Origin of the sequence: Pseudohalocynthiibacter sp. F2068 (assembly GCF_023015645.1) — a bacterium.
GTDB classification, from domain to species: domain Bacteria; phylum Pseudomonadota; class Alphaproteobacteria; order Rhodobacterales; family Rhodobacteraceae; genus Pseudohalocynthiibacter; species Pseudohalocynthiibacter aestuariivivens.
The window spans coordinates 56,844-104,236 of sequence record NZ_JALKAK010000014.1 but is presented as its reverse complement, the minus strand read 5'-3'; the positions used below and the strand labels follow the sequence as shown (position 1 = coordinate 104,236).

Annotated in this window: 51 protein-coding genes (1 of these 51 only partly in view); 24 read left to right on the top strand and 27 right to left on the bottom strand. The window is 53.3% G+C overall.

Annotated features, from left to right (window positions below; all coding sequences use genetic code 11):
- Positions 1 to 210 (bottom strand): hypothetical protein (locus tag MWU63_RS15705; RefSeq protein WP_247078630.1); only part of this gene is annotated, 210 nt, incomplete at its 3' end.
- A gap of 316 nt (positions 211 to 526) precedes the next feature.
- A complete protein-coding gene (locus tag MWU63_RS15700; RefSeq protein ID WP_247078628.1) occupies positions 527 to 2,524 on the bottom strand; it encodes an AsmA family protein in 1,998 nt (665 codons plus the stop codon).
- A gap of 112 nt (positions 2,525 to 2,636) precedes the next feature.
- Between MWU63_RS15700 and rimO the strand changes: the two genes are divergently transcribed.
- Entirely contained in the window at positions 2,637 to 4,031 is a 1,395-nt protein-coding gene (gene rimO, locus MWU63_RS15695; RefSeq protein ID WP_247078626.1) for a 30S ribosomal protein S12 methylthiotransferase RimO, read from the top strand.
- A gap of 546 nt (positions 4,032 to 4,577) precedes the next feature.
- Here the strand turns inward: rimO and MWU63_RS15690 are convergent.
- The 3 genes from MWU63_RS15690 to MWU63_RS15680 all read right to left on the bottom strand — a co-directional run bounded on the left by MWU63_RS15690 (position 4,578) and on the right by MWU63_RS15680 (position 6,021).
- Positions 4,578 to 4,931: a YigZ family protein gene (locus tag MWU63_RS15690; protein WP_213888839.1), complete on the bottom strand. Its 354-nt coding sequence runs from the start codon at positions 4,929 to 4,931 to the stop codon at positions 4,578 to 4,580.
- A 38-nt stretch (positions 4,932 to 4,969) separates the two neighbouring features.
- Positions 4,970 to 5,230, bottom strand: a complete 261-nt coding sequence (locus tag MWU63_RS15685; RefSeq protein WP_213888840.1) for a DUF6455 family protein — start codon at positions 5,228 to 5,230, stop codon at positions 4,970 to 4,972.
- Between the two features lie 71 nt (positions 5,231 to 5,301).
- Positions 5,302 to 6,021 carry a M48 family metallopeptidase gene (locus MWU63_RS15680; protein ID WP_246531684.1) on the bottom strand — a complete coding sequence of 240 codons (720 nt, stop codon included), beginning with the start codon at positions 6,019 to 6,021 and terminating at the stop codon, positions 5,302 to 5,304.
- Positions 6,022 to 6,113: 92 nt separating this feature from the next.
- Here MWU63_RS15680 and MWU63_RS15675 point away from each other — a divergent pair, with 92 nt between their 5' ends.
- Positions 6,114 to 6,356, top strand: a complete 243-nt coding sequence (locus MWU63_RS15675) for a hypothetical protein (protein ID WP_213888841.1) — start codon at positions 6,114 to 6,116, stop codon at positions 6,354 to 6,356.
- A gap of 9 nt (positions 6,357 to 6,365) precedes the next feature.
- Here the strand turns inward: MWU63_RS15675 and MWU63_RS15670 are convergent, their stop codons facing one another.
- Positions 6,366 to 6,623, bottom strand: a complete 258-nt coding sequence (locus MWU63_RS15670; RefSeq protein WP_247078618.1) for a DUF167 domain-containing protein — start codon at positions 6,621 to 6,623, stop codon at positions 6,366 to 6,368.
- A 67-nt stretch (positions 6,624 to 6,690) separates the two neighbouring features.
- Between MWU63_RS15670 and MWU63_RS15665 the strand changes: the two genes are divergently transcribed.
- Genes MWU63_RS15665 through MWU63_RS15655 form a run of 3 tightly spaced genes read left to right on the top strand, consistent with a single transcriptional unit; the run spans position 6,691 to position 9,127 of the window.
- Positions 6,691 to 7,794 carry a class II histone deacetylase gene (locus tag MWU63_RS15665; protein ID WP_247078616.1) on the top strand — a complete coding sequence of 368 codons (1,104 nt, stop codon included), beginning with the start codon at positions 6,691 to 6,693 and terminating at the stop codon, positions 7,792 to 7,794.
- A gap of 56 nt (positions 7,795 to 7,850) precedes the next feature.
- Entirely contained in the window at positions 7,851 to 8,429 is a 579-nt protein-coding gene (locus tag MWU63_RS15660) for a nitroreductase (protein ID WP_213888844.1), read from the top strand.
- Positions 8,426 to 9,127 (top strand): EI24 domain-containing protein, encoded by a 702-nt coding sequence (locus tag MWU63_RS15655; protein WP_213888845.1) that lies wholly within the window; start codon positions 8,426 to 8,428, stop codon positions 9,125 to 9,127. The genes MWU63_RS15660 and MWU63_RS15655 overlap by 4 nt, the downstream gene beginning before the upstream one ends.
- Here the strand turns inward: MWU63_RS15655 and MWU63_RS15650 are convergent.
- Together MWU63_RS15650 and mce are read right to left on the bottom strand one after the other, a co-directional pair.
- Complete coding sequence (locus MWU63_RS15650) at positions 9,081 to 9,377, bottom strand: DUF1467 family protein (RefSeq protein WP_213888846.1); 297 nt, start codon at positions 9,375 to 9,377, stop codon at positions 9,081 to 9,083. The genes MWU63_RS15655 and MWU63_RS15650 overlap by 47 nt on opposite strands.
- Complete coding sequence (gene mce, locus MWU63_RS15645) at positions 9,377 to 9,781, bottom strand: methylmalonyl-CoA epimerase (RefSeq protein WP_213888847.1); 405 nt, start codon at positions 9,779 to 9,781, stop codon at positions 9,377 to 9,379. The genes MWU63_RS15650 and mce overlap by 1 nt, the downstream gene beginning before the upstream one ends.
- A 156-nt stretch (positions 9,782 to 9,937) precedes the next feature.
- Between mce and MWU63_RS15640 the strand changes: the two genes are divergently transcribed.
- Positions 9,938 to 10,654: a response regulator gene (locus tag MWU63_RS15640; RefSeq protein WP_213888848.1), complete on the top strand. Its 717-nt coding sequence runs from the start codon at positions 9,938 to 9,940 to the stop codon at positions 10,652 to 10,654.
- 261 nt (positions 10,655 to 10,915) lie between these two features.
- Complete coding sequence (locus tag MWU63_RS15635) at positions 10,916 to 11,107, top strand: hypothetical protein (protein ID WP_213888849.1); 192 nt, start codon at positions 10,916 to 10,918, stop codon at positions 11,105 to 11,107.
- Positions 11,108 to 11,185: 78 nt separating this feature from the next.
- Here MWU63_RS15635 and aspS read toward each other — a convergent pair whose 3' ends face one another.
- Positions 11,186 to 12,961: an aspartate--tRNA ligase gene (aspS, locus tag MWU63_RS15630; RefSeq protein WP_213888850.1), complete on the bottom strand. Its 1,776-nt coding sequence runs from the start codon at positions 12,959 to 12,961 to the stop codon at positions 11,186 to 11,188.
- A gap of 245 nt (positions 12,962 to 13,206) precedes the next feature.
- On the opposite strand from aspS, the gene MWU63_RS15625 reads away from it, so the two are divergent.
- A complete protein-coding gene (locus tag MWU63_RS15625) occupies positions 13,207 to 14,427 on the top strand; it encodes a cyclopropane-fatty-acyl-phospholipid synthase family protein (RefSeq protein ID WP_213888851.1) in 1,221 nt (406 codons plus the stop codon).
- A gap of 9 nt (positions 14,428 to 14,436) precedes the next feature.
- Here MWU63_RS15625 and MWU63_RS15620 read toward each other — a convergent pair whose 3' ends face one another.
- From MWU63_RS15620 to MWU63_RS15595, 6 genes are all read right to left on the bottom strand, one after another.
- Complete coding sequence (locus MWU63_RS15620) at positions 14,437 to 15,075, bottom strand: aminotransferase class IV family protein (protein WP_348646245.1); 639 nt, start codon at positions 15,073 to 15,075, stop codon at positions 14,437 to 14,439.
- Entirely contained in the window at positions 15,030 to 16,166 is a 1,137-nt protein-coding gene (locus MWU63_RS15615) for an aminodeoxychorismate synthase component I (RefSeq protein ID WP_247078632.1), read from the bottom strand. The genes MWU63_RS15620 and MWU63_RS15615 overlap by 46 nt, the downstream gene beginning before the upstream one ends.
- Positions 16,167 to 16,264: 98 nt before the next feature.
- Positions 16,265 to 17,299: an ACP S-malonyltransferase gene (locus tag MWU63_RS15610; protein WP_213888853.1), complete on the bottom strand. Its 1,035-nt coding sequence runs from the start codon at positions 17,297 to 17,299 to the stop codon at positions 16,265 to 16,267.
- The gene (locus MWU63_RS15605) at positions 17,296 to 19,479 is read right to left on the bottom strand and encodes a thiamine pyrophosphate-dependent enzyme (RefSeq protein WP_213888854.1); all 2,184 of its coding nucleotides are present in this window, start codon (positions 19,477 to 19,479) and stop codon (positions 17,296 to 17,298) included. The genes MWU63_RS15610 and MWU63_RS15605 overlap by 4 nt, the downstream gene beginning before the upstream one ends.
- Before the next feature lie 54 nt (positions 19,480 to 19,533).
- A complete protein-coding gene (locus MWU63_RS15600; protein WP_247078614.1) occupies positions 19,534 to 20,742 on the bottom strand; it encodes an acyl-CoA dehydrogenase in 1,209 nt (402 codons plus the stop codon).
- A 12-nt stretch (positions 20,743 to 20,754) separates the two neighbouring features.
- Positions 20,755 to 21,972, bottom strand: coding sequence for a pyridoxal phosphate-dependent aminotransferase (locus MWU63_RS15595; RefSeq protein WP_213888856.1), 1,218 nt, complete (start codon positions 21,970 to 21,972; stop codon positions 20,755 to 20,757).
- Positions 21,973 to 22,056: 84 nt separating this feature from the next.
- Here MWU63_RS15595 and MWU63_RS15590 point away from each other — a divergent pair, with 84 nt between their 5' ends.
- Positions 22,057 to 22,989, top strand: a complete 933-nt coding sequence (locus MWU63_RS15590; RefSeq protein WP_247078612.1) for a LysR family transcriptional regulator — start codon at positions 22,057 to 22,059, stop codon at positions 22,987 to 22,989.
- A gap of 82 nt (positions 22,990 to 23,071) precedes the next feature.
- On the opposite strand, the gene MWU63_RS15585 is transcribed toward MWU63_RS15590, so the two are convergent.
- Complete coding sequence (locus MWU63_RS15585) at positions 23,072 to 24,130, bottom strand: saccharopine dehydrogenase C-terminal domain-containing protein (RefSeq protein ID WP_213888858.1); 1,059 nt, start codon at positions 24,128 to 24,130, stop codon at positions 23,072 to 23,074.
- Between the two features lie 98 nt (positions 24,131 to 24,228).
- On the opposite strand from MWU63_RS15585, the gene MWU63_RS15580 reads away from it, so the two are divergent.
- The 3 genes from MWU63_RS15580 to carB all read left to right on the top strand — a co-directional run bounded on the left by MWU63_RS15580 (position 24,229) and on the right by carB (position 30,322).
- Positions 24,229 to 25,161: a LysR substrate-binding domain-containing protein gene (locus MWU63_RS15580; RefSeq protein ID WP_247078611.1), complete on the top strand. Its 933-nt coding sequence runs from the start codon at positions 24,229 to 24,231 to the stop codon at positions 25,159 to 25,161.
- A 203-nt stretch (positions 25,162 to 25,364) separates the two neighbouring features.
- On the top strand, positions 25,365 to 26,876 hold the full coding sequence (locus tag MWU63_RS15575) for an aldehyde dehydrogenase family protein (protein ID WP_213888860.1): 1,512 nt from the start codon (positions 25,365 to 25,367) through the stop codon (positions 26,874 to 26,876).
- Positions 26,877 to 27,028: 152 nt separating this feature from the next.
- A complete protein-coding gene (gene carB / locus MWU63_RS15570) occupies positions 27,029 to 30,322 on the top strand; it encodes a carbamoyl-phosphate synthase large subunit (RefSeq protein ID WP_213888861.1) in 3,294 nt (1,097 codons plus the stop codon).
- A 142-nt stretch (positions 30,323 to 30,464) separates the two neighbouring features.
- Here the strand turns inward: carB and MWU63_RS15565 are convergent, their stop codons facing one another.
- On the bottom strand, positions 30,465 to 30,920 hold the full coding sequence (locus MWU63_RS15565; RefSeq protein WP_213888862.1) for a hypothetical protein: 456 nt from the start codon (positions 30,918 to 30,920) through the stop codon (positions 30,465 to 30,467).
- Positions 30,921 to 31,287: 367 nt separating this feature from the next.
- Between MWU63_RS15565 and MWU63_RS15560 the strand changes: the two genes are divergently transcribed.
- Complete coding sequence (locus tag MWU63_RS15560; protein ID WP_213888863.1) at positions 31,288 to 31,875, top strand: thymidine kinase; 588 nt, start codon at positions 31,288 to 31,290, stop codon at positions 31,873 to 31,875.
- A gap of 128 nt (positions 31,876 to 32,003) precedes the next feature.
- Positions 32,004 to 32,336, top strand: coding sequence for a GYD domain-containing protein (locus tag MWU63_RS15555; protein ID WP_213888864.1), 333 nt, complete (start codon positions 32,004 to 32,006; stop codon positions 32,334 to 32,336).
- A 135-nt stretch (positions 32,337 to 32,471) separates the two neighbouring features.
- On the opposite strand, the gene MWU63_RS15550 is transcribed toward MWU63_RS15555, so the two are convergent.
- The 5 genes from MWU63_RS15550 to MWU63_RS15530 all read right to left on the bottom strand — a co-directional run bounded on the left by MWU63_RS15550 (position 32,472) and on the right by MWU63_RS15530 (position 35,652).
- Positions 32,472 to 33,431 carry a D-glycerate dehydrogenase gene (locus MWU63_RS15550; protein WP_213888865.1) on the bottom strand — a complete coding sequence of 320 codons (960 nt, stop codon included), beginning with the start codon at positions 33,429 to 33,431 and terminating at the stop codon, positions 32,472 to 32,474.
- Positions 33,428 to 33,766: a tRNA-binding protein gene (locus MWU63_RS15545; protein ID WP_213888866.1), complete on the bottom strand. Its 339-nt coding sequence runs from the start codon at positions 33,764 to 33,766 to the stop codon at positions 33,428 to 33,430. Before MWU63_RS15545 ends, MWU63_RS15550 begins: the two co-directional genes overlap by 4 nt.
- Positions 33,763 to 34,584 carry a pyrroline-5-carboxylate reductase gene (proC, locus tag MWU63_RS15540; protein ID WP_213888867.1) on the bottom strand — a complete coding sequence of 274 codons (822 nt, stop codon included), beginning with the start codon at positions 34,582 to 34,584 and terminating at the stop codon, positions 33,763 to 33,765. Before proC ends, MWU63_RS15545 begins: the two co-directional genes overlap by 4 nt.
- Before the next feature lie 34 nt (positions 34,585 to 34,618).
- The gene (locus MWU63_RS15535; RefSeq protein ID WP_213888868.1) at positions 34,619 to 35,122 is read right to left on the bottom strand and encodes a YbjN domain-containing protein; all 504 of its coding nucleotides are present in this window, start codon (positions 35,120 to 35,122) and stop codon (positions 34,619 to 34,621) included.
- Positions 35,123 to 35,394: 272 nt separating this feature from the next.
- Positions 35,395 to 35,652, bottom strand: coding sequence for an accessory factor UbiK family protein (locus MWU63_RS15530; protein WP_213889092.1), 258 nt, complete (start codon positions 35,650 to 35,652; stop codon positions 35,395 to 35,397).
- Positions 35,653 to 35,759: 107 nt separating this feature from the next.
- On the opposite strand from MWU63_RS15530, the gene lgt reads away from it, so the two are divergent.
- From lgt to MWU63_RS15505, 5 genes are all read left to right on the top strand, one after another.
- Positions 35,760 to 36,644, top strand: a complete 885-nt coding sequence (lgt, locus tag MWU63_RS15525; protein ID WP_213888869.1) for a prolipoprotein diacylglyceryl transferase — start codon at positions 35,760 to 35,762, stop codon at positions 36,642 to 36,644.
- Positions 36,641 to 37,705 (top strand): SAM-dependent methyltransferase, encoded by a 1,065-nt coding sequence (locus MWU63_RS15520; RefSeq protein ID WP_213888870.1) that lies wholly within the window; start codon positions 36,641 to 36,643, stop codon positions 37,703 to 37,705. Before lgt ends, MWU63_RS15520 begins: the two co-directional genes overlap by 4 nt.
- Entirely contained in the window at positions 37,702 to 38,460 is a 759-nt protein-coding gene (gene pgeF / locus MWU63_RS15515) for a peptidoglycan editing factor PgeF (RefSeq protein ID WP_213888871.1), read from the top strand. Before MWU63_RS15520 ends, pgeF begins: the two co-directional genes overlap by 4 nt.
- A gap of 278 nt (positions 38,461 to 38,738) precedes the next feature.
- Positions 38,739 to 38,915: a hypothetical protein gene (locus MWU63_RS15510; RefSeq protein WP_247078608.1), complete on the top strand. Its 177-nt coding sequence runs from the start codon at positions 38,739 to 38,741 to the stop codon at positions 38,913 to 38,915.
- A gap of 281 nt (positions 38,916 to 39,196) precedes the next feature.
- Positions 39,197 to 39,991, top strand: coding sequence for a Hint domain-containing protein (locus MWU63_RS15505; RefSeq protein ID WP_213888873.1), 795 nt, complete (start codon positions 39,197 to 39,199; stop codon positions 39,989 to 39,991).
- Here the strand turns inward: MWU63_RS15505 and MWU63_RS15500 are convergent.
- Complete coding sequence (locus MWU63_RS15500) at positions 39,988 to 40,488, bottom strand: Lrp/AsnC family transcriptional regulator (RefSeq protein WP_213888874.1); 501 nt, start codon at positions 40,486 to 40,488, stop codon at positions 39,988 to 39,990. The two genes, MWU63_RS15505 and MWU63_RS15500, sit on opposite strands and share 4 nt — an antisense overlap.
- Positions 40,489 to 40,676: 188 nt before the next feature.
- Here MWU63_RS15500 and trxB point away from each other — a divergent pair, with 188 nt between their 5' ends.
- Positions 40,677 to 41,621, top strand: coding sequence for a thioredoxin-disulfide reductase (gene trxB / locus MWU63_RS15495; RefSeq protein ID WP_213888875.1), 945 nt, complete (start codon positions 40,677 to 40,679; stop codon positions 41,619 to 41,621).
- Between the two features lie 155 nt (positions 41,622 to 41,776).
- Entirely contained in the window at positions 41,777 to 43,483 is a 1,707-nt protein-coding gene (locus MWU63_RS15490) for a bifunctional sulfate adenylyltransferase/adenylylsulfate kinase (protein ID WP_247078606.1), read from the top strand.
- Between the two features lie 132 nt (positions 43,484 to 43,615).
- Here the strand turns inward: MWU63_RS15490 and MWU63_RS15485 are convergent, their stop codons facing one another.
- The 3 genes from MWU63_RS15485 to MWU63_RS15475 are packed head-to-tail and all read right to left on the bottom strand — an operon-like array spanning position 43,616 to position 45,161.
- The gene (locus tag MWU63_RS15485; protein ID WP_213888877.1) at positions 43,616 to 44,506 is read right to left on the bottom strand and encodes a PhzF family phenazine biosynthesis protein; all 891 of its coding nucleotides are present in this window, start codon (positions 44,504 to 44,506) and stop codon (positions 43,616 to 43,618) included.
- A complete protein-coding gene (locus tag MWU63_RS15480; RefSeq protein WP_213888878.1) occupies positions 44,506 to 44,733 on the bottom strand; it encodes a DUF1150 family protein in 228 nt (75 codons plus the stop codon). The genes MWU63_RS15485 and MWU63_RS15480 overlap by 1 nt, the downstream gene beginning before the upstream one ends.
- Positions 44,734 to 44,747: 14 nt before the next feature.
- The gene (locus MWU63_RS15475; protein WP_213888879.1) at positions 44,748 to 45,161 is read right to left on the bottom strand and encodes an Hsp20 family protein; all 414 of its coding nucleotides are present in this window, start codon (positions 45,159 to 45,161) and stop codon (positions 44,748 to 44,750) included.
- A gap of 191 nt (positions 45,162 to 45,352) precedes the next feature.
- On the opposite strand from MWU63_RS15475, the gene MWU63_RS15470 reads away from it, so the two are divergent.
- The 3 genes from MWU63_RS15470 to MWU63_RS15460 are packed head-to-tail and all read left to right on the top strand — an operon-like array spanning position 45,353 to position 47,172.
- On the top strand, positions 45,353 to 45,571 hold the full coding sequence (locus MWU63_RS15470) for a DUF465 domain-containing protein (RefSeq protein ID WP_213888880.1): 219 nt from the start codon (positions 45,353 to 45,355) through the stop codon (positions 45,569 to 45,571).
- Positions 45,572 to 45,617: 46 nt separating this feature from the next.
- Positions 45,618 to 46,106 carry a 5-(carboxyamino)imidazole ribonucleotide mutase gene (gene purE, locus MWU63_RS15465; RefSeq protein WP_213888881.1) on the top strand — a complete coding sequence of 163 codons (489 nt, stop codon included), beginning with the start codon at positions 45,618 to 45,620 and terminating at the stop codon, positions 46,104 to 46,106.
- The gene (locus MWU63_RS15460; protein WP_213888882.1) at positions 46,099 to 47,172 is read left to right on the top strand and encodes a 5-(carboxyamino)imidazole ribonucleotide synthase; all 1,074 of its coding nucleotides are present in this window, start codon (positions 46,099 to 46,101) and stop codon (positions 47,170 to 47,172) included. The genes purE and MWU63_RS15460 overlap by 8 nt, the downstream gene beginning before the upstream one ends.
- An 88-nt stretch (positions 47,173 to 47,260) precedes the next feature.
- Here MWU63_RS15460 and MWU63_RS15455 read toward each other — a convergent pair whose 3' ends face one another.
- Positions 47,261 to 47,393, bottom strand: partial view of an alpha/beta fold hydrolase gene (locus MWU63_RS15455; protein ID WP_247078603.1) — the end only. It continues 599 nt past the right edge of the window; only the last 133 of its 732 coding nucleotides appear in the window; the start codon falls outside the window, past its right edge; its stop codon occupies positions 47,261 to 47,263.

Sequence of the window (47,393 nt, the reverse complement as noted above, 5' to 3'; positions counted from 1 at the left end):
GCCAAACTCCGTATAGTTAATGTTGAAGAAGTTATCGTTTTCCATCCAGTGAACAATTTCTAAAGGTGGTTTAAACTCGGTTCCTTCGCAGGCGTTTTGGAAGGTAATCGTTTGTTCTTCCGCACTTGCAACACCGGACAGGCTCAAAGGAACGAAGGCTAGCGTAAACAGCCAAACCCAAAAAAGAATATATCTACCAGCTGTTTTCACGTGAAAATCTACTATAAAAGGTTTCCTGTTACTCTATCTAGAATTGTAGAGAAGGCAATTCGCTCCCGCACGAAATTTTGTGAAAACGGCTAAAAAAATTCACGCACCTCATACCAAAACGTTCTTTGAAGAAGCCAAAATCACCACTGCTCGATTGCTGGCAGTCCCAAGCGTTTATAAGGCTTACTGAACAACCAACAAAACAACGTAATAGTCGGCGAACTCACTACTCCTTCCAACTTCTCGTGGAACGGCAGGATATGGACTTTACCAGTTTGGAAATGTAGGCGCTGCCCGCTCTGCTCGGAAACCCTCGCTAGTTGCCACCCAGAAGATTACGCAATCCTTGGGTGGCTTCTTCTTGCAGACGACGCTTCAAGGCATCCTCCGCACTTTCACCTTCTTCACGCGTTACACCAAGGCGTTCTTCTGCTTGCTGGCGCAGCCGTTCTTCTGCTTCATCGCGTTCTGCCTCAATCCGCGCCTCGATTGCAGCGCGTTCTTCTGCAAGGTTCTGATCGATCAGCGCCTGAAGATCAGGGCGGAATTTCGGATCAGCCCATGTTCCCGTGATCAGAACGGGTACGGTGATACCGCCTGTTCCGTCTTCGTTGCTAAGCGCAACAGGCGTTACACGGTAGTTCAGGGTTTGCTCGCCTATGCCAACTTGCCCCGCCCCAGTTGCCCGCACCAGCGGCCCCAGAAAAACCAAATCATCATTTGTCAGTACGCCGTTTGCGATCTGGAATGTTGCGTTGATCGAATCAAAAATCGTTTTGCTGCCCTCCCCCTGATAGGAGGCATCAAAGTTTCGCAGCATTCCCACCAGATCGAGGCCCAAAAGCTCGCCCGATCCAATACTGAATGCCCCCTGCCCTGACAGGCTGTGCATAATCGCATCAACTGTGTTCCCAACACCCAGAAATTGCAGGTCAACATCCGCCAGACCAATCAGCCGTTCGTAATCTGCAAGGTCGATTAGCATAGGCTGCATCGCCATGCCCCGCGCACTCAGATCGCCGCCCACCGAAAGACCGTTGCGATTGTTCATTACAAAGCTGCCGGTTACGAGGCCCCGATAGGCATTTATTTCTCTCATTTCGAAAACCAAACGAGACCGATCCAGCGTTGCCAATACCCGCGATGTGCCAAGCTTCAGCGTTCCAAGATCAATGGAGGCCGCCCTGAACGCGATTTGCGCATCAAGCAAACCAAACCCGCTGGCATCGATCATATCCTTAGACCAACCCGTGCCAGAACCGGCGCTGCCAGAGCCGCTGTTGCCGTCTGCACTGGCTGCGAGTGATGAAAAATCAAGGGCTTCAGCAGTAAACTGCGCGTTCAGCTTTGGCCTGTCTCCCGAAAGATCAAGGTCGGCTTCGCCGTTCAACGTGTTCTGATCCAGCTGAATAATTCCATCGCGCAAATGCGCCGTCCCTTCGGCGGTGTAGGTCACTTTTCCAGACAGGCTGGCCTGCTGGCCGAGCCCTTCGGACACATCCGGTACCGTCTGACCGATGGTCGTAAACAGCGCAGCCATGTCTTTCAGATCAGCATCCAACTGCCCGTCAAAGGTAAGTGGTTCATACCCGCCACGGCCAGACAGGCCTATGTTTGAGCCACCACTTTTTGCGGTTACCTCAAACCCAACGATGTCACCTGCAAGAAGGGTGCTGAAATTGCTCACTTCCGCAGAAACCTGATTAACCTGACCGTTCATGCGCGCAGAAAGCTCGATTTGCGAGGTGCCGTTGAAATCCGGCACCCTGAGATCAAGATCCATCTCGGTCAGGACAATGTCAGTTCCACCGCTATGATCAAGGAACCGCAATGAACCACCCGTCGCTAACCCGTGGTCAAGGGTAAACGCAGGAATCCCCCCTGCGCTTTCAGGCACGGCCTGGTCCGTTGCGGCAGGTGTTTCAGACGCAAGCTCAAATTCCCAGTTCGCGCGCCCGTCCTTTGCAACCTCAAGCAGGATATCAGGCGCGATCGCCTCGACCTGATCAATCTTAATATTGCCACTCAGAAGCGACATCAGGTCAACGCCCACGCGCATCCCTTCGGCTTTCAGCATCGGTCCGGCATCAGACCAATCGGCATTGGCAATTTCAATTGGCCCGGTGCGTACGCCCAGTTTTGGGTAGATCGAGGCGCGAACCTCGCCCTCAATTTTCATCGCCCGCCCAGTTGCAGTTCCAAACTCACGCGCGGCGATGGCGGCAATCCGCTCTCCCGGGACAATGAACAAGACGCCGACCAGAAGGGCCACCAGAACAATAAGTGTCAGAATAAAGCGGATAATCCAGCGCACCACAAACCTCCGGGCAGAATGGTTAGTTTGGAATCTAAGGACTTCGCGGGCGAACAACAAGTAGAACGCGACACCCCTTTTGTTGCGCGCAAGGCTCAGCTATATCCCGCGGATGAGCCTGAACCCGCCAAACCTCCGCCCCGACCTCGCCCCAAAGGCGAAGATTGACGCAAATGACCGCGTAGACGTGCGCGACGGTCAGCCGAAAATCGGCATGGTCAGCCTTGGCTGCCCCAAGGCGCTGGTGGACAGTGAGCGCATTCTAACGCGGCTTCGAGCCGAAGGTTACGCGATTTCGCCAGATTACGCCGGGGCCGATGCGGTGATCGTGAACACCTGCGGGTTTCTTGATTCTGCCAAGGCCGAAAGCCTTGAAGCGATTGGCGAGGCGTTGAATGAAAACGGCCGTGTCATCGTGACGGGCTGCCTGGGCGCTGAGGAAGATTATATTCGCGGCACCCACCCAAGCGTGCTGGCGGTGACTGGCCCGCATCAGTACGAACAGGTGCTTGATGCCGTGCATCAGGCGGTGCCGCCCAGCCCTGACCCCTTTATGGACCTGCTGCCGGCACGGGGCATCAGCCTGACCCCGCGCCACTACAGCTATCTGAAAATTTCAGAAGGCTGCAATCACAAGTGCAAGTTCTGCATCATCCCGGATATGCGAGGCAAGCTTGCCAGCCGTCCGGCCCACGCGGTGCTGCGCGAGGCGGAAAAGCTGGTCGAGGCCGGGGTGCGGGAACTGCTGGTGATATCGCAGGATACAAGCGCCTATGGGCTTGACCGGAAATATGACCTGAACCCCTGGAAAGACCGCGAGGTGCGCAGCCATATCACCGACCTTGCGCGCGAACTTGGCGGCATGGACGCATGGATACGCCTGCATTACGTCTACCCCTACCCGCATGTGCGCGACCTTATCCCGCTTATGGCGGATGGGCTGGTGCTGCCCTACCTCGACATCCCGTTTCAACACGCCCACCCTGATGTGCTGCGCCGGATGGCGCGGCCTGCGGCGGGTTCAAAAACGCTGGATGAAATCGCGGCGTGGCGGAATGTCTGCCCCGATATCACGCTGCGCTCGACCTTCATCGTTGGCTACCCCGGCGAAACGGAGGAAGAGTTCCAGACATTGCTCGACTGGCTGGATGAAGCGCAGCTCGACCGGGTTGGATGTTTTAAATACGAGAACGTCGATGGCGCGCGGTCAAACGCGCTGCCGGACCATGTGGCCGAAGAGGTGAAAGAAGAGCGCTGGCATCGGTTTATGGAAAGAAGTCAGGCGATTTCGGCGGCAAAACTAGCCGCAAAGGTTGGCTCGCGGCTGGAGGTAATTGTCGACGAAGTGGACGATGAAGCCGCCACATGCCGCACAAAAGCCGACGCACCAGAGATCGACGGCAACCTGTTCATCGATGAAGGGTTTGAGGAGTTGAAGCCGGGGGATATCCTTCGCGTTGAAGTTGATGAGGCGAGTGAGTATGATTTGTGGGGTCGGGTTGTTTGAATCTAACTTGGTACCATCTCGAATTTTTGAGACACCTAGATAACCTTTCAACTCCATTCCTTTTAATCGGTGGTCAAGCCAGATCGCACTATCTTGGTACGACTTCTCGTGATCTTGACATCTGGATGCCCACAGATAACTCACAAAACTCGACTGTTAAGAGCGCGCTTGAGAAGTGGTCTTCACGATTTTCCAACCGCACCGCGCGACCCATTGCACAGCCATTTTGTTTGACGGAAAAAACACAGATCATGTTTCCCGACACAGATGTGTCAGTTATAGATGACAAGAACCAATTGTTAAGAATCAACGAACAGACAAAAATAGACATACTATTTTCGCTAGAACCACTTTCGTTTGAAACTTCGCTATCAAATTGCGAGTGGATCAATGTTAATGGACTTCAAGTACCAATCCTCTCACAAGCCGATTTACTGAAAGTAGAAAAATGATCTGACACAGTCAGAGCATAGGCCCGCCCCCGTGGGGGGCGTGGGCGGGCCTTGGGCTACTTTGAAGCTAGGTGGGGCGTTTGGCCGGGTATGCTTAGCCCGTCCTGTTTTCCAGATAGTGCCGTACCGCCTCCTGCACGTGGCGAAAGCGATCTCCGCCCAGATGCTTGCCTCCGTACCAGCGGGTGACGACGATGATGTGGTTTTGCAGGCCCTCACGCTCCAGCATCCGCAGAATAATCATCCCGGAGCCGGATTCTCCGTCATCGTTTTTTAGCGGGGTGTCCCCCAGCAGCACGGCCCATGTGTTATGGGTCGCCTTCGCGAATTTCTTTTGCTTGCAAAGTTGCTTGATAAAATCCTGCGCCTCGGCGCGCGACGCAACGGGGCCACCCGACACCGCGTATTTTGAGCCACGGTCGGTCAGGATATTGTCGAAAATCTGCATATCCCTCCCCTACCCCGAAAGGGCCGGAATGGCGAGGGTCAGTCTTTCTTGCTCAGCTCTTCAAACAGCGCCTTGTTGCGGCAATAGCTTGGGGTCTCGTCGGCCCCGTCCTTATGCGCCTCTAGCCATTGTTCACAGTCTGCCGGATCATCGCAGGCCATGCAGCGCTGCACGGTGTTGCGCAAATCTTCCGGGCGCAGCTCTCCGCGTTGCAGTTTTTCGTCGATATCAACGCCAAGCGTGTCGGCCATACGGCCCGCAAGCCCTGCGTGACGGTCGTATTTTGAAAAAATACTCATGTATCCGTTCCCTTCCAGGAAAACAGAAACAGAGCGGCGCAAGACGCGCCTTGATCAAGATCAAGTGCGGTTCAGAGCCCCGCAGCCGTGCGGCGGACAACTTCCATGCGCTGCGCATTTGGCGGATGCGAGCCGAGGAAGCGGTTGCCGGGGTCCGGAATGCGGTTGAAATACTGTGCACCGCGCAACGGATTATACCCCGCGCGCGCCGTAATGCGGGTGCCAAGGCTGTCGGCCTCAAGCTCAAAATCTTTTGAGTAACGGCGTGCGCCAACAGTAGCGCCAAGGTCCTGCCCGGACTTCACGTCAGCCCCCAGAACCGCAGCCGCTATTCCGCCAATGATCATGCCGCCCAGCGCGGATTGCTGCGTGCGCGGAATGTGACCCGCGATGTGGTGTGCGGTTTCATGACCCATGACAAAGGCCAGTTCGTCCTGATTTTGCGCCTCTGCAATCAGCGCGACGGTGAACGCGACAACGGGCCGGCCGCTACGATCAAGCGTCTGAAAAGCATTTGGTGGCTGGTTTGGCCTGTTGTCGACCACGATCTTGAAATCACAGTTCACGCCTTGCGTTCTTTGGCGGCAAATTTGCTCGGCGACAGGTTCAACCCGGCGCACAACAGCCGTGAAATTACGGGCGGCTGTCGCGCTGTCCAGCCGCGCGACCTTGGGTTGCTGTTGAGGCGGTGCTTGGGTTCTTGGGGTCGAGCTTGTTGTGACTTCACATCCGGCCAACGCCAAGGCGGTTAGCGGGATCAGGGCGAACATTCGTAAATTGACACTCATCATACGTGCAACCTTATCAAAGGATGCGATCAATTAAAGCCCAAATTACGGATACGTCCGCTTGCAAAAGTGCCGGTAAAGTCTAGGCTGATCACATGTTTACAATAGAGCACGAATTTGATGCCACGGTGATCACGCTTGTTGATGAGCCGGGCAGCCATTTGCAGGAAGATGTTACAATTCAGGCATTTGAGGACTGCGTGACAATCGAACAACTTGATACAAGGACAGACAAGGTGCAGAAAATAACCCTGTCCCAGTCGATGTTGCATGATCTTGCAGCCGCGCTTGATTTGCCAGAAGGCGTGTATCGGTTGCACCGCGCAGAGGATTCTTGAAAACACCGCTTAGTCGCTGATCTGAAACACCTTGTCGCGCGCGGTCGCGCCACGGATCAGGATCAAACGTGTTTTCGGCACGCCCAGCGCCTTGGAAAGCAGTTTCTGCACCATTGCGGTTGCTTTACCACCTTCCGGCACGGTCGTTACGTAAACCCGCAATGCACCGCCCTCTTCCACCACGCGGTTGCGCGAGGCTTTGGGTGTGACCCGCACGGAAATTTCCGTACCGGGACGTGCAAGATGTGTCAGGTCTGGGTCCGCCATATTCTGCCTCTGGTAAACCTGTGCAACGCTGGTCTAATCTGCCCCAGATAACGGGAAAGGGCAGCAGATGACCACGGGTTTCTTTTGGGATGAGCGCACGTTCTGGCATGGAGGGGGCAACTATGCGTCAATGGCCCCGGTTGGCGGGCTGGTTCAGCCTATGGGGGCGGGTGGCCTGCCGGAAAACCCGGAAACAAAGCGGCGTCTTGTCAACCTGTTGCGTGCCTCTGGACTGTGGGAAGAACTGCACACCCAAGGTGCACCAGAGGCAACGCATGAAGATTTGCTGCGTGTCCACCCCGAACACTATCTGACCGAATTCAAGAAACTCTCTGACGCTGGCGGTGGCGAACTGGGGTTGCGTACACCCTTTGGCCCCGGTGGCTATGAAATGGCGGCACTTTCTGCGGGGTTATCAAAAGCAGCTTTGTGTTCAGTGCTTAAGGGAGAGGTTGAAAACTCTTACGCGCTTTCCCGCCCGCCCGGGCACCATTGTTTGCCGGATTTTCCGAACGGGTTTTGCCTGATGGCAAATCTCGCGATTGCGATTGAGGCCGCTTTTGCCGAAAAGCTATGCGGGCGCGTTGCCGTCATTGACTGGGACGTGCACCACGGCAACGGAACCGAGGCGATTTACTATGAACGAGACGATGTTCTGGCAATCTCGCTTCATCAGGAACGCAACTATCCGCAGGACACGGGGTTTGTTGCGGATCGTGGGGAAGGTGCAGGCAAGGGCTGTAACATAAACATACCGCTGCCACCGGGAGGCGGGCACGTGATGTATCTGGAAGCGATGGATCGCATTGTTATGCCAGCACTTTACCAGTTCAAACCCGATGTCATCGTCATCGCCAATGGATATGACGCAAGCGCGCTTGATATGCTGAGCAGGATGCTGGCGACCGCCAATACCTTTGCGCAGATGACGACACGGGTGAAACAGGCTGCAAACGATCTATGTAATGGGCGATTGATGATGGCGCATGAAGGCGGTTACAGCGAGCTTTACGTACCTTTCTGTGGCCACGCTGTCCTGTCAGAGATGTCGGGGAGCAAGATTGAGGCCCCTGACCCCCTGCTTTCGCGCGTGAACGGACAACAACCCTCAGAACGACTGAATGCATTTTACAGCGAGCTCCTGGCGGAGATGCAGGAATTCTTTTCCTGAGCCTTGTTGATCACCCCCAAAGAACGCATAGGTCATTGCGAAAAGACGGAGAGAACATGCCAGCCCCAAATGCCGCAGCAATGGAATTTCTGCTGACCCGCCGTTCGCGCCCAGCGAAAACACTTACCGGGCCCGCACCAGACCACGAGGCACTGATGCCAATCTTGTCAGCGGGCGCCCGTACACCTGACCACGGAAAGCTGGAACCATGGCGATTTATCGTTTTGGAGGGCACAGCACTTACGCGTCTCGCCGCGCTTGTTGAAGCCCGCGGGGTGGTGCTTGCGCTTGAAACAGACAAGATCGACAAAATGTACCGGCAGTTTGCTGATGCCGATCTGGCGGTTGCGGTGATATCCGCGCCAAAGCCGTCAGACAAGGTGCCGGAGATTGAACAGGTTTTATCTGCCGGGGCGGTATGTCTTTCGATGCTGAATGCCGCGCTGGCCTCTGGCTGGGGGGCGAACTGGCTAACGGGCTGGGCGGCGCATGACTGCGTTTTTCTGCGCGATGGGCTTGGCCTGTCAGAAACAGAAAGCATTGCAGGTTTCATTCACATCGGAACAGAAACCAATGCCCCGCCTGAACGACCCCGCCCTGATGTCGGCGCTATTACAGAATGGGTCGGCGCGTGATTTTTTCTGATTTTTTAAAAGCCCTTACTCAGCTTAGTGACAAGCGGTTCCGCCGTGTACTTTGGATGGGGATTGGCCTGACAATTGCCCTTCTGTTTGGTGTCTACGCTGTTTTTCTGGGTGGCTTAAATTGGCTGACACCAGATGAACTCACGCTTCCGTGGATTGGCGAAATCACCTGGGTTGATGATCTGCTGTCCTGGGCCTCTGTCTTTCTGATGATCGGGTTTTCAGTCTTTTTGATGGTGCCGGTCGCTTCGGCATTTACCGGGTTTTTCCTTGAAGATGTGGCGCAGGCGGTAGAGGACAAGCACTTTCCGTACCTGCAGCCTGCTCCCCGCATCCCGTTTAGTGAGAGCGTGCAGGACAGCCTAAATTTCCTCGCATTGCTTGTCGTTGCGAACATCTTAGCGCTATTCGTCTATGCAGCTTTTAATATCTTCGCGCCCCTGATTTTTTGGGCCCTGAACGGGTTTTTACTTGGGCGAGAGTATTTTCAATTGGTTGCCATGCGCAGGATTGGACGTGCTGATGCAAAAAAATTGCGCCGACGTCACATCGGGCAAATCTGGCTCGCAGGCGCACTGATGGCGGTGCCACTGTCCGTTCCGTTTGTGAATTTTCTCATACCTGTGCTAGGTGCCGCGACTTTCACCCATTTGTTTCACCGATTACAGGCGCAGGCCCCATCCGGTTAAACCAGTCGATATCGCGCACTGTGATCTTACCACTGAAGAGGATACCGGCAATAACAACCCAAAGCACACTGGCGATAGCCGTTGTTATCTTTGCCTTTTTCCCGATCTGCGGGTTATGAGGGGCACCCGCGTGTGTTCCGGGCACAATTTCACCCACGTCATCCTGTGTTTTAAGACGGATCGGCAAAACGCAGAGCATCACCAGAAACCAAAGGACGGCAAACAGAACGATCGCTGAGGTGATGGACATCAGACCTGTTCCAGTTCAACCAAACAGCCGTTGAAATCTTTTGGATGCAGGAAAATCACCGGTTTTCCATGCGCGCCGATTTTTGGCTCTCCGGTGCCCAAGACGCGCGCACCCTCGGATTGCAGGTGGTCCCGGGCGGCAAGGATATCTTCGACCTCATAGCAGATGTGGTGAATACCGCCTGAGGGATTTTTCTCCAGAAACCCAGCAATCGGGCTGTTGTCGCCCAGTGGATAGAGCAGTTCTATCTTGGTGTTGGGAAGCTCTATGAATACGACGGTTACGCCATGGTCCGGTTCATCCTGAGGTGCGCCGACATTGGCGCCAAGCGCACCCCGATACTGCGCGCAGGCTGCCTCCAGATCTGGGACCGCGATGGCAACATGGTTAAGACGTCCAATCATTTTGAGCACTCCTTAGAAAGCGGATGCGGGGGTTATGGCCGCTGCAAACACTGCGTGCAAGCGGCGGTTGGACGCAGTGCCGTAGCCTGCATTAACGGGCTGTTCACGCAAAACCCGTTCTAATCCGACTCAGAAAGCTGAAACTGGGGAAAAAAGATGGATAGCTATGATACCTTTATGATGACTCGTGTACCAACAGCCGAACGTCCGCTGATGGGGCTTACGGTACTTGTTGTTGAAGACAGCCGATTTGCGAGCGAGGCGATGCGCCTGTTGTGTTTGCGCAGCGGGGCCCGCATCCGACGTGCTGATTGCCTTAAATCAGCGCGCCGCCACCTTGGGGTTTATCGGCCCTCAGTGGTTATTGTTGATCTTGGTTTGCCGGACGGGTCTGGCGCAGATCTGATACAAGAGCTGCACACAGGTGCAGCACGCGTTGACGTGATTTTAGCCACAAGCGGCGATGATGGTCTTGAAGATGCGGCACTGGCCGCAGGTGCCGATGGGTTTATAGCAAAACCAATAGAAAGCCTGGCTGTCTTTCAGTCTATTGTCCTGGCAAACCTGCCCGGCGGTATGCGCCCGACCGGGCCACGCCTTTTACCCGATGCGGAAATCAGGCCTGATCCAATCGCTTTCCGAGACGATTTGATTAGCATCACTCGCAAACTGAGCGACAAAGCCGACAAGAGCACCCTAGACTATGTTGCGCAATTCCTTTCCGGAGTTGCACGAAGCGCCCACGACAGAGCCCTTGAAACAGCCGCAGGAGCACTTGCCAGAGACTGTGCCAAAGGCAACCCTCGGTGTTCTGACATTGCGCGATTGGCCGGAATTGTTCAGGAGCGACTGGAAAGAACTGCGTGTATTTGAAAAACAGCAAATTTTGAAAACGGCGGCTGACTACACCAACGGGCATTCTCGCCGTTTTCAAAAATGAATTAAGATATTGTTTTAAAGTTATTTTTCACTTTTCGCAGCACATAGAGCGCTAAAACCAACGTTCCTGCCTAAGAGCTTTCCATGCGGGGGTCGGGTTTTGCTACAGCTTTTCCCAAATCTTGCCACATTCACAATTCAAACTCCTTGTAGTGAAAAGCCAAAACTGATGAGCGAAAAGCAAGGCAATCTGACATGGAAACGATTTTTGATCTATTCGTGAGCGACGAAAACGGCAGCACAGCAGTCGACTGGCTCGTGTTGATTACCGGCGTTATGGCATTGTCCTTCGCAGTCATGTCAACCCTTGGCAAAGAAAACACCGTCTTGGCTTCAGAGACATCAGGCCCTCAAACCAATGTTGTTTCGAACGGATCACAAAGCTGATCTGAAACGAGTTTCGCAACGCACCTAAAAACCGCCCAGCAGATTTGCCGAGCGGTTCTTTTTGTCCAATCGTGCAAATTAATCCTGTGGTATGACCCGCAAGCCAAGTTCGCGAAGTTGCTCGTTTGACGGCTCACTTGGGGCCGACATCATCAGGTCTTCGGCGCGCTGGTTCATCGGGAACATGATGACCTCGCGGATATTGGCTTCATCCGCCAGCAACATCACGATCCGGTCAATCCCAGCGGCACAACCACCGTGCGGCGGTGCGCCGTATTTAAAGGCATTCACCATTCCGCCAAAGCGGCTTTCCACCTCTTCCGCACCGTAACCGGCAAGTTCAAAAGCCTTGAACATGATTTCTGGTTTGTGGTTCCGAATCGCGCCCGACACCAGTTCATAACCGTTGCAGGCAAGGTCATATTGGTAGCCAAGGACGGAAAGCGGATCTCCATCAAGTGCGTCCATTCCGCCTTGTGGCATGGAAAACGGGTTATGGGAAAAGTCGATCTTACCGGTTTCTTCATCTGCCTCGTACATTGGAAAGTCGACGATCCAGGCAAAAGCGAAGCGGTCTTGATCGATAAGACCCAGCGTCTCGCCAATCTCTGTGCGGGCCCGGCCAGCGACAGCCTCAAAAGCAGAAGGTTTTCCGCCAAGGAAGAACGCCGCATCACCAACCCCAAGATCAAGTTGCTGACGGATCGCCTCTGTCCGCTCGGGGCCGATGTTTTTGGCCAAGGGACCAGCGGCTTCCATACCGTTTTCACCATCACGCCAGAAAATATAGCCCATTCCGGGCAAACCTTGCGCCTGCGCAAAGGCATTCATCCGGTCACAGAATTTACGGCTGCCGCCACTGGGTGCCGGGATGGCGCGAATTTCGGTACCTTCCTGCTCCAGCAATTTTGCGAAAATTGCAAAACCGGAGCCTGCAAAATGTTCGCTCACAATCTGCATCTTGATCGGGTTACGCAGGTCAGGCTTGTCGGTGCCGTACCAGAGAGCTGAATCGCGGAACGAGATTTGCTCCCATGTCTCGTCAACTTTGCGACCGCCGCCAAATTCCTCAAAGATTCCGCTGATGACCGGCTGGATCGTGTCAAAAACGTCCTGCTGGGTCACAAAGCTCATCTCAAGATCAAGTTGGTAAAAATCGGTTGGTGATCGGTCTGCACGCGGATCTTCATCCCTAAAACACGGCGCGATCTGGAAATATTTGTCAAATCCCGACACCATGATCAGCTGTTTGAACTGCTGCGGAGCCTGCGGAAGTGCGTAGAACCTGCCGGGGTGCTGGCGTGACGGGACCAAAAAGTCGCGCGCACCTTCGGGGCTTGAGGCTGTGATAATAGGCGTCTGGAATTCTTTGAAACCCGTATCCCACATGCGCTGCCGCATTGACGCTACAACATCAGAACGCAAAATCATGTTGTGTTGCAGTTTTTCGCGGCGCAGGTCGAGGTAGCGGTATTTTAACCGGGTTTCTTCGGGATATTCCTGATCCCCAAAAACGATCAGGGGCAGTTCATCAGCAGCGCCCAACACTTCCATATCACGGATGAAAACCTCGATTTCACCGGTTGGCAGCTTTGGGTTTATCAGGCTTTCGTCGCGTGCCTTAACCTCGCCATCAATGCGAATACACCACTCGCTGCGCAGGTTTTCAACCTCGGCAAAGACCGGGCTGTCGGGATCACACAGTACTTGCGTAACACCGTAATGGTCACGCAGATCGATAAACAAAATACCACCATGATCGCGCACGCGGTGTACCCAGCCGGAAAGACGAACGGTCTCTCCAACATTTGCTTTGGTCAGTTCAGCGCAGGTCTGGCTACGAAAGGCGTGCATCGGGTATTCCCTCGAGGGTAGTGAAAGCTTCGCGCCGATACACATTGCGTACGCCCGGAAGTCAAGGTCACAGTGAGAATTGCCTGTATTTTTGGGTGTTCAAATCAACGTAACCTCGGAATTCGGGCCAAAAAAACATCGAACTAGACAGGAAGGCCATGTTTTCACTAATATTTTGCATGGAAGGACGCTGAATCTGGGGCAGAGCGCGAATTTTAGTACCAGATATTTTTTAGGGGGATGTTATGTGGGAAGCTCTCTTTGTACGAATGCTAAAGCAGCTAATTCGGCACGGTACGCTGGATTTGCAGCTTCCAAGTGGCCGCAAGGAACGGTTCGGAGATGGGGACGGATCTGTCGTAATTGCCCAGATCACTGACCCTGGTCTGCCGCGCCGCTTCATGATCAACCCGGAACTTACGATTGGGGAGGCCTATATGGAAGGCACCCTGAACATCGACAACGACGACTTGCACAGCTTTATCGCGCTTGGCATTCGGAACATGTCTGTCGGGCGTGGTCATGGGCTGGAACGGTTTTTTGGCCCATTCTTGCGATATGTCAGCCAATACAACCCAATGGGGCGCGCGCGCAGCAATGTCGCGCATCATTATGATTTGTCTGGTGCGCTGTATGACCTTTTTCTGGATGAGGACAAGCAATATTCCTGTGCCTATTTTCGTCATCCTGATGACACGCTTGAACAAGCTCAGATACAAAAGAAAGCCCATATCGCACAGAAACTATGTCTTGAGCCAGGAATGCGGGTTCTTGATATCGGATGCGGCTGGGGCGGTATGGCCATAACATTGGCCAAAGACTATGGCGTGCATGTTGTTGGTGTCACATTGTCAGAAGAACAACATAAAGTCGCACGCGCACGCGTTGATGCTGCGGGCCTGAACGAGCAGATCGATATACGCTTAACAGACTACCGCGCGCTGGATGGTAAATTTGACAGAGTAGTTTCTGTCGGAATGTTTGAGCACGTGGGCGTGCCGCATTACCGGGAGTATTTCAGTCACGTAAGCGACAGGCTAACGGACAACGGAATCGCATTGATACACACCATTGGGCGCGAATCGCCACCAGGACGCACAAGCCCCTGGGTACTGAAGTATATTTTCCCAGGCGGTTATGTCCCTTCGCTTTCCGAGGTAAGCAAAGCGATCGAGAAGGAAGGTCTCTGGACCACAGATGTTGAAGTTTGGCAGCTGCATTATGCTGAAACGCTAAAACATTGGTACACGCGTTTTATGGCAAATATCGATAAGGCCCGGCAGATTTACGATGACCGATTCTGCAGGATGTGGCGGTTCTATCTGATTTCAGCGGAGCTCACATTTAGACTACACCGACAGGTTGTTTTTCAATTTCAACTCACCCGCAAACAAGGTGTCGTTCCCCTGACCCGCGATTACATTTACCAAGGCGATGAAAAACAGCACTGGCGGGCAGCGGAATAGATTTCCGGGCTAAACCAGATGCGCCCTTATCAGACCACGCAGCGAATTCCCCACAAACAATCGCTGTGCCTTTTTAATATCGCGCTCTGTTAGTATTGCCTCTGCGGCCTCTCCTGCGTCCAGCATTTTCTGCCGCAACACACCGGGAAGCAGGCCACACGTAAGTGGTGGAGTAATCAAACCCTGCCCAAAATCCGCAAAAACATTCGTTATTGTTCCTTCGCAAATTTCGCCGCGTTCATTCAGAAAAATCAACTCGTCCACACCGTTCGGAAGGTTTGCACGGGCATTGTCGTAAAGCTGACGCTCTGTGGTTTTCACTTGCAACCAGCGGTCATCTGAGCGGAGCCTGTCTTTTGCAACCATAACGCGCCACGCGCTAACAGTCGATGATATTGGAAATACCTGCAGCTCAAATTTACCGTTTAACTTCAATGTCATACGACATCGCCGCGTGTCAGTTCCCGAAACAGACGATAACAAATGCTGCGCAGCATTTCTGTCAAAATCAATCCCAAAACCCTGCGCGCTCTTTTCCATTCGCGAAAGATGGAGATCAAGATTTTGAAATCCCAGAGCCGGATCAAACCCAAACGTTTCAATCAGCTTGAGATCGGGGGGGAGATTTCTGCGTAGCGCACTTTCCACAGGGCTTCCTCATATTCGCCATCGGCTGTGCTGTCCCAGACAACACCGCCGCCAACATTAAGTCGCACAGCGCCACCTTCAAAGAGCGAAAGTGTGCGGATTGCAACGTTGAAACATGATGACCCGTCTGGCGCCATCCAGCCAATTGTACCGCAGTATATTCCGCGTGGCGTTGGTTCCAGATCCCGGATTACCTGCATTGCACGGTGTTTGGGCGCGCCTGTGACTGAACCGCAGGGAAAAAGTGCGCGCAGGATATCGGGCAGGGATGTGCTTTCTTTAAGGTGCGCCGTTACGCGCGATACCATCTGATGAACTGTTGCGTAGCTATCGACACGAAACAATTCAGGCACTTTGACCGAGCCAACCTTGGATACCTGGCTGATATCATTGCGTAAAAGATCAACGATCATCAGGTTTTCAGCGCGGTTTTTGGGGTCCTTCAGCAGCCAGTTGTAACGTTCATCGTCTTCACCTGCTGTTATGCCGCGCGGGACCGTGCCTTTCATGGGCAATGTTTCAATTTCGCCGTCCGCTGTTGTACGAAAGAAAAGCTCAGGTGAACGCGACAGGATTTCCGGCCCAACCCCAAGATCAACATGCGCGCCGTAAAGCACAGGCTGACGCGCCGCCAAAAGACCGAAAAGTGCCTCGGCAGAGCCTGCGCGGTTCGCCAAAATTGGAAACGTCAGATTGGCCTGATAAATATCACCCGCCCCGATCAACGCGCGAAGCTTGTCAAACGCCCGGTGATAGTCATTTGCTGACCAAAGTGGCGTCAACGAAGACAAGACGGCCTCTCCCACGCCAATATTCGCTGAATCTGGCGTATCAAACACGCCAAAAAGCAGCAATGGTGTGTCGCGGTCTTCTGGCAAGAGATGAGCAAGCTTTGGCATCAAAACATAGCCAAGTTCGTAAGAACAATAGCCTGCAATCCAGCGTCCATCGGCTTGTGCCCTTGAAAGCGCGTCCAGCGCTGCAGGCACTTCTTCAGCAGTTTTTGCCACAATCAACTGTTCCGGCGCACGAAAAAGTGTGCCGGTTCCATCTGGTCCGTGGTCAAAAAATATCTGCGGCTGTGCCAAAATGAATCGCCTGATGCTACGTCACAGGGTGCTTCTAGTCTGCTTTTCGCTGCTCTGCGCCCCTAAAATCCGACATCTGCGAAGTGAGAGCGGCAAAATACCTAGGTTGCAGTGTCTCGCTGGTTTTCCATACCCATGGAAATCAGGCGCGGCGTTTTACTTTGTTCTGCCTGAAACTCAGCTTTGTCCGACATTCCGCGCCAGTTCGCCGATACAAAAGATTGTGCAACAGCACCGCCTAATGTTGTGCCGGGTCCAAGCACGATAAAAACATCCGGCATCAACTCGCGCGCGGCTGTTCGAATTGCTGCAGAGAAATCATAGGGTTCGACGACCTGATGCTGAAGCGTATAGGACCATAGCGCACCCAGATCGCTTGACTTCGGGTGCCAAAGCCCACCGCGACCGTCTACCAAAGGCAACTTAGGCTGCTGAAACAGCGTTTGCGGCAGACGCCTTTGGCCTTCTGCGGCAATAGGCGCCATCAATTCCGTGTGGAACGCCGCATGATTTTGCAACCGCATCGGGAAACGGTCCTGAACGCGGGGCGCTTGCTTTTCGAAGGCCTCCAACCCGGTTTCGTCCCCGGCAAGCACCAGCATACCACCAAGGTCGATAGAAAGGGCCAGTCTATGGTTCGCGCGATTGTCGATTTCAGACATGATTGCAAGGACTTCTGCACGTTTGCCACCCGGGTCACGCCAGTCTTCATCCGTAACCGGATATATCAACTGACCGCCAACGCCCCGTTCATGCATCAGCGTTCCCATGGTGTTCACAACATCCAGACCCGCCATGGGCGACAAAGCCCCGGCACAGGCAAGCGCTATATACCAACCCATCGAATTTCCGGTGACACCAATGATGTCAAACTTTTCTGCGCTGATTGAAAGGAAGTCCGCGTAGGCGCAGGCATAGATCAATGGCGAAGCATTGTCGCCCCGTGTATGGTGCGGTCCCGAGAACCGGGCTGCATTGTCCAACTTGCTTACCGCTTCTTGTCCAAGCGCAGTGCGATAGCCATCAAACTCGCCAATAATCGCGGATCTATTCGCGTGGTGCCGCTTGAGATAACCAAGCTCGGTTTTGTTATAGGTGCCGCGCCCAGGGGCGACGACGACAGCAGTTTGTTTCATTTCGCCCCCCAAAGCTTTTCAGCAGCCTGAACAATGCTTTCACAGGACGGCATCGTGACTGCATAAGCTGGACCTGTAGCAATAAAGCTGTCTTCTGCAGCAAGGCGCGCATTCGGTAAGTTAGATTGTTCTGAAAGAAGTGTCATAACCGCCTCGGAAACATTTCCACTTTGGCGGCATTCATCGACAACCAAAACCTTTTTGGCACCTTTTATAGCATTAATAATCGCCTCTTCAGGCAGCGGCGACAACCAGCGCATATCAATTATTCGTGTTTGAATACCCTTCTCTTTCAATATTTTAGCCGCCTGTTGGCTTAGATAATGGCCGTTTCCATAGGTCACAATTGCCAGAGGCCCCTCACCTGTTACGCCAACCTCGCCAAGCGCGATCCGTTCGTCCGGTGCGGGGTAGATCTGCATCCATCCACTATCTTTTGCGTCGTGCAAATCGCGCATCGGGTAAAGCGCGATAGGTTCGACAAACACCACAACACGTTGCTCTTCCCGCGCAAGGCGCACACATTCGCGCAGCATTTTTGCGGCATCCGCCCCGTGGCTTGGCACAGCAACGATCACGCCTGGAATATCGCGCAGAACTCCCAATGAATTATCGTTATGGAAATGACCACCAAACCCTTTCTGATACCCAAGGCCTGCGATGCGCAAAACCATCGGGTTGGTGAACTGTCCGTTGGAAAAGAACGAGAGCGTCGCAGCCTCGCCACGAAGCTGATCTTCAGCGTTGTGCAGGTAGGCAAGGAACTGAATCTCCGGCATCGGAATAAAACCGTTGTGTGCCATACCGATAGCCAAGCCTAAGATGGATTGTTCATCAAGCAGGGTATCAATCACCCGGTCGACACCGAACCTGTCACTCAGTTTTTGCGTAACGCCATAAACGCCGCCCTTTTGGCCGACATCTTCGCCCATTAGCGCGATTTCATCATGTTCCAACATCAGATCGGTCAATGCCCAGTTTATCAGGCGTGACATGTGCTGTGGCTCGGACATGGCACGCATATCAGAGCCGAATGCGGCTTCGCGGGCTTCATCCGATGGGCCATTTGTCGGTGTGCAACGGCGTTTTGGCGGCACAATGCTGCCCATAACTTCTGACGCGGTTTTTAGGCGTGGTCGAGTAATTGCTTCGGCAGCGACGCGCGTGCATTGCGCCTCTGCGTCGTCATAAATTGAAAGCACCTCATCTGTGCTCAGAACACCCGCATCAATCAGCAGCCTTGCAGAATGCAGTAACGGATCGTCCGATTCCCACGTCTCGAAGGTTTCTTTCGCAAGGTAAGTTTGCTGCATATCAGAGCCAGCATGGCCATAAAGCCGAACAAGGCTAAGGTGCAGAAACGCCGGTTTTCTGCGGGTGCGAACATATTCTACTGCAGCTTTCGCTGCGCAGAAAGTATCGTACAAATCAAGCCCGTTTGCGTAAAAGTATTTCAACCCCGGGCGATGCTCAAAATTCGCAGAAACCCAGCCACGCGGGGTGCGGGTTGAGATGCCTATCCCATTGTCTTCACATATAAAAAGAAGCGGAAGTGGTACGGATTGAAACGAAGTCCAGCAAGCCGTATTGATAGCCCCCTGAGCGGTAGAATGATTGGAAGAAGCATCGCCAAACGAGCAGATGACAATACTATTGTCTTTGAGTGTTTTATGCTCCGGCGCGTGCCGTCTGGCAAGGCCAATCGAATAGGCGGCACCCACGGCTTTTGGCAGATGGCTGGCAATAGTCGAGGTTTGCGGCGGTATCATCAGGCTATGTGACCCCAGCACCTTGTGCCGCCCGCCGGAAATCGGGTCTTCGGTTGAGGTGGCAAAGCTTAGCAGCATATCCCAAGCGGGTGTTGTACCCGGCACCTGTGCGCTGCGCCGGGTTTGAAATGCACCGTCCCGATAGTGCAGGAACGCCATGTCATCAGGGTTAAGGGCGGAAGCGACCGCTGCCATACCTTCATGCCCGGAAGAGCCAATTGTATAGTACCCCTGCCCTGCCGCCTGCATTTTGCGCGACGTTCGGTCGAGGTTCCGACTTAAACATTGCGCGCGAAAGATCGCGACCGCCTCGGTCGGTAAAAGGGGGCCGTTTGGTGCAGCCCCTTTTGGAAAATCTCCACGTTTTACGCGGGTCTGAAATGCCTCGTGGACGATATCAGCACGATCCATAGATCAACCTTATTCTTCAATGCAGCCCAAAACTTCAGCCTTACAGGAAAGGCCCTAGAAAAACGCCTGTAGCCCGGTTTGCGCACGCCCCAGGATAAGGGCATGTACATCATGTGTACCTTCATATGTGTTTACCGTTTCAAGGTTTACCATATGACGGATCACCTGAAATTCCAGGCTGATGCCGTTGCCACCATGCATGTCACGTGCCATCCGCGCGATATCCAGCGCCTTGCCGCAGTTGTTGCGTTTCATCATCGAAATCATTTCCGGTGCAGCATTCGCTTCGTCCATCAGCCGGCCAACACGCAAAGACCCTTGCAGGCCAAGCGTGATCTCTGTCTGCATATCCGCCAGTTTTTTCTGGTAAAGCTGCGTGCCCGCAATTGGTTTATTGAACTGCTTTCGGTCTAGGCCGTATTGCCGCGAAGCGTGCCAGCAGAACTCGGCCGCGCCCAATACGCCCCAACTGATGCCATAACGCGCCCGGTTCAGGCAGCCAAACGGACCTTTCAGACCTTCGACATTGGGCAACAAGGCGTCTTCGCCAACTTCTACGTCTTTCATCACAATCTCACCGGTCACCGAAGCCCGCAGTGAGAGCTTATTCGCGATCTTCGGTGCCGAGAGACCTTTCATGCCTTTTTCAAGCACGAACCCTTTTATCTTTCCGCCGTGTGCGTCGGATTTTGCCCAGACAACAAAAACATCAGCGATTGGCGCGTTTGATATCCACATTTTAGAGCCGTTCAGCACATAGCCTCCGTCAACCTTTTTCGCGACGGTTTTCATGCTTGCGGGGTCAGAACCGGCATCAGTTTCTGTCAGACCAAAACAGCCAATAAATTCACCGGTAGAAAGTTTTGGCAGGTATTTTTTACGTTGCTCCTCAGTGCCATAGGCATATATCGGATACATAACCAACGAGCTTTGGACAGACATCATGGAACGATATCCGCTATCGACACGCTCTACCTCGCGCGCGACCAGACCGTAGCTCACATAACCTGCACCGATACCGCCGTATTCTTCGGGAACGGTGATACCCAACAAGCCCATTTCACCCATTTCGCGAAAGATTTCCGGGTCTGTTTTCTCTTCCTGAAACGCCTCCAGCACACGCGGCTGCAGCTTTTCCTGTGCGTATGATCGTGCTGAATCGCGGATCATACGCTCGTCTTCGGTCAACTGAAGGTCGAACCGAAACGCATCTTCCCAGTCAAAGGATTCAAGGTTCGGTTTGCTTTGCGGAGCCAGGGCCATTCTTTTTACCTCTTAAGTCAGTTCGGTCAGGGCTTGCGCAATGCGGCGACAGCCCTCTTTCAAATCAGCAGTTGCGTAAGCGTAGGACAGGCGAAAATAGCCGGGAAGGCCAAAAGCGCGCCCGGGAACCAGCGCGACATGCGCATCATCAAGAATGTAGCGACACACGTCAGCATCGGTTTCCAGAACCTCGCCTTGTGGCGTGGTCTTGCCAAAAACACCGCTGCAATCAGGAAATGCGTAAAAGGCACCACCGGGCACTTCACAATTCAGGCCTGGCATAGCGTTCAGGGCGCCAACAACAAGATCGCGTCTTTCACGGAATTCTTCTGCGCGTTCGGCCAACAGATTCTGCGACCCCTCAAGTGCTGCAAGTGCTGCTGCTTGCGAAATGGAAGAGGCACCAGAGGTCGACTGCCCCTGTACCGCGACCATTGCTTTGATCAGGTCGATGGGGCCGATACCCCAACCAAGCCGCCAGCCTGTCATGGCATAGGCCTTGGACACACCATTCACGATAAGCGTCCGGTCAGCCAGATCAGGCGCAGCTGCGCGGAAGGAAGTGAAAGGTTCATAGGTGATATGTTGGTAAATCTCATCCGCAACGATCCAGACATGCGGATGTGCACGCAAAACATCTGCTAATGCTTCAAGATCAGCGCGAGAGTACATCGCGCCAGAAGGGTTGCCCGGCGTGTTAAGCATCAACCATTTGGTATCGGCTGTGATCGCGTCTGAAAGCTGATCGGGTGTCAGACGGAACCCAGTGACCGCCCCACATTCTAATGGGACAACCGTTGCCTCGCAAAAAGCAACCATATCAGCATAGCTCGTCCAATAGGGCGCAGGCAGGATCACCTCGTCACCCGGATTTACGGTCGCTTGAAACGCATTTGACAACACCTGCTTGGCGCCTGTTGACACGATGATTTCACTCGCCTCAGGCGTATATCCGGAAAAGCGGGTGGCATCTGCTGCAATCGCTGCACGCAAGACAGGTGTGCCTTGTGTCGGCGGATAGCCTGTTTGACCATTCTTGGCGGCAAGATGGGCCGCATCAATAACATGGTCAGGCGTCGGGAAATCCGGCTCTCCGGTGCCAAATGTCAAAACATCAACACCCTCAGCACGCAACCGCGCGGCCGCCTCTGATATCTGAACAATTTCAGAAAGCTGCACATTCGCAGCGCGATCAGAGCGTTTAAAGGGGTGGTTGATACGGTTTATCATGACAATTCCGAAAGTTTCATCAGGCCTGATACTTCCATTATACCAAATTCCCTTTCCAATAAATCGATATTCGGGCATAAGTTCATGCAGAAATGGAATGTTATGCTAGCCCCACGTCGTTATCTTCCTTCTACCAGTTGGCTTGTCGCTTTTGAAGCGGTCGCGCGACTTGGTTCTGTCTCTCAAGCAGCCGAAGAGCTTTCACTGACGCAAGGCGCCGTCAGCCGGCAACTCCAAACGCTTGAATCCCAGGTTGGAGTTGCGTTGTTCTTAAGAGAAAAGAAAAGATTGCGCCTGACCCCGGCAGGCACCGATTACGCACGCGAGGTGCGTGAAACGCTGCGCAAGCTGGCAAATGCCACAATCAAACTGCGTTCTAACCCCGAAGGCGGAACACTTGAGCTCGCGATTTTGCCCGCGTTTGGCACGCATTGGCTGGCCCCGCGCCTGCCACGCTTTCTTTCAGAAAACCCCGGTGTGACAATAAACCTGTCAACACGTGTGGTGCCTTTTGATTTCAAACAAGAACGGTTTCATGCCGCGATCCATTTTGGCACTGATGACTGGTCAGGGACGCATTCGATAAAACTGATGGATGAACGGGTCGTTCCGGTTGCAGCGCCAGAATTGCTGAGAGAGCAGAATGTTAGCACCCCTGAAGACTTGTTACGAATCCCGCTGCTTCGGCTAGAGACCCGCCCACGCGCATGGGCCCGGTGGATGGCGGAGCACGGGATCGACCGAACACTTACAGAAAGAATGTTTTTTGACCAATTCGCAACGATGGCACGTGCAGCGGCGCATGGGCTTGGTGCAGCGCTCTTGCCTGACTATCTTGTCGAAAGCGATCTGGCCGAGGGGCGGCTCGCTATCGCAACAGGCGCGCCGGTCACCAGCATCGGCGCCTATTACCTTGTCTGGCCGAAAGAGGCAGACGATCATCCCCCCCTTACAGCACTACGCGAATGGCTGGCGCAGGAAACAGAAAAACAAAATGCCTCCGGCGGGGATACTTGAAGAATAAAGAAATCAGACTCTATTCTTCTTCTACCCCAAGATATCCCCACAACGGTTCTTTTAAAGAACTGTCTTCCAAGTTCTACCCGGCGTAAAACGACCCCGTTCGAGTCTTTAGAAACGTTTCCAGCGGAATATCTTCTTGTTTGAGGAAACCTTTCTGAGGCAACACGCCGTCACGCACCATCTCGATCACAGCGACGACAGAGGCTGATGTGGTCCAGGAAATAGCCGTGCGCATCTTGCCCGCGACTTCGATAGGACGATACGCGCGCACAAATTCCTTGCGCGCCAGCTTGCCATCAATTGTGCCTTCTGCGGCAACGTGAACATAAACCACATCTTCCTCAACAGGTGGTTTCGCATGGGTCAGTATTTCACCTGCTTCCGCGCGCCGGTCCCGCATCAGCAATTCATGAAAGAAGAAATTCATAAGCTCCATATGTCCAGGATAACGCATTGTTTTATAATCTATATTATCCACTTTTCCGAGATACGTGTCACACATCGTCCCAAGACCACCCGAGGTAGTGAACGCCTCGAGCTTTACACCATCAATGTACAGCGTTTCGTGCCATTCCATCGGTGAAACCAACTTGCGGGTACCAGCTTCAATCACTTCGCAGTCGTTCAGATATTCGTTGACCACACCCTCCGGTGACCAGTTAAACGCGTATCCCATCAGACCGGTCGGGTTCTGTGGTAATGCCCCCACGCGCATCCGGCACGACCGGCAATGTTCAAACTGTGAAATCAGGTGCGCACCGACAATGCCAACGAAACCCGGCGCCAACCCACATTGGGGGGCCATCAACCCTTTTGAGATTTCGCTGAGACCGATAATTGCCTGCGTTGTTGGCACATCCTCTGTCAGATCAAAGTAGTGCAGCCCCGCAGCATTCGCCACAGTCGCGATGCCAATATTAAGGTGATAGGGCAAACAGGACAGCACCGCATCAGCCGCCTTGAATTCTTCAGCCATCACATCGGCAGATCCAACATCCGCAGATTTCACCGCAAAGGGAAAACGCGAAGCATCCACAACAAGATCGTAACCAGTAACCTCGAAACCTGAGTCATGCAGTAGTTGCGCCGCCAGAGAGCCAACTTTCCCCAAGCCCAGTACAAATATCTTTTTCACGCAAAGACTCCTTAACCGCGATCTGATTTGCGGGCAGGATAGCAATTGTAAGCCTGCGCAAACATCACTAAATAAGCGTGTATTCATGAGAATTATGAATGAGAGACATGAGCAAGACCCGCCAGAACCTACCTGTCCCTTCTTTTGCCAGCCTACGCGCATTCGAATGCGCCGCGCGGCACGGAAGTTTTACGCTTGCTGCCGAAGAATTGCATCTGACGCAAAGCGCCGTCAGCCGTCAGGTCAAAGACCTTGAGGCAATGCTGGGCTTCACCCTGTTCCGCCGCAACGGCCGCCGCGTAGCGCTCAGCGATGCCGGGGCTGATTTTGCTTCGGAACTGGCGATTGATCTTGAGCGGTTGAAACAGACAGTAACCCGCGCCGTTGCTGCCGGAAACGCCCGCAGTGCATTGCGAATTGCCACTCTTTCCACCTTTGCCTGTCGCTGGCTCATCCCGCGCCTGCCGGACTTTGAAGCGCAAAATCCAGAGGTCGAGATCAGCCTGTCGGCGCGTATCAAACCGTTCAGCTTTGACGAAGAACGATTTGATCTTGCCATCCACTATGGTGTTCAGGACTGGCCCGACACACAGATGACAAAACTCTGCGAAGAAGAAATAATAGCCGTATCTGCCCCGGAATTTCGTGATCGCCACGGATTGAAAGACGTTAACAAAATTGCGAATGCACCGCTTCTGCACTTGGAAACCCGCCCAACATATTGGTCTGATTGGTTACGTCTGCTTGGGCAGGACACACCACATGCACCGCGCGGTAAGATCTATGATCAGTTTTCCATGATCATCGCAGCCGCATCAGCCGGGCTTGGCGCCGCGCTGTGTCCCCGCTATCTGATCGAAGACGAATTATCCCAAGGCAACCTCGTGCCCTTGTCTGAAAAACCTCTCCTTACCAACAATGCCTATTATCTGGTCACACCAGCTGGCGCGGTGAGCCCCGTGGCACAAAACTTTACGCGCTGGGTTAAGACACAGGTTTCTCGCCGCAAAACTCCACTTAATAAACAATAGCTTATTTCTTCCAACCAGTTTCCATAAATATCCCCGCCGGAGGCATGAAATCCTTTTTTGCGGCACATAGATTCGATACGGCGAATGAATTCTTCATGAGGTTTATGAACCAATAGACCATCAATTCACCATATTCGCGAAGGCAGAACAGACGTATTGTTGACGCAGTTCCTCAAACCTGAATTTGCGAGAAAGGACACGTCATGAGTGTCAAAGCCGAAATTGCCGACATCCTGACCCGCCTGGGTGTTAATTCTGCCTCCTACACAAGCGGCAGCACAAAAATCATCAGCCCTGTAACTGGCGAAGAAATTGCAAGCGTTGCAGATGTTTCTGCCGCTGACACCTCTGCTGCCATCGACAAAGCACATGAAGCTTTCAAGGTCTGGCGCAATGTTCCCGCGCCACGCCGCGGAGAGTTGGTCAGATTGCTTGGCGAAGAACTGCGCGCCGCCAAAGAGGATCTCGGGCGCATCATCTCTATTGAGGTTGGTAAAATCACCTCTGAAGGTTTGGGCGAAATTCAGGAGATGATTGATATCTGCGATTTTGCGACCGGCCTTTCCCGCCAGCTTTATGGCTTAACAATCGCAACCGAACGCCCCGGTCACCGGATGATGGAACAATGGCATCCGGTTGGCGTTGTCGGCGTGATCTCTGCGTTCAACTTCCCCGCCGCGGTCTGGAGCTGGAATGCAGCACTCGCTCTTGTTTGTGGTGATACGGTCGTTTGGAAGCCTTCCGAAAAGACACCGCTCATATCGCTCGCTTGCGCTGCTGTATTTGAAAAGGCTGCCGCGCGCTTTGGGGATGCACCTGACGGTTTGCTAACACTTCTGATTGGCGACCGCGCTGTCGGAGAGGTTTTGGTGGATCACGCGAAAGTTCCGGTAATTTCCGCCACTGGCTCAACCCGTATGGGACGCGAAGTTGGCCCGCGCGTTGCTGCACGCTTTGGCCGTTCCATTCTGGAGCTTGGCGGCAACAACGCTGGTATCGTCTGTCCGTCGGCCGATCAGGATATGGCGCTGGCAGCAATTGCCTTCGGCGCTATGGGAACCGCCGGTCAACGCTGCACAAGCCAGCGCCGTACCTTTGTGCATGACAGTATCTATGACCAGTTTGTTCCGCGTCTGAAGGCCGCCTATAAATCCGTCACCGTGGGTAGCCCCTTAACCACAGACGCTCTGGTTGGACCTCTCATTGATACACGCGCATCAGACGCAATGGAAAGGGCGCTTGAGCAGGCAAAGGTACTTGGCGGCACGATCACTGGCGGTGAAAAAATCGACGCGGGCTATCCGAATGCGCATTACCGCCGCCCGGCAATTGTCGAGATGCCCGTTCACGAAGGAATCGTCTGCGAAGAAACCTTCGCACCCGTGCTTTATGTGATGCGCTATATTGACCTTGACGACGCAATCGAAAAGCAAAACGCTGTCGGTGCCGGACTGTCCTCAACCATCTTCACGTTAGATATGCGCGAAGCCGAACAGTTCCTGTCCGTTGCCGGGTCAGACTGTGGAATCGCCAATGTGAATATCGGCACCTCCGGTGCAGAAATTGGCGGTGCCTTTGGTGGCGAGAAAGAAACGGGCGGCGGACGCGAAAGCGGCTCTGACGCGTGGAAAGCCTATATGCGCAGGGCGACCAACACGATCAACTATTCACGCGAGTTACCGCTGGCTCAGGGCGTTTCATTCGATATCGCGTAAATTAAACTTCCAATACGGCGGACTCATGCAACTGAGTCCGCCGTTTTAGCCAATTGCGACGATCTTTCCACTACAAGACCCTGATCAAGGGTTGCACCTACCCGCCTCATGCCTATAACACACGACAATTTGCGCATCCGGGGACCTTAGTCATGCCAAAAAGAACCGATATCTCATCCATCATGATCATCGGCGCGGGACCAATCATAATTGGCCAGGCATGCGAGTTTGACTATTCCGGTGCGCAGGCCTGCAAAGCGCTGCGTGAAGAAGGTTACCGGGTCATTCTGGTAAACTCCAATCCCGCAACAATCATGACCGACCCGGGCCTAGCAGACGCAACATATATAGAGCCCATAACCCCCGAAATCGTCGCCAAAATAATCGAGAAAGAACGTCCTGATGCGTTGCTGCCAACGATGGGTGGGCAGACTGGTCTGAATACATCGCTCGCACTGGCCGATATGGGTGTTCTTGAAAAATTCGGTGTGGAACTGATCGGTGCCAACCGCCGTGCCATTGAGATGGCCGAAGACCGCAAATTGTTTCGTGAAGCGATGGACCGTATTGGTCTTGAAAACCCGAAGGCTACAATCGCAAACACCATCGAAGAATGTATGGATGCAATCGAATATGTCGGGCTTCCGGCAATTATTCGCCCGGCCTTCACACTTGGCGGTACTGGCGGCGGTGTGGCCTACAACCGGGATGATTACGAACATTTCTGCCGCACCGGACTGGACGCCAGCCCCGTCAACCAGATCCTGATTGATGAGAGCCTGCTTGGCTGGAAAGAATTTGAGATGGAAGTCGTGCGTGACAAAGCCGACAACGCCATTATCGTTTGTGCCATCGAAAACGTTGACCCGATGGGGGTTCATACGGGCGATTCAATCACGGTAGCCCCTGCCCTGACGCTGACCGACAAAGAATACCAGATGATGCGCAGTGCATCTATCGCCGTGCTGCGGGAAATTGGTGTTGAGACGGGTGGCTCTAATGTACAGTGGGCCGTAAATCCCAAAGACGGGCGCATGGTGGTGATCGAAATGAACCCACGCGTTTCGCGCTCTTCTGCACTCGCATCCAAGGCAACTGGCTTTCCAATTGCCAAGATCGCTGCAAAGCTTGCCGTGGGATACACGCTGGATGAGCTTGATAATGACATCACCAAAGTCACACCGGCCTCGTTCGAGCCTACCATTGACTATGTTGTCACCAAAATTCCACGTTTTGCCTTTGAAAAATTCGCCGGTGCCGAACCCTACCTGACCACAGCGATGAAATCTGTTGGCGAGGCGATGGCCATAGGCCGCACCATCCACGAGTCGTTGCAAAAAGCGCTGGCTTCGATGGAAAACGACCTCACTGGTTTTGACGAGATTGATATTGAAGGCGCCCCGGAAAAATCAGCTGTTGTAAAAGCGCTTAGCAAGCAAACTCCAGACCGTATTCGCGTCATAGCGCAAGCCATGCGAGAAGGGCTGGCAGATGACGAAATTCATCACGCCACGATGTATGATCCTTGGTTCCTGTCCCGCATCCGCGAGATTGTTGATGTAGAAGCCGACGTGCGTGCGCAAGGCCTGCCTGCAACAGAAGCGGGCATGCGCAAACTTAAGATGATGGGTTTTACGGATGCCCGCCTTGCCACCCTGACCGGGACGAGCGAAACTGAAGTACGCCACGCACGACTGAAACTTGGCGTTATTGCAGTGTTTAAACGCATCGACACCTGCGCCGCTGAGTTTGAAGCGCAAACTCCCTATATGTACTCGACCTACGAATCCCCGGTTATGGGAGAGGTCGAATGCGAAGCACGTCCGTCGGACAAGAAAAAGGTCGTGATCCTTGGTGGTGGCCCAAACCGCATTGGTCAGGGTATCGAATTTGACTATTGCTGTTGTCACGCCTGCTATGCCCTGACCGATCAGGGGTACGAGACGATCATGATCAACTGCAACCCGGAAACGGTTTCGACAGATTATGATACGTCTGACCGGCTCTATTTTGAGCCGGTCACGTTTGAGCATGTCATGGAAATTCTGCGCGTTGAGCAGGACAATGGAACGCTTCACGGTGTCATCGTGCAGTTTGGCGGGCAGACCCCACTAAAGCTCGCCAATGCGCTTCAGAACGAAGGCATCCCGATACTTGGAACAACACCAGACGCGATCGACCTTGCCGAAGACCGTGAAAGGTTCCAGAATCTGCTAGAAAAACTGAACCTGAAACAGCCCAAAAACGGTATCGCATCTTCGGGCACGCAGGCGATGAAAATAGCCGAAGAGGTTGGCTTCCCGCTTGTGATCCGGCCCTCCTATGTGCTCGGTGGCCGCGCGATGGAAATCGTGCGCGACATGCCCCAGCTTGAGCGCTACATCAACGAGGCCGTGGTCGTTTCCGGTGACAGCCCTGTATTGCTTGACAGTTATCTGTCTGGCGCGGTTGAAATTGACGTGGATGCGCTGTGCGATGGGAAAGATGTGCATGTTGCGGGCATCATGCAGCACATCGAAGAGGCCGGGGTGCATTCCGGCGACAGCGCCTGTTCCCTGCCCCCCTATTCGCTGCCAGACGATATTATCGAAGAACTGCATCGTCAGACCCACGCGCTCGCTATTGCACTGAACGTCGTTGGATTGATGAACGTTCAATATGCGGTCAAAGACGGCGAGATTTACCTGATCGAGGTCAATCCGCGCGCCTCACGCACCGTGCCCTTTGTGGCGAAAGCAACCGACAGCGCGATTGCCGCCATTGCGGCGCGTATCATGGCAGGAGAACCACTCAGCAACTTCCCGATCCGCGAACCATATGCGCCGAACCCGAACCCGATGGCCGTGCTGCCACTGGGTGACCCGTTCACGCTCGCCGATCCGAAAACGCCCTGGTATTCGGTAAAAGAGGCCGTGCTGCCCTTTGCCCGCTTCCCGGGTGTGGATACGATCCTCGGGCCGGAAATGCGCTCTACCGGTGAAGTCATGGGGTGGGACCGTAACTTTGCCCGGGCTTTCCTGAAAGCCCAGCTTGGAGCAGGTGTCACATTGCCCAGCGAAGGCCGTGTTTTCATTTCGATCAAGGACATGGACAAAACGCCCGAAATGGTGAGCGCCGCCAGATTGCTGATAGATCTTGGCCTGTCCATCATCACAACCCGCGGAACCGGTGCGTGGCTGACTGAAAACGGCGTCGAAAATGAAGTCGTGAACAAGGTCTACGAGGGCCGCCCGAACATCGTTGATATGCTGAAAGACGAACAGATCGCGCTGGTGATGAACACGACCGAAGGCACGCAGGCGGTCGAAGACAGCCGCGACATCCGCGCAGTCACGCTATACGCTAAGGTCCCCTATTTCACCACCGCCGCCGCATCCTACGCGGCTGCATTGGCGATGAAAGAGGCGAAGGAAGGTGAGTTGGGTGTGAGGGCGTTGCAGGGCTAGCTTTCCGAACGGTTCGAAGCAAAAATACATGAACCGAACAACCCAAAGCAATAACTTTGAAAGTTAGACCCCGTTAGCGCGTGGGCGGGTTTTATCAGATATTGGAGAGCTTTGGTTCTTTGAAAGAGCAGCACTCTTCCCTTCAAGGCGACTCCGCCTCAAGGTGCAGTTTCATATCCAGCAGCACTTTCTGAATTTCCAGCGTTTCACGCAGCAGGCGTTTTGCCTCGTTTATGGAAATCACGCCATCCTCGATTGACTGGTTGTATTCCGCCATCAGCATAGCGAAGCGCTGGCTCAGCGCCACCACGTCGGAGTTCACACCATGTGACGGGTTGTTGCGTCTGTCCTCGCTGTAGGAAAGCGTGATGCCGCGCAGCTCTGCCAATGCGCTGGTGACATGCGGGTAACGTGAAGCATCTTCCAGGGCCGCGACCGCGTCGATCGGCATGAACCTGTCAGAATGTTCATCAGCATCCGAATAATAGCGCCCCAAAGTGGCTTTCGATTTGCCGGTCAGTTTACAGGCTGCTTCGATACCAACGTCTTTAACCAAAGCCTCGGTGTGCTTCTTAAGATAACTGCTCATCCCACTCATTCCTATCCCTTGGGCACTCCACCAAACAATCGGGGGGAAATGCGTTTGCCTTTTCCCATTAATGGGGTTGCAAGGATTTGTCATTTATAAACCGATCCTGTGTTCTTGGGATTGTACGAGTAACCGGCGTCCCCTAGCGTTGGTTTTGGGTGGGGGTCCGCTGTGCTTCTGTCACATGGGGGCGGCAGAGCCGGGTAACCGGCAGCCGTGTAGCGGGCCCGACTGTTTGTAAAGAGTAATGAGACCCGATCTATCCCCAGGCGCTTGCCAGTTTTGGGTCTCATATTTTTTCCTGCTGGCGGGCTCGCTACCCCCGATTCGACACAGGTGCCTTGCATTTGGTGCGCACCGTGACGTAACAGGCGGCATGGCAAAACTCTATTTTCACTACTCGACAATGAATGCTGGCAAATCGACGAATTTGCTGCAGGCGTCTTACAACTATCATGAACGCGGGATGCAGACCTATCTGCTGACAGCTCTGCTTGATAACCGCGAAGGGGAAGCGCGGATTACCTCGCGTATCGGTATTGGCGAAGGCGCTGATACATTCGCGCATGGCGAAGACCTATTTGCAAAAATAGAAGCACGACTTGCAGCAGGGCCATGCGCTTGTGTGTTCATTGACGAAGCACAGTTTCTGGACGCTGAACAGGTCTGGCAGCTTGCGCGCGCGGTGGACGACCTGAAAGTTCCGGTTATGTGCTACGGCCTTCGTGTTGATTTCCAGGGTCATTTGTTTCCCGGCTCTGCAACGCTGTTAGCGCTTGCTGATGAAATGCGTGAGGTACGCACAATTTGCCATTGCGGGAAGAAGGCCACAATGGTTGCTCGAATGGACAAAAGCGGCACCATATTAAAAGAAGGCGCTCAGGTTCATATTGGCGGCAATGAAAGCTATGTTTCGCTTTGCCGCGGGCACTGGCGTTCCGCGATGGAAAAGGGCTCGGTCTAGGGCCGCAACGGTCCCGTGCGGTCGTTTTTTAGACTCAATACAGCTTTTCATGTAGATTGAAGAAATCGCATCCCGCTGCTGATGCGATGTTTCCACTAAGACAAATTATTTTGACTGGGAGGACTTCAATGCCATTTTACATGTTTCAAGCCCGTTATACCGCTGCCGCGCTCAAGGCGATGGTTGATAACCCACAGGACCGAGAAGCTGCCGCACGCCCGATGATCGAGGCTGTTGGGGGTAAGCTTCACCACCTGTTTTTCTGCTTCGGCGCTGACGATGTCGTGGCTCTTATCGAGGCCCCGGATGACACGGCAATGGCTGCTGGTGCTTTGGCGGTTGGTGCTTCCGGTGCCTTTTCAGGCGGATCAACGACAAAACTGATGACAGCACAAGAAGCAATGAAGGCAATGGCAGGGGCCCAGACGGCGTCAAAAAGTTACAAGCCCGCAACGGGTTAGAGACTCGCCGTTACCTTCTTGCATGGGATTGCTCTTGGTATCCTTACTTCAAAAACGCGGCGGCCAAAAGTTGCCGCGTTTTTGCGTGACGCCCTATGATTGGATTTGGAAATTCCATCCGGAAACCGTCAGCGACTAAAGCTTGTTCGGCAAAGCCTTACCATCAAAAAACGCAAAAAGATTTTCAACCGCCATCATCCCCATGGCGGTTCTGACCTCTAGTGCCGCGGTACCAAGATGCGGCAACAGCGTTACGTTTTCGAGGGTCCTCAGGGCCTCTGGCACCTCTGGCTCATTCTCGTAAACATCCAGCCCGGCCCCAGCGATTTGCCCGGATTGCAACGCATCAATCAGCGCGGCTTCCTCAACAATGTCACCGCGTGCAATGTTTATAAGATGGGACGTTTCACGCATCGCAGACAGTGCTTCTGCGTTGATTAAGTAACGGGTTGCTGGGCTGCCTGGTACAGCGATCACAACGATATCCGCTGTCGACATAACCTCTGACAGGCTGTTCAGTTGTCTTGCAGGTACGCCTGCATCTTCAACTGGAGAGCGGTTCAAAAACACGACCTCCATTCCGAAACCATGGTGGGCGCGATGCGCAATCGCCTTGCCAATACGTCCCATTCCAACAATGCCGACGACTTTGCCTGACATGTGCAAACCCAGCATCTGGGTCGGGTGCCAGCCGTGCCAGTTCCTCGCACGCAGCATCCGTTCACCTTCGCTTGCACGGCGTGCGCTCATCAGCATAAGCGTAAGCGCGATGTCAGCTGTTGCATCAGTCACCGCACCCGGTGTGTTGCTGACCAGAATACCCGCCGCGGTCGCAGCACTGACATTGATGTGGTTGTAGCCAACTCCGAAATTCGCGAGCACATGACAGCGCGGTTCGGGAACGGCGGCGAAAACCTCGGCGGTGAATGGGTCGCCCAGCGTTGGTAAGATGCCGTCATAGGCGGCAAGCGCTACCTTCAGTTCGTCCTCGGTCATTGGCTGGGTATTGTCGCGCAGAACGACATCAAACCGGGCCTCGGCAGCAGCAAGCACCGTATCTGGTAGCCGTCGCGTAATCAGAATCTTTTCACTCAATGCATTCGCCCTCCCTCAGGCACAGTTTGGTCAGGTGTTAGCAGAACGATCTCGCCCGCTTCGTCCGGCAGGCCAAGCACCAGAACTTCGGACATGAAACGTCCGATCTGACGGGGCGGAAAGTTCACAACTGCCATCACCTGTTTTCCAATCAATTCCTCGGGAGTGTAATGCGCCGTAATTTGCGCGGAACTTTTCTTTACGCCTATCTGCTCACCAAAATCGACCCATAGCTTGATCGCTGGCTTTCGCGCCTCCGGATAAGGCTCAGCGCGCGTAACGCGGCCAACCCGGATATCGACTTTCAGGAAATCGTCAAAACTTAATTCACTCATGCACCCAGTTCCCTTGAACGGTCGGCAGCGGCTTTCACTGCCTTTCTTAGCAACGCAGGAAACCCTGTATCGGGATTCATCAATACTTCAAGCGCAGCGGCGGTTGTCCCGGCAGGGCTGGTTACATTTACCCGCAATTGGGCGGGGTCTTCGGGTGCGTCTTCTGCCAACTGCCCTGCCCCACCAACCGTTGCTTTCGCCAGTGCCATCGCAAGGTCAGTTGGTAATCCTTCAGCCTCTCCTGCGGCAGCAAGCGTTTCAATCAGGTGAAAAACATAAGCCGGGCCGGATCCGGAAACAGCAGTAACAGCATCCATCTGCGTTTCGTTTTCGAGGCGCAGAGTCTGGCCTACCGCAGACAACAGAGTTTCGGCCAAAACGATATCTGCTTCGTCCGTTTTGTCATTTCCGATAAGTGCTGTAATTCCACGCCCAATTGCCGCAGGCGTATTGGGCATCGCTCGAATAACGGGTGTCTCTGAACCAAGCGTTTCTTCGTAAAAGGAAATTGGTGTACCAGCAGCAACTGACAGAAAAATCGTGGTGCCGTTGCCCAATGCTAAGAGGGTTGGCAATGCCTCTGCCATCATTTGCGGTTTTACAGCGACGAGAACGATTGCTGGGTCTAACGGTAAAATTTCGTTCAGATGAAGGCCCGTTCCAGCCAATTCCTTCAACCAGTTTGACGGATACGGGTCGTTCACCCAAACGGAATTGGCAGGCAAGCCTTCGCTCAGCCAGCCCTGAAGCATTGCAGAGCCCATTTTCCCGCAGCCGAGCAATACCAGACCCCGGCGCGCAATATCGCTTGATTTCATTTCACCCTCTCAAACCCCAAAAGCTGGGATCAGATTAGGCTCGGCCGTAGGCCTCTGCAATGGCGACTTGCATGGCTTCTGCAGGTGTCCGGTCTCCCCATCCAACCAATTGGAACGCGGGATAGAAACGTTCAGCCGACGATACGGCACTGTTGATCATATTGGTGATCTGTTCGTGACCAGCGGATTGCCCCCCGGAAAGAACCAGACCATACCGGTAAACCATCAGACGCTGGTCGTGCCAATACGTGAAAGCGCCAGCCCAACACCTGTCATTGATGATGTTCAGTATTTCAAACAGTTCTGGCAGACGGTGTTCTGGCGGTTCCATCTCGAACGTGCAAATCAGGCGTAGTGTTTCATCATAGCCTGACCAGGCCAGCGTGATGGAATAGGTGCGCCACTGACCTTCAACCGCCATCGCGATCTGATCATCCGCGACACGGTCAAAATCCCACTCGTGGTGTTCTGCTAGGTTTTCAACGATGTCGATCGGGTGTAGGTCTTCGGTCTCATAATACTGCTCTGTAAGTGACATTGCCCGGCCTCTCTTGCTCTTTTTGCCTCATGTGGGTGGCAGCCCACAAGAAACTGGGTGTCTACACAAGGATGAGCAGATGTTACCGTCATCCTTACCAGATATGGTGTACCGAGAGCGGAATCCTGTAAAGGTGTTTTTTTGGGTTATCCCCAGAGAACTTGTAAAAAGCGAGTTATCCACAACACGCAATTTCTCCCGTTAACAATGTGTTAACCAGAAAAAGCGCACCCAGACAGGTGCCTATAACAAATAATATTACAATGACCGTGCTATTTGCCCTGATCGTCAAATTTGGCTTCCAGCGCAACAATACGCGCTTCTAGGGCATCATTTTCCTCGCGGGCCTTTTGGGCCATGGCGCGAACGGCATCAAATTCATCGCGGCTCACAAAGTCACGATCAGCCATCCAACGATCAACCAAGCTTTTCATCGCTGTTTCAGCTTCGTCCTTGGCGCCCTGAGCTACGCCCATCGCATTGGTCATAAGTTGCGAAATATCGTCGAATACTTTGTTGCGGCTTTGCATAACGTCCTCGGGTCTGGTTTTCATGGCCTCATTCGAAACCTATATGGGGCGATAAAGGTGAAATCGCAAGGTTGACTTCGCCGCACCACGACAGGCAGGAAGTGACTATGAATGCGATTATACCCTTTCCCGACATCGGGCCCGACATTTTTACAATAAATCTGGGTGACTATGCCTTTTCGCTACGCTGGTATGCGATGGCCTATATTGTCGGCATCGTTATCGGCTGGCGCATCGCGCTCAGGGCAATACGTACGCCTCGTTTGTGGCCCGCATCAGTACCGCCCATGACGGCGGAACAAATCGAAGAATTGCTGACTTGGGTCGTTCTGGGGATCGTGCTTGGGGGGCGTCTGGGTTTTGTTCTTTTCTATCAACCCGGCTACTACCTGAGCAACCCAGTAGAGATTTTGATGGTCTGGCAGGGCGGTATGTCATTTCACGGCGGCATGCTGGGTGTTGCGTTGGCCGGGTTCTTATTTTGCCGGCGAAATATGCTGCCAAAACTGAGTGTTGCGGACACGATGGCCCTTGCCACGGCACCGGGATTATTTCTGGGTCGCATTGCAAATTTCATCAATGCTGAACTTTGGGGGCGTCCAACTGACCTGCCCTGGGGGGTCGCATTCCCAGGCGACGCAGCGCAGAATTGCCCGGATGTCATGGCCCTTTGCGCGCGGCACCCCTCGCAGCTTTATGAAGCCGGGCTTGAAGGATTGTTGCTCGGCGGATTGCTGCTTTACCTTGCGTGGGGTCGTGAGTGGCTCCGGACCCCCGGTCAGATTACGGGCATGTTTTTCGTCGTCTACGGAGTTTCGCGTTTCATCGTTGAATTCTTCCGTCAGGCTGATGCGCAATTCATAACGCCAGACAACCCTATGGGATACATCCTGCAAATCGGATCCGGTGGAATGTCCATGGGCCAACTTCTTTCATTTCCGATGATCCTGTTTGGGCTGGCCATGATCAGGTTTGCCAGAACGCGTTCATGACGCCGCTGATATCCCTTCTCATTGAACGGATCAGCCGAAACGGTCCGCTAACGATAGCGGAGTTTATGGCGGATTGCCTTTTGCATCCCGAGCACGGCTACTATGCAACCCGCGACCCCTTTGGGGCACGCGGCGATTTCACGACTGCCCCTGAAATCAGTCAGATGTTTGGTGAGTTGCTTGGGCTTTGCCTGGCGCAAAGCTGGCTGGACCAGGGGGCCCCGACACCCTTTCTGCTTGCTGAAATAGGCCCCGGACGTGGAACCCTAATGGCTGATATTCTGCGTGTAACTCGCTCTGTTTCAGGGTTTCATGCCGCCGCAGAAATTCACCTGATCGAGGCGTCGTCCACATTACGTGAACGCCAACGAGAAACCTTGTCTGAACACAGGGTCGATTGGCACGACACGATATCTACGCTACCTGATGCTCCGCTCTTTCTGCTCGCAAATGAGTTTTTCGACGCGCTGCCAATCCGGCAGTTTATTCGTTCGGGAAATGGCTGGCGTGAACGCCGGGTTGGAATTGAGAAGGGGCAATTGGTGCTTGGTGCGGGCGAAGCAGTTCCAGTTCCGGGCTTAAACCACCGACTTTCTGATACAAAGGAAGGCGATCTTGTGGAGCATTGCGCGGCTGCCGCAGCAATCACATCAGAGATCGCAAGCCGCATCGCCGGAAACGGTGGGGCGGCACTGATTGTTGACTATGGCGATTGGCACTCGCTTGGCGATACGTTACAGGCACTGAAGAACCACGCAGTTGATCCGGTGCTCGCAAACCCGGGGGAAGCAGACCTCACCGCCCATGTGGATTTTGAGACCCTGGCGAATGCTGCGCAAGGCGCTTGTGTTACAAAGATAACAACGCAGGGTGTTCTTCTTGAAAGGCTTGGTATTACAGTACGCGCACAGACAATCGCTAAAAATTTAACGGGTGACTCGCTTAAAAGCCATATTGCTGCACATAGGCGCTTGACGCACCCACAAGAAATGGGAACCCTTTTCAAGGCAATATCGATTTATCCAAAAGGTTGCAAACCACCACCCGGATTTGACTTATGACTCTTGAAATCCTGACCAGTGACACACTGACCCCACTTCGCCATGGCTTCTTTACACGAAGAGGTGGAACATCATCTGGTGTGTTCGACGGATTGAACTGCGGATATGGTTCATCAGATCAGTCTAATTGCGTTACGATCAACCGGCATCGCGTCGCAAGCGCGATGGATGTCGAGCCTGACCTGTTGATCAACTTTCATCAGGTACATTCTTCGGACGTGATCAAGGTCAACGGCCCGCGGAGTGGCACGCCACCAAAAGCAGATGCCGCTGTCACGGCGACTCCGGGTATAGCACTTTCTGTGTTGACCGCTGACTGCCAGCCCGTCTTGTTTGCCGATCATGACGCGCAAGTTATTGGAGCGGCGCATGCGGGGTGGAAAGGTGCGTTAAATGGCGTGCTCGAGGCCACGATTGACGCAATGGAAGAACTTGGCGCATCGAGAAACAATATAAACGCGGTCATCGGCCCGACAATAAGTCAGCGTTCCTACGAAGTTGGCCCTGAATTTTTTGAAATGTTTATGTCAGAAGATCCCGAGCATAGCCGGTTCTTTGCAGGAGGAAACGGTGACCGGATGCAGTTTGATTTACCGTCTTTCGGTTTGCATCGGTTGCGAGATGCAGGCGTCGGAACAGCCGAATGGACCGGCCATTGCACATACGCTGATTCCTCGAGATTTTTTTCATATCGTCGTTCAGTTCACGCGAACCAAGCAGATTATGGTCGCCTGATTTCTTCAATCCGCCTGTGATATTCGACCGGGCCGAATTGGCGGTGGTAGAGTGGATCAGCGCCATATTTTGGCCCCATTAACGAGAACAATCCACCTTTCTCATCTATAATTGTTGCGAATGAAGCGACAAAACGCAAGAAAAACAATATGATGCTGCCTGTGCTTGGTGACGCTTCATTTTCTTTAAACTCTTTCAAAGAATTGCTGATTTTGCCAAACCCGCGCCGCATTGAGCGCTATTATAAGAGTCAGCAAGAAAACAAACCCTGCGGGGCAATTGATATGTGGCGCGTTTGATGGCGAGCTACGAGCGGGAGAAAATGATGCAGACTGAGAAACGTTGGTTAAAGTCGGTTTTGAAAGAAGCAACTGTCACCGAGGTGAAGATGCCCTGGGCACGTGGTGCACGCCGTGGCGAAATGATCGCCCGCAGACGCGCACTGTCTGAGCAAACAAAATCCGCCCGCGCTTAAGCAAACACCTAATCGAGTTTTGAACAGGCCGCCGCACTCCGGTGGCCTTTCTGATTCGTGAATTGTTAACCATTTTTGCCCGGGCAAATGTGGCGGGAATGTGGCGGATTGTTCAGGGATGGGGAAACAGTCCATGAAGAAAAAACCGCATTAGCTGCACTTCCGGATCAAAGATTCACCTTTCATTGACATTCATTCTGTTCTGCCATCATCGTTTACGCCTATTCTGTGTATTTCGGTGGGGGCCGATACAGATGTGAGACTGCCGAAAGGAAGGCCACATGCCTATGCCCCACCCAACCGCCGGAAGAATGGCGGAGCCACGCATCCCGCATGCGATATCGCAAATTGGCAAACGCAAAGAAGCGCCTCAACGTAGAAGTACCTTAATGATGCGCCGCTACCACGCAACATATCTGACAGAGACTGGTGATATTGAGACGCTAGAACAAGTTGCGCCTGCGCTTCCATTATTCGAAGATGCGTTCTGCGCTTTTGCACGCGGCACCCTTGTGACTACCGAATTCGGATCAACTGCTGTTGAAGATCTGATGCCGGGTGATCGCATTCAAACCGTTGATAACGGCATGCAGACATTGCTTTGGGTGGGCTCAATGTCGTTGATTCCGAACGCCAAGGGGCAATCAAAGCGAATGACCCGGCTGACGCGTTTTTCGGCCGACAGTCTTGGATTTGGTCGCCCATCACCTGATCTTTTGCTTGGGCCCGCGGCGAATCTCTTTCAGAAAAACTCTCGTCTGCCCGAAGCTTGTGGATCAGACAAAGCTGTTCTGCCCGCCTCGGGGTTCACAGACGGTGAGTCGGTGATTTCAGTCTGCCCTGCAACACCCGTTCAGGTCTTTCACCTGGCGTTCAAAAACCACCAGATCATCCGGGTGAACGGTCTTGAATGTGAAAGCTACCATCCGGGTCTCACGGCAGAAATGCGGCTCTCGGGCGACATGCTGCGCCTGTTCCTGAGCTTGTTCCCGCAGGTGAATTCTTTGGATGATTTTGGACCTGTCTCTTACCCAAGGCTGTCTCGGGAAGATATGGAACAGTTTCACGCGGCCTAGGCTGTTTGGGTCAGGCGTGCCTCTAGAATTTCGAAAGGCACGCCCGGCAAGTCCTTGGCACAGCGGATCACCAGAGACGTTTTAACGCTTGCAACGTTGTCTGCTGCTGTAAGTTGTTCGGTCAAAAAACTCTGGAAGGTGGACAGGTCCGGAGCAACGCATTTGAGCACGAAATCCACCTCTCCGTTCAACATATGGCATTCCCGCACAAGCGGCCATGCCCGGCAAAGTTTTTCGAAGGCTGAAAGATCCGCTTCTGCCTGGCTGACCAGCCCAACCATCGCAAAAACCTGAACTTCAAAGCCCAGTTCGCGAGAATCAACATCTGCGTGGTATCCACGAATGAACCCTGATTCCTCAAGCGTTCTGACCCGGCGCAGGCACGGGGGTGCAGAAATGCCGACACGCTTGGCAAGCTCAACATTTGTCATGCGTCCATCCGCTTGCAACTCGGCAAGAATCTTTCGATCAATCGGATCAAGTTTTGAGCCAGCCATGATTTCCCTCTGGTTTTCCAAATTGTATGCGAGACGTATCCCTCACGCAATTATATTTCAAGACTGCGCAATTAAATTATTCCAACGCCAATTTTCAAGCGAATTAGACATAGCAGGTTTGCAAGGGGTTTTATCGCCCTCGCAGGGCGTCTATATCCAGCAAGAAACAGATAGCAATGAGGCCCAATATGGCTGAGACACGTCACACCAAAGTTTTGATCATCGGCTCCGGCCCTGCTGGGTATACCGCTGCGGTATACGCAAGCCGTGCAATGCTTAATCCGATTTTGGTGCAGGGTATTGAACCCGGTGGGCAGCTTACCACCACGACCGAAGTTGAAAACTGGCCTGGCAATACCGAAATTCAGGGTCCCGATCTGATGACGAACATGGAAGCCCATGCGCGCGCAGTGGGAACAGAGATCATCAGCGACATCATCACAAGTCTCGATATGTCCAAGCGCCCCTTTACGGCACAAAGCGACAGCGGAACAGTGTACTTGGCGGATGCAGTAATCCTCGCAACCGGTGCACGCGCCAAATGGCTGGGGCTGGAGACTGAAGAAAAGTTCAAAGGGTTTGGCGTTTCGGCCTGCGCCACCTGTGACGGATTTTTCTATCGTGGAGAGGAAATTGTCGTCGTTGGCGGCGGCAATACAGCTGTTGAAGAAGCGCTTTTTCTAACGAATTTTGCCTCAAAGGTTACCTTGATCCACCGCCGCGACGAGCTGCGCTCTGAAAAGATTCTGCAGGACAGGCTTTTTAAGAACGAAAAAATCCATCCGCTTTGGTTCAACGAACTCGTTGAAGTTGTCGGAGATGATACGCCTTTGGGCGTAACAGGTGTGCGGACGAAAAACGTCAAAACAGGCGAAATCACGGAAATCCCTTGCAAGGGTGTCTTCATTGCGATTGGGCACGCGCCTGCAAATGAACTGGTCAAAGATACACTTGAAACTCATATGGGTGGCTACGTGGTTACCAAACCCGACTCGACGGCAACTTCTATTCCCGGAATCTTCGCAGCGGGTGATCTGACCGACTATAAATACCGCCAGGCAGTCACATCTGCAGGAATGGGATGCATGGCCGCGCTGGAAGCTGAGCGTTTTTTGTCAGAGGATGAGGGATAATGTCCCAGTTTCCCGGGTTTTGGAGACCTTTTAGCCTCAATTTTTAAAAACTACTGTAGCTTAGCTTGAATTTCACCTTAAACACGGGCTAGTCCGCACCTAACACGCGTTCTTTTCGCGGTCAATTTGTCCAAATTAAAAACTGTGAGTAACCGATGATGATGTCCAATCTTGCCCCTGTTCCGGAGCTGTATGTTTCGTATGAGTCCGCGCAGAAACTAAAACTTGAGGCGGCAGAACTCACGTCATGGGATCTTACGCCGCGCCAGATTTGCGATCTGGAGCTTCTGATGAATGGCGGATTTAACCCGCTCAAAGGGTTCCTTAGCGAAGAAGACTACACCAGCGTTGTAGAAAATATGCGGCTTGCCAATGGCGCACTGTGGCCAATGCCAGTCACGCTTGATGTAAGCGAAGACTTTGCCAGCAAGATAGAGGTTGGACAGGACATTGCGCTGCGTGATCAGGAAGGTGTTATTCTCGCCATCATGTCCGTCACAGACAACTGGGAGCCGAACAAGTCCCTTGAGGCTGAGAAGGTTTATGGCGCAGATGACATCGCACATCCGGCTGTAAATTATTTGCACAATCAGGCTGGTAAAATTTACATTGGCGGACCAATCACCGGCATCCAGCAACCTGTCCACTATGATTTCCGCGGTCGCCGCGACACACCAAACGAGCTTCGCACATTTTTCCGCAAAGTTGGCTGGCGCCGTGTCGTTGCCTTTCAAACCCGCAACCCACTGCATCGCGCCCATCAGGAACTGACCTTCCGTGCCGCAAAAGAAGCACAGGCCAACCTGCTGATCCACCCGGTTGTCGGTATGACAAAGCCCGGCGATGTAGACCATTTCACGCGTGTGCGTTGCTACGAGGCGGTGCTTGACAAATACCCGTCGTCAACGACTTCCATGAGCCTGCTGAACCTTGCTATGCGTATGGGTGGCCCGCGCGAGGCTGTCTGGCACGGCCTGATCCGCGCCAACCACGGATGCACCCATTTCATCGTTGGCCGCGACCATGCTGGCCCAGGCAAAAACTCTGCCGGTGAAGATTTTTACGGCCCTTACGACGCTCAGGAGTTGTTCCGCAAGTGTCAGGACGAAATCGGCGTTGAAATGGTTGATTTCAAACATATGGTTTATGTTCAGGAACGCGCCCAGTATGAGCCGGCTGATGAAATCGAAGAGGGCGTAACCGTTCTTAACATTTCAGGGACAGAACTGCGCCGCCGTCTTTCCGAAGGCCTTGAAATTCCCGAATGGTTTTCCTTTCCCGAAGTCGTTACCGAGCTTCGCAAAACCCGGCCACCACGGGCACAGCAAGGATTTACTGTTTTCTTCACCGGTTTTTCCGGCTCAGGCAAATCAACGATCGCGAACGCACTGATGGTCAAGCTGATGGAAATGGGTGGACGTCCTGTGACATTGCTTGATGGTGACATCGTTCGTAAGAACCTCAGCTCCGAACTCGGCTTCTCCAAAGAACACCGAGATCTGAACATTCGACGCATTGGTTATGTAGCATCCGAAATCACCAAGAACGGTGGTATCGCCATTTGTGCGCCAATTGCGCCTTATGCAACAACCCGCCGCGCTGTTCGCGAAGATGTTGAAGCCTTTGGTGCCTTTGTCGAAGTACATGTCGCGACCAGCATTGAAGAATGTGAAAAACGTGATCGCAAGGGACTTTACAAATTGGCCCGCGAAGGCAAGATCAAGGAATTCACAGGTATTTCAGACCCTTACGACGTACCGGAAAACCCGGAACTTGCTGTTGATACTATAAATATTGATGTGGATAACTGTGCGCATCAAGTGATTTTGAAACTCGAAAGCATGGGGTTGATTGCGGGTTAGATCACGGTATCCGCCTAAGGTATTAAGCAATCTACAACGTTAAAAGCTCCGGTCCTTCCGGGGCTTTTTCCTTTTTGAAACACCTCTTACGTGCGGTCCTACCTTGCTTACCCTGAAAACAACCACGAACATTTAAATCAGAAGTTCGCCGCGCATCACGACCCTGCCTTGACCTGATACTTTGACCCCGGCAATCGCATCGCGTGGTCCCATTACGTCAACCTCAGCCTGGCCGGGGCGCCCCATCCAATGGCCCTGCTCTGCTGTAAACCTTGGCTTTTCAATAATACCGTGGTGCCAGAGGTAAGCAGCCATGCATCCGGTAGCAGACCCGGTAAAAGGATCTTCTGGGGGCATCGGCTTGGGCAGCAAAAGCCGCGAAAATGTATCACCTGCTTCCGTTTCACCACCCATGGTGACTAAAAATGGCTCTATCAGATCAGCGCGTGGAGTACCCGGGGGGTTCATTTCCTGCCACGCTTCCGGCATCAGTGTAGCCCTTCGCAGCGCATCTTTATCCTTCAACAGCGTGACGCAAAACGGTGTACCTGTTGAAACAGTCTGTGGACTACCCAAAACATCTGTTTCCCTGAGGGACATTAACTTTGCAATCTTGCCAGGATCATGCGTTGCACCAAATTTTGGAGCCATCTGTGTCATGGTAATCAGGGGGCCTTCGGGGCGATCCTCGACCTCGATGGGCAATACTCCCGCACCCACCTCCAAGCTGAATTCAGCACGCCCATTGGTCAGTGTCACCATCCCTCGGTCTAACAATGAAGCCACGGTCGCCACGGTCGGATGCCCCGCCATCAGGATTTCCTTGTCCGCCAAGTAATACCGCGCCCCAAAATCAGCAACGTCCGAAGCAACCAGATACGCACATTCCGACAAAGAGGTTTCACGAACCAGAGCCAGCCGATCCGCGATTTCTAACGCATCTGCCCCATGCACAACGACACAGCCGTTGCCGCCAAAAGGCTGGCTGGTGAAGGCATCCACCCAGTCAAACTGGTAACGCATCAATGTACAGAAACCGGCGCAAAGTCATTTTGGCGCGCAAGTACAAACGCAAGTTTTCTGTCGGCAACCAGCGCCAGTTGCTCTCCTTCAGAATTACAAACGGCAAACAGCTCTTTTGCCCCATTTGCCTGGGCCTGAACCTCGTCAGGTAAATCGGCAACGTCCACAGAACGTACGTAGACGATGCGATCTTCCCTTTCGGGGCCAAAATCGAATTTCGTATCCATTCCAATTCCCCTTCTTAGTTTTTGTTAATCTTGATGGTCTGAACAATGGTCTCGGGTTTGGACCGGTTCAGATCAACATGCAGCAAACCGTTTTCCGTTTTAGCGCCGCCAACTTCTACCCCATCGGCCAAAACAAAAGCCCGCTGGAACTGGCGTGCAGCAATGCCACGATGCAAGTAAACACGCCCATCGCTGTCGTCTTTCTGCCGTCCGCGCACAACCAATTGGTTGTCTTCAATCGTGATTGACAAATCATCCTCGGAAAATCCGGCGACGGCTAAAGTAATTCGAAAACTGTTTTCGCTGGTCTGCTCGATGTTGAACGGTGGATAGCCATCATTACCGGACTTGGCAGTCCGCTCTACAAGGCGTTCGAGCTCGTCAAAGCCCAAGAGAAAAGGGTGCGACCCCAAAGTTAGTTTTGTCATAGACACGTCCTGTTTGCAGCGACTGTGTGGGCAGGCCCCATTATGGCGACCCTTCGTTTTAGATATGGGTCGTCTTTTAATGATCTGCAAGGTGTTTGGTCTAGCGAAACTCTTTCCGCGCACCTGCAAAAAGGATACTATGAAAAGCAGAGTAGAAAAAAAATCAGTCATCACACAGGTAGTGCCCTCAGATGAATACTTCATCGGAAATGAACCACGAAGAGGTCCTGCGGGTTAAACTTGAAGTATTGCGCTCGGAGCATCGTGATCTGGATGATGCAATCCATGCCCTGGTGGAAAGAGGAACATCAGACCAGTTGCAACTGCGCCGGTTGAAAAAGCAAAAACTGGCGCTGAAAGATCGAATCCAGAAAATCGAAAATGAGCTAACACCAGACATCATTGCTTAAGCGCTGAGGATCGCTATAGTGCCGCTTCCTTTAAACGGGGTACGAGATGGCAAAGATCAAAGTAGGCATTATCATGGGCAGCCAGTCGGACTGGGCGACCATGAAAGCCGCAGCCGACATTCTGGATGAACTGGGCATCACATATGAGACAAAGATCGTTTCTGCGCACCGCACGCCTGACCGGCTCTGGGAATATGGCAAAACCGCTGTCTCAAGGGGACTAAGTGTCATCATTGCAGGTGCTGGAGGGGCCGCTCATCTGCCGGGTATGATGGCGTCCAAAACCCGAGTGCCTGTCGTTGGTGTCCCCGTACAGACAAAAGCTCTGTCCGGTGTGGATAGTCTCTATTCCATCTTGCAAATGCCCAAAGGCTACCCGGTTGCCACCATGGCAATCGGGGAAGCTGGTGCTGCAAATGCTGGCCTGATGGCGGCGGGTATTCTTGCAATTCATGACACGGAAATTGCATCCCGTCTCGACGCCTGGCGTGACGCCCTGTCTAACTCTATTCCGGAAATGCCCCAAGATGACTGATTCACTCGCGCCTGGCGCCACCATTGGCATTTTAGGCGGCGGTCAGCTTGGCCGGATGCTCTCGGTTGCGGCGGCCCGACTTGGCTTTAGAACCCATATATTTGAGCCTGGTGCGAACCCACCTGCAGGGCAGGTCTGCGACACTGTTACGACTGCTCCTTACGAGGATAAGGCCGCGTTGTTGGCTTTCGCCGATGCGGTAGATCTTATCACCTTTGAATTTGAAAACATCCCGACAACCGCACTCGATATACTGGAAAGCCACCGCCCCATTCACCCCAATCGCGAGGCGCTCCGAGTCTCGCAAGACAGGCTTGTCGAAAAAGAATTCCTTCAAAGTCTCGGCCTCGCCACCGCGCCATTCGCGGCAGTAGACTCACTTGCAAATCTCAACAACGCAATTGCCAGAATTGGCACTCCTGCAATCTTAAAGACCCGACGTTTCGGCTATGACGGGAAAGGCCAGGTGCGTATCAAGACCCCGGGCGAAGCCGAAACGGCCTATGCGTCTATGGCTGATGCACCATCAATACTCGAAGGGTTCGTTGATTTCAGCCGCGAAATTTCAGTTATTGGCGCGCGTAACAGCGATGGGGCCGTCTCTTGTTTCGATCCCGGCGAAAACATCCATAACGACGGAATTTTACACACAACAACCGTTCCGGCGCAGATTTCCAACGCTCTGAGAACCGACGCGGTTTTACTGGCAGGGCGCATCCTTAACGCCCTCGATTATGTTGGTGTTTTAGGCGTCGAACTTTTTGTGACTGATTCAGGCCTGATCGTGAATGAAATTGCACCTCGCGTGCATAATTCGGGGCACTGGACGCAAAACGGCTGTGTGATCGACCAGTTTGAACAACATATCCGCGCAGTTTCTGGCTGGCCCTTAGGTGATGGGCAACGACATTCCGATGTCGAGATGCTGAACTTGATTGGCGAAGATATAACTATGGTCCCAGCCCTCGCAAAGGAACGAAACGCCGCAATCCATCTTTACGGAAAAGCCGACGTAAAACCGGGCCGGAAGATGGGACATGTCAACCGACTGTTAAGCAAACCTTAAACACCAGTTTCAATAAATATCCCCGCCGGAGGCAAAATCCTTTTTAAGGATTTTGCCTCCGGCGGGGATATTTATGGGAAAAAGAAATTTATGGTTGGCCAGCAAGACGAGAGAGCGCTTCGCTGTAGCCCATATTTTTATCAAACCGGCCCTCACTCAGGAACAGCATCGTCTGTGCCACGACCAGCGGGTTGTTCATCATGAAGGTGTGTGTCACGGGC

Coding starts and splice junctions, on each gene's coding strand:
- MWU63_RS15675 (WP_213888841.1), top strand. CDS start 6,114: ATGTTTACAATAGAGCACGAATTTGATGCCACGGTGATCACGCTTGTT.
- MWU63_RS15510 (WP_247078608.1), top strand. CDS start 38,739: ATGGCGAGCTACGAGCGGGAGAAAATGATGCAGACTGAGAAACGTTGG.
- MWU63_RS15500 (WP_213888874.1), bottom strand. CDS start 40,488: ATGGCTGGCTCAAAACTTGATCCGATTGATCGAAAGATTCTTGCCGAG.
- MWU63_RS15685 (WP_213888840.1), bottom strand. CDS start 5,230: ATGAGTATTTTTTCAAAATACGACCGTCACGCAGGGCTTGCGGGCCGT.
- mce (WP_213888847.1), bottom strand. CDS start 9,781: ATGATTGGACGTCTTAACCATGTTGCCATCGCGGTCCCAGATCTGGAG.
- MWU63_RS15545 (WP_213888866.1), bottom strand. CDS start 33,766: ATGAGTGAATTAAGTTTTGACGATTTCCTGAAAGTCGATATCCGGGTT.
- MWU63_RS15665 (WP_247078616.1), top strand. CDS start 6,691: ATGACCACGGGTTTCTTTTGGGATGAGCGCACGTTCTGGCATGGAGGG.
- MWU63_RS15650 (WP_213888846.1), bottom strand. CDS start 9,377: ATGTCCATCACCTCAGCGATCGTTCTGTTTGCCGTCCTTTGGTTTCTG.
- MWU63_RS15560 (WP_213888863.1), top strand. CDS start 31,288: ATGGCAAAACTCTATTTTCACTACTCGACAATGAATGCTGGCAAATCG.
- MWU63_RS15625 (WP_213888851.1), top strand. CDS start 13,207: ATGTGGGAAGCTCTCTTTGTACGAATGCTAAAGCAGCTAATTCGGCAC.
- MWU63_RS15640 (WP_213888848.1), top strand. CDS start 9,938: ATGGATAGCTATGATACCTTTATGATGACTCGTGTACCAACAGCCGAA.
- MWU63_RS15600 (WP_247078614.1), bottom strand. CDS start 20,742: ATGGCCCTGGCTCCGCAAAGCAAACCGAACCTTGAATCCTTTGACTGG.
- trxB (WP_213888875.1), top strand. CDS start 40,677: ATGGCTGAGACACGTCACACCAAAGTTTTGATCATCGGCTCCGGCCCT.
- MWU63_RS15475 (WP_213888879.1), bottom strand. CDS start 45,161: ATGACAAAACTAACTTTGGGGTCGCACCCTTTTCTCTTGGGCTTTGAC.
- pgeF (WP_213888871.1), top strand. CDS start 37,702: ATGACTCTTGAAATCCTGACCAGTGACACACTGACCCCACTTCGCCAT.
- MWU63_RS15590 (WP_247078612.1), top strand. CDS start 22,057: ATGCAGAAATGGAATGTTATGCTAGCCCCACGTCGTTATCTTCCTTCT.
- MWU63_RS15605 (WP_213888854.1), bottom strand. CDS start 19,479: ATGGATCGTGCTGATATCGTCCACGAGGCATTTCAGACCCGCGTAAAA.
- MWU63_RS15575 (WP_213888860.1), top strand. CDS start 25,365: ATGAGTGTCAAAGCCGAAATTGCCGACATCCTGACCCGCCTGGGTGTT.
- MWU63_RS15595 (WP_213888856.1), bottom strand. CDS start 21,972: ATGATAAACCGTATCAACCACCCCTTTAAACGCTCTGATCGCGCTGCG.
- MWU63_RS15555 (WP_213888864.1), top strand. CDS start 32,004: ATGCCATTTTACATGTTTCAAGCCCGTTATACCGCTGCCGCGCTCAAG.
- MWU63_RS15460 (WP_213888882.1), top strand. CDS start 46,099: ATGACTGATTCACTCGCGCCTGGCGCCACCATTGGCATTTTAGGCGGC.
- MWU63_RS15680 (WP_246531684.1), bottom strand. CDS start 6,021: ATGATGAGTGTCAATTTACGAATGTTCGCCCTGATCCCGCTAACCGCC.
- rimO (WP_247078626.1), top strand. CDS start 2,637: ATGAGCCTGAACCCGCCAAACCTCCGCCCCGACCTCGCCCCAAAGGCG.
- MWU63_RS15480 (WP_213888878.1), bottom strand. CDS start 44,733: ATGGATACGAAATTCGATTTTGGCCCCGAAAGGGAAGATCGCATCGTC.
- MWU63_RS15505 (WP_213888873.1), top strand. CDS start 39,197: ATGCCTATGCCCCACCCAACCGCCGGAAGAATGGCGGAGCCACGCATC.
- MWU63_RS15580 (WP_247078611.1), top strand. CDS start 24,229: ATGAGAGACATGAGCAAGACCCGCCAGAACCTACCTGTCCCTTCTTTT.
- purE (WP_213888881.1), top strand. CDS start 45,618: ATGGCAAAGATCAAAGTAGGCATTATCATGGGCAGCCAGTCGGACTGG.
- carB (WP_213888861.1), top strand. CDS start 27,029: ATGCCAAAAAGAACCGATATCTCATCCATCATGATCATCGGCGCGGGA.
- MWU63_RS15535 (WP_213888868.1), bottom strand. CDS start 35,122: ATGTCACTTACAGAGCAGTATTATGAGACCGAAGACCTACACCCGATC.
- lgt (WP_213888869.1), top strand. CDS start 35,760: ATGAATGCGATTATACCCTTTCCCGACATCGGGCCCGACATTTTTACA.
- MWU63_RS15690 (WP_213888839.1), bottom strand. CDS start 4,931: ATGCAGATTTTCGACAATATCCTGACCGACCGTGGCTCAAAATACGCG.
- MWU63_RS15470 (WP_213888880.1), top strand. CDS start 45,353: ATGAATACTTCATCGGAAATGAACCACGAAGAGGTCCTGCGGGTTAAA.
- MWU63_RS15670 (WP_247078618.1), bottom strand. CDS start 6,623: ATGGCGGACCCAGACCTGACACATCTTGCACGTCCCGGTACGGAAATT.
- MWU63_RS15520 (WP_213888870.1), top strand. CDS start 36,641: ATGACGCCGCTGATATCCCTTCTCATTGAACGGATCAGCCGAAACGGT.
- MWU63_RS15485 (WP_213888877.1), bottom strand. CDS start 44,506: ATGCGTTACCAGTTTGACTGGGTGGATGCCTTCACCAGCCAGCCTTTT.
- proC (WP_213888867.1), bottom strand. CDS start 34,584: ATGAAATCAAGCGATATTGCGCGCCGGGGTCTGGTATTGCTCGGCTGC.
- aspS (WP_213888850.1), bottom strand. CDS start 12,961: ATGCACGCCTTTCGTAGCCAGACCTGCGCTGAACTGACCAAAGCAAAT.
- MWU63_RS15490 (WP_247078606.1), top strand. CDS start 41,777: ATGATGATGTCCAATCTTGCCCCTGTTCCGGAGCTGTATGTTTCGTAT.
- MWU63_RS15530 (WP_213889092.1), bottom strand. CDS start 35,652: ATGCAAAGCCGCAACAAAGTATTCGACGATATTTCGCAACTTATGACC.
- MWU63_RS15610 (WP_213888853.1), bottom strand. CDS start 17,299: ATGAAACAAACTGCTGTCGTCGTCGCCCCTGGGCGCGGCACCTATAAC.
- MWU63_RS15635 (WP_213888849.1), top strand. CDS start 10,916: ATGGAAACGATTTTTGATCTATTCGTGAGCGACGAAAACGGCAGCACA.
- MWU63_RS15660 (WP_213888844.1), top strand. CDS start 7,851: ATGCCAGCCCCAAATGCCGCAGCAATGGAATTTCTGCTGACCCGCCGT.
- MWU63_RS15565 (WP_213888862.1), bottom strand. CDS start 30,920: ATGAGTGGGATGAGCAGTTATCTTAAGAAGCACACCGAGGCTTTGGTT.